The following is a 57671-nucleotide window of genomic DNA, read 5'->3' on the forward strand; positions in this document are numbered from 1 at the left end:
GCATCATGCAGAGCGCGCTCATAATTTTAGGGCCTACAAGGTTCATGGCCACCGTCATAAGCCAGAGATCGAGCACGCGCTGGATAACCATCTTCATCACACGGTAGTGCTGCAATTTTCAGTTTACAGTCTGGACTTGCCGCGTGGAATTATGGCCACTACCTATTCTTTGCTAAAGGAGGGGGTAAGCGCCGTCGATGTAAAGAAAGCTTTCTACAGCACGTATGCATCGAAGCCCTTTCTCCATTATTTCAATTCGAACAGCGGTTCTCCCATGATAAAGACAGTAGTAGGTACAAATTATGCCGAAATTGGTGCATATGTAGAAGGGCAAAACTGTGTGTCCATCGCCACTATTGACAATCTAATAAAAGGTGCCGCAGGTCAGGCGGTTCAGGCGGCTAACCTCTATTTTGGCTTCGACGAGGAGACAGGCCTACGATTTGAAGGTGAAGGAGCGTGGCCTTAATGAGCAGCCAAAGTCTGTATGTAATCAAGCTGGGCAGCAGTACGATTGTCCATCACCCTGAAATTTTTGAGGAAATCAATCGCATCGTAAAGCGAGGGCATCAGGTTCTGCTTGTGGCAGGCGGTGCAGAAGCTATTCGACTCAAATATGAATCAATATCGCGTCCAATGCCTTTTCTTACTTTGCCATCTGGTGATGAAGCGAGGTACTGTGCTCCTGATGAAATGCCTATTATCCGTGCAGCTTATCATGAGAATATTTTATCGATCATTGATAAGCAGTTAAAAAGTTATGGTTTATCCGTATACGCCCAGCTTGGTGGCGATCATGGTCTCATCTCGGGCCAGAAGGCCAAACCAATTAAGGCCATTAAGGATGAACGAACTGTTATTATCCGAGATTCTTTATTCGGACAATTCACAAGCAGTCACACGTCATTTTTGCGGTCAGCTTTAACGGCTTTTGATGTGGTGTGTCTGACTCCACCGATCTTTGATCCTACATTAGATACGTATATTAATATCGATTCCGATATACTGGCAGCTCATTTAGCGATTGAACTGGAAGCCCATCATTTACGCTTTGTTACCGGTACTTCTGGTTTGCTGCTAGACATTCGTAATCCATCGTCCACGATTTCGGATATCTATACAGATGATGAATTAAGCTTTGTTCAAGGGCGCATGAAGCAGAAGGTACGTGCTGCGCAGCTGGCAATTCTTGAGGGAGCTTGTGATGTCTTCATTTCAGGCCCGCATACGCTGCTAGGCAGCAAGACGTGGTTCTGGAACGTTAGCAGGGAGCTGGGAGCGCTTGATCTGCTAAACAAAGTTGCACGAATTCCTTCTGTTTCCCAGGATGAGCACGAACTCGCCAATTATTTGTTGGATGAGATCAAGCTTCCCTCCGTGTCTGGGACTATAGATGAAGCAGGCAATATCGTATTCAGAAAAGGGAGCGGTCCGCACACGCTGCTTCTGCTGGGCCACATCGATACAGTGCCTCATGTGTGGCCGGTTCGTACGGATACAAACGGAATTACAGGCAGAGGTGTCGTAGATGCTAAAGGCAGCTTCGTTAATTTTATTCATATGCTGCAAGAAGTTGATGTACCGGAGCATGGCTCATTACTGGTCATAGGAGCTGTCGAAGAAGAGATATCGTCTTCCAAAGGTGCTTACTTCATTCGTGATCATTATTCCGCAGATGCGGTTATTATTGGGGAACCTAGCGGAGAACACAATCTGACACTCGGTTACTACGGTTTGTTTAAGCTGCGGATTACAATTCATCGGGCGCAGGAGCATACTGCAGCCAAAGATAGCATTAGTGTAATTGACGAATTGTATCATGTAGCGGGAGAAATCCGCCAGCGAGTTCGCGATATCGATTCCCAATCGTTATCATCGCTGATTGATATTAAACATCAACAGGCAAGAGGATTTCTCACGGTAACAAGCATTTTGAATTTCAGGGTGTCGCAAGCGGCGGGTAAAGATTATGCAGAAAAGCTTGATTTAACATTTGGCAAAGAAGTGACGATTGAGGTATTACGTGCGACACCCGGCTATGCTAACGCACGCTCGGGTTCACTTGTAAAAGCCTTTGTACGCAGCTTTTCCAAGCAAGGAAAATCAATACATTATATTAAGAAACGTGGAACAAGCGATATGAACACACTGGCAACCACTTGGAGCACGGTTCCTATGGTGGCCTATGGCCCTGGCGATTCAAGTTTGGATCATACCAATGATGAGTACTTACACTACAGAGAAGCAGCAGCGACCAGAGTAATATTAAAAGACGCAGTAACCGAATGGTTTCGGTTGCGACTGGAGGAGTAGATGAGGGATATGATACCTACCCAGCAGTCTGAGCGTCGTGAGCAGACAAATGAGATTTCTTTGCTTCTCGAAAGAGCAAGGGAAGCAAGGGAATTAATTATCGATATGGCAGCTGCGGCTACAGGCTGTCATATCGGTGGAAGTTTGTCTGCTATTGATCTATTGATTGGCGCGTATGCGAAGTATGGGCAAGATCCGGATACTGCCATTATTCTGAGCAAAGGGCATGCTGCTGCGGCATTATACGCTGCACTTCATGTGAATGGAATCGTGCAAGATAATCCAGCGGAGAGCTACGGCCAGGAAGGGTCACTATTTACCGGTCATCCGAATCACAAATTGCCTGGCATCCCTTTTGCCACTGGAAGTCTGGGCCATGGAATTCCTTATGCGGCAGGCTGGGCACTGGCACAGAAGATGAAACAAACGAATGGATTAGGGATTGTGATCGGCGGGGATGGTGAACTGCAAGAAGGACTCTGCTGGGAAACGGCTCAGATCGTGCAAGCACAAGCAGTGCGTAATTTTATTTATATTATCGATTGTAATGGTGGGCAAAATGACGGGTATGTTCATGACATATCTCCGATCCGCAATCTGCGGCAGCGTTTTGAAGCGTTTGGATTTGTAGTCAGAGAAATCGACGGCCATCATTTTGAACAAATTCTTGCAGCAATAGAACCTGATTCAGAGAGACCTGTTGCTGTTCTCGCCAATACGATAAAAGGCAAAGGTGTAGCAGCAATAGAAGGCAATCCCGAAGCTCATTATGTAAAGATATCGGAAAAGTTGGCATATAGATGGAAGGTGAGTCTCGCATGACAATGTCGGGCAGGGATTCTTACAAAGCTGAGCTGGCTCAGCTAGCTGTTCTTAACGACCGGATAGTGTGTATTGAGGCAGATCTGGGCGGCAAAAATCATCCCTTTCAACAACAGCATCCTGAGCGCTTTTTTAACTTTGGAATTGCGGAGATGGCAGGAATAGATATGGCAGCTGGACTTGCAGAAGCTGGATATGTCCCGTTTTTCTCCACGTTTGCCTCTTTCGCCGCCCTGCGTGCAGCTGAAAGCATCAAACTTGCATTGGGCTACATGGGCAAAAATGTGAAAGTAGTCGCGGCATATGGTGGTGTATCCGGGGGATGGTTTGGCACGACGCATCATGCTCTGGAGGACATTGCTATCCTCCAATCGTTGCAGCAGGTTCGAATTGCTTGTCCACATGGGGAACAGGAGACCAGAACAGTGATTCAAGAGGCAGCAGCCTCGACAGAGCCGTATTACATCCGACTTTCTAGAAATGACACTTTTGACAGTATGAAGCGACAAGCGGACACAGACTGCAGGGAGATCATTGTCGAAGGGGGTGAAGCTGTCGATCAATCCCCATTATGTATCGTTTCGGTGGGGGAGCAAGCAACGGAATTATGCAAGCAGATTGTTCAACAAAATCCTGCTATCGTTCATGCGCATTTATGTTACATCGATATTCAAAGTATTAAATCCTATATTGAAGAATTAAGTGCTTTGTCCAAACGTCTGCTTGTAGTAGAGGAGCATCGCGCAACCGGAAGTACAGCATCGTACCTTGCCTTATTGCTGCCAAGGCATGAGATTTATTCACATCACTGTGGTGAACATTGGCCGATTTATGGAGGTTCACATACCGATGTGCTGAACTATTTAGGATTTGGACTGGAACCGCTGCAACAACAAATTTGGGATATCGTAGGTGGTGCAGGTGGTCTTTAGCGTACTAAAACCCAGAAACTTTCGTCATTACTTTATCGCGGACATCGTTTCCGGGTTCGGGGTAGGGATGAGTACGATTGGTGCCAACTGGTATCTAATGGATAAGACCGGGTCTATCGGCTCAATCGGCTTTATGTTGTCCCTTAACGTAATTGCAGGTTTTCTGATCTCGGCATTTGCAGGTTCATTCATTGATAAATGGAATCGCAAGACGATTATTTTATGGGCAAACATCGTACGTGCCGCAGCATTGCTGTTAATAACTGCTGCTTTTGTATGGACGGGGTTCCGCATTGAGTATTTGTATGCCTTTGCGATTGTTAATGGCATGGGTTGGGCTCTGTACATGTCAGCTTCACGAAGTCTAGTGCAAGAGATTGTCCCTGAGAAGGATCTGATACATGGCAACTCCTTAATTGAGATCAGTCTGCAAGTAGGCATGTTTATGGCGGGTGCCCTGTCAGGCGTATTATACAAATATGTGGGCTTCGAAGTCATACTGCTGCTGAATGCGCTGGCTTTTATCATAAGCAGCTTGTTTCTCAGGAGGATTCAATATGCGCCACTCCCACTAGAACAGGAGACGGACTCCTTTTATCAAACGTTCAAAGACGGCATTCGTTATCTAATAGAGCGTCCTTATATTTTCTTATTAGGGGTTGTATCGATTGTCCCGCTTGTATCCACCATGGTATATAATGTCGTCCTGCCGGGTTACGTGAGTACTGCTGTGCAAGGAGACTCGGTTGTATTTGGACTGGCGGATATGAGCTATGGAATCGGTGGGTTGTTGTCGGGGTTTATAGCTGCCCCATTGGCCAAAAGAATATCTCGTCATGGCACAATCTTACTGTTTTTCCTTGTATCTGTACTCAACTTACTCGCCATTGCCGTAAACTCTACAATTTTGATCTTATATCTAGGCAGCGTGTTAGTTGGGCTAACGAACTCTTCCTTACGTATCCTAGTGACAACGTCCTTGATGGAGTCTGTCTCAAAGTCCTACATGGGGCGAGCGACTTCGGTCTGGATGGCCATATCCTTGCTTTTGCAAACCGTCTCGGCGACAGGCCTTGGGATAGTGATTGATCGCTATTCCCCAGGAGTGGGGTTTATGTGTATGAGTGGGCTGATGTTGATCGGACTTATCGTATATTATGTGCTAAGCAGCAAAGCAGCGCATAAGCAGTCAGTAACAGTAAAGGGAGGCCAACACTTATGACAACAAGCAAAACAGTAGCTTTTGTTGAACCGAGCTTCTATGGTGTTAGTTTTGTGAAAGCTGCTTTTGAGCAGGGACATAGAGTGATTTCAATCGTATCTTCGCCTAATAATCCACAGAAATATGGGTATGAAGGTATTTATCACGATCTTATTGTGGCTGACATTAGGGATGAGGAATCGCTCTATCAGGCGATTGTTCAATCTCCATATGCCGATCAACTGGATGCACTGATTCCAGCTACGGATTACGCTTCCCATTTGACGGCTAAAGTGGCTGAACGCCTTGGACTCAAGGGGGTTCCCTTTGAGGCAGCATTAAAATCTAGAAATAAAGATTTGGCGCGGGAAGCCTATGCGGAGCATCGTGTTCCTAGTGCGGCTTTTAGGAAGGTGAGAACCTTCGAGGAGGCGGCTGCCGCAGCAGCTGATATTGGGTACCCCATCGTATTAAAGCCCACTAATTGTGCAAGCAGTCAGCATGTATACTTTATTAGCAGTGTTAATGAATTACAAGCAGCTATGGATGTTATTGTCGAATTTAAAGTATCCTATATGGATTTTAAAGTTCGTGAGGAGTATTTGGTTGAACAATATCTAGAAGGTCCCGAATTCAGCGTAGAGTTGTTCGTTAGTGAGGGTGTACCGCTGTTTTCAGTCGTTACCGAGAAAACAACTTCACCTTTACCCTATTTTGTTGAGGTTCTCCATACGCTTCCTACTTCGGTACATACAGATCGTGAGGACGAGATCGTGCACACGGCTGTTAAGGCGCTAAGAGCGATTGGAATTACGAATGGGCCCAGCCATGTCGAAGTAAAGCTTACAAGTGACGGAGCACGAATCATTGAGGTAAATGGTCGGCCGGGAGGCGATAATATTTCTTCAGACTTGTTAGTGCAGGCATTAGGCGTAGACATCTTCGAAGCAACAGTTAACTTTTATTTGGATAACCCGATTGCGATTCAGAGGAAGCATGAGCGGGCGGCGGCGATTGCTTATGTGACCGCAGAGCGTGAGGGGATTTTTGCAAATTTAAAGGGGCTCGAAAGTTGGAGCCAGCACCCTAGCGTTGTCCGGTATCAAATTAGTGTATCCCCAGGTGAAATCATTTCGCCAGCTAAGAGCTCAGATGATCGCTTAGGTTACGTTATTACCGTTGGTGATACGCCACAAGAGGCTAAAGAACTGGCTCTATCGCTCGTGAACAGTTTGCAAATCGTTTATCAGCAGCAGGACGCAGGGATAGCCAAGGTGTAGGCAGGAACTTCACCAATCAAGCATCCTTTTGGTGGCAAAAATGAAGTGAGCACGGGCTGTAAACAAAATTATTCATAAAAAGGAGTTGAAGAAGCCATATGGGTATCGCTGTAATCTATGGCAGTTCACGTCGAAATGGAAACTCGGAGCAATTGGCCAATTTGTTAGTAAATGGATTCGAAGCGGATCACATTTTCTTGTCTGACTATAAGATTAACCCGATTAATGACTACCGACATTCAGACAAGGGGCCCTATCCAGATGATGACTATCATCACGTAATTGATCGTGTTCTGGCACAGGATGTGCTTGTATTTACAACACCAATCTATTGGTATGGAGCATCAGGATTAACCAAAACGTTTATTGATCGTTGGTCGCAGTCTCTGAGGGAAAATAAATCGGAATTTTTATCAAATCTGTCAAGCAAGACAGCATGGGTTATTGGCATAGGAGACGACCAACCACATCTCAAAGGCATTCCGCTAGTACAGCAGTTCCAATATATATTTGAATATACGGGAACCCATTTTGCTGGTTATATCTTGGGCAAGGGCAATAAGCCAGGTGATATACTTGAGGATGCAATCGCTGTGGCGGCGGTGGAACAAATCCGCAAAGCTTGGCATCTTTAATGTTATTAAATAAGCTAAATCCGTTTTTCCGTATGAACAATCCGTTTTCAGGTAGCCGTCGATGCGTTTTTCTCCTAAAATTTTAGAGAGTAAAGCATCATTAGCGGATGCTGCGAAAGGGGATAGTGTGAAGATGGCAAGAACTCGATTTAGTATATTTTTTAGTGTATTTGTGGCCATGGTAGGATTGATGATTATTGCACCTATCATGCCTCCACTTATTCGTGAATTGGGGTTAAGCGAGACACACTCCGGCTTAATTATTTCTTTGGGCTCGGTTGCGATGGCCTTAATGGCGCCGGTGTGGGGGCGACTAAGTGATATAAAAGGCAGAAAGCCCGTTATATTGATTGGCTTTTTCGGAATGTTTGTAAGTTACATTTTGTTTACAGCAACGATGTATGCTGGACTGTCTGGATTTATTAAAGGTGGACTATTAGTTGCCTTACTTATTGTCGCACGTGCTATGGTCGGCTTCTTTATTCCAGCGGTCCCTTCATCTGCGCAGGCTTACATGGCTGATGTTACCGAAGAGCATGAACGATCCGCAGGTATGGCCTTAATTGGAGCTGCCAACGGATTAGGACTTGTGTTAGGGCCAGCCATTGCTGGTGTGTTTGCCCTGATTGGATTGATCTGGCCTTTGTATATTGGTGCAGTTCTCCCTGTGATTGCAATAGTTGTCGTACTGCTGCTAATACCAGCCCATAAACCTGTTATTCACGAGAAGGTTCCGAAGGTAAACCCGTTTCAAAAAGGAGTCCGTCTTTATTTATTTGCAGGGTTGATCACGATGCTCAGCATTGTTAGCTTGCAAGTGGTGGGTGGATTTTATTTTCAGGATCAATTATCTTTAACAACGCAGGAGACCGCCCGGATGCTATCCTTGGGTTTGATGTTTTCGGGGGTTGCGATGATCATTACACAGGGCTTCCAGATGAAAAAACAGACATGGCAGCCCAAACAACTTATTCTGGCAGGTGCATTACTGTTTATTGTCAGTTTAGCACTCTTCTTATTTGTAATTAACTTGGTGAGTTACTACATTGCATTCTTCTTGTTCGGGGTTGGATCAGGCCTCATGATGCCTGGCTTTATGGCAGGATCGTCGCTAGCCGTATCCCGTGAGCAGCAGGGGGGGATTGCAGGACTTGTGGCATCGGTGCAAGGGATTTCGGCAGTGATTGCTCCCATTATGAGCACAAGTCTATACCAAGTTGATCGGCATCTTCCGTTTGCGGTAATCGCCGGTTGTGTCCTTGTGTTGGTGTTTACTATGTTTGCCGTAAACAACAAGCATGCTGAAAGTAGATCGATAACAGGTCAATAGACGATGGATTTCTAGCTTTACAGCAGATTATGATGCCGAGAGGCACATTTTTTACAGAATATATTGATAATGATTATCTTTATCGTTATATTAGTAGGTAATATCGTTAGTGCTTAACAATTGCAAACCAGCCTTACAGTTGAACTTTTTCTTCGAGGTTTTTCCTTGGGGAAAAAGTTTTTCTTGTTTACAATAATTTTGGGTTGGGTTAAAATTGGTTAAGCGCAAACAGGAGAGTGGTTGAACATCTATGTGTATTCTCCTACTCCTAAAATCTACGCTTTTAGCACATATATATAACCTAATCGGTTTATATTTTATATTGGATCGGAGGAGAATGGCCTTGAACTTGCAACTAGACTCTTGGGATTTGGACGGAATGTTCGGGGAGTTTCATGATGTTACGCCTTCTTCCCCATTACAGGAACAGCACCATTACCTTTACACTTTTCCATCTCAGAGTGGAACAGGCAACTTGCATCGGATTTGTTTGCGAGAGGGATTGGAAATTAATTGGTTCGATGCAAAATTAAATAATCCGGTAACGATGGATGTAGGTATTCACTATCCACATTTAGAAATCGCTTATACGATGTCGGGCAGCGGCTGCTGGCAAACGTCTGCACATACGCAGGATTACGAGATATCCTCAGGTGTATCTACACTTGTCTATATGCATGAGACAAAGATGCATGCCGAGTTTTCCCAGAATGAGCATCTGCTTCATATGGAATTACGAATTGATATGCGACATTTACAAGCAGTCGTGCCTGAAATGGATCGACTGTCAGAAAGTTCATTTTATTGCAAGCAAACGGTAGGATCGCCGCAAATTCCGCTTATCGTGGAGCAAATGAAGCAATGCCCATATAGGGGGGCGCTTCAAAGGCTTTATTTAGAAGGGAAGTCGCTTGAGCTTTTGGCGTTCCACTTAGATGGGATAGATCATGAAGCGAAGGAACAACAAGTAAAGTCCAAGCTCACTGCAGATGATATCCAATGTCTGTATCAAGCGAAAGAGATCCTTTCTCGATCATGGAGACAGCCACCCAGTTTGCTGGGGCTGGCTAGATTGGCCGGACTGAACGATTACAAGCTTAAGCTTGGCTTTAAAGAGCTGTTTGGTACTACTGTGTTTGGTTATGTACGTGGATTACGAATGAATGAAGCGCGTACTATACTGGAACAAGGGCAAGCAAATGTAAGCGAAACCGCCATTATGGTCGGATATCACAATATGAGCCACTTTGCTGCGCTTTTTCGGAAGACTTTTGGTTACAATCCTAGTGAAACTGTAAAGCTTCCTTCATCCACTACAGATGCCGAGGTCAAGCTGTTCTGAGAAAATAAAGAGCTACAGTATTCCGGAAGCGTCGCTTCTTGACCCCAGAGCTCCAAAATCGCTAGACAAAATACTGCCATGCTCATCTTCACTACCACTAACTTGTAGGGTATTTAAGACCGTTAAAAAAGCAAAATCGCCCTCATCTTGATAACAAGGTGTGGGCGATTTTACGCTTACTATTAAAGTTAGAAAATGTCAATCAACTCTAAAACAAAAGAGAGGGAATGACCCTCTCTTTTGACGAGCTTTAACCTAACCATACTATTTGATAAGACGAGCATTTACCCAATCAGCATGGTCACTGTTAATACCATCTTCACCATCTGTGACAATAAGTTTTAGCTCATTCTTTCCAGTAAGACTTACGTTTACTTCTTTTGGCGCTACATTATTATGCATTTTACCACTAGTGAATACAACTTGATTGTCTACAACAACTTGAAACTCCACAGAACCTACAGTACCTACCTCATTATCTACCCCAACTAGCGCGGCAAAGGATGTATACTGCCCATTCAGTTTGTAGACGATTTCACTGTTAGCGTGTGTGCCCAAACCTTTTGTATAGGTTATGTTATTTAACTTAAGTGTATTTCCACCAACACTATGATCTTTTTGGATGGTTCCCCAACCTGTTGTGGCAGAAAACCAATTAATATCGCTGAGATACGTTGTAACAGGTTGTGGTGCTTCAAAGATTTTAATCTCACTTGCAGATGCAAAACCATTTGCTCCACCACCTTGAGGTACTTCAAGTCGAACATATTTAGCAAGCGTAGGTGTGAAAGTTACGGTCTTTTCTGTTTTGTCCTTTGCCCACGTGCCTGTAGCAACCTCAGTGAAGGATACCCCATCAAGACTAGTTAGAATTTTATAATTTGTAATAATCCCATTTTCTTCGCTTTGGCGTGGTAAATATGTCAGCTTGTTGAAAGTTAGTGGATTTGCGTACTTTGCTGTAATATTGTAAGGGAACTGATTTTGTTTATTCCATTGGGTGTGCCAGATACTATTTGTATCTCCATCAAATGCATTTACTGCGGCATTATTAGTACTTGAAGTCTCTTGGCTATTTGATGTTACCCCAATAATGCCTTTTACCTTATCCATTCCATCAGTCGGTTTAATGATGTTATAATCTGACCCAAACCAAATGGGTGCAGTTAGAAGAGGTAAACTCAATGCATTAATCTTATTTTTTGTATCGTTTGTTGCAGGTAAACCCCATTTATCAAAGAAAGGCGTCAAGTCATAGTGAGCTACTTTTGAAGTGTTTAGAATAAATGCCTGTTTTTTCTGATCATCTGTAGTTGGCAGATCTGCTTGTGCTAACTCACGATATAATCGATGTAGCGCTGGATAGAAGTTATCCCCAAATGCAAGATTAAGCTGCCACAACATTTCTAATTTTGAATTAGAGTCTGAGAAATTCTTGGTTGGCTGATCTACAAACGTGAAAGCAGCTAAGTACTCGCCTTGGGACCTTGCAGGCTCAGTAGGTTTAAGAACCTTCTTAGCGGCTAGAGAATATATATTTACATTCACCTCAGTCATCCCATCCCAATTCCAAGGTGCTTGTTGTCTCAAATGACCTGCCTCATGATACTGCCCCCAACCCGTTCTTGTAAGGTTTAAAGCATCGGCACTTGCTCCCGTATCTTTAGGCATAATTGCCCCATCCCAAATTGCATATGCATACGCTCCTGGTATGGTTTTTTCTGATTCGATAAAGCCAATCAAATGCCTATCTAACCGATGCCTAGGATCAGAATCAGAATGAGATAGTCCAGATATTTGATCCTGTGCTGTAATAAACTTGTCATAAGTCTGTAAAACAGCAATTGGGTCTTGATTCAAGATATGATCTTTAGCTGTAGCATAATAGAAGACAAAGAGAGCTCTTTCTGATTGAAGAACAACAGAAGGTGCATTAGGATAAGTATTCATCATTGCCTGCCAATCCGCATTTGTATTCTTGCCTAATACAAAGAAGGGAACAGGACTCCCCCCACTCACTACATTTACATTAATACTACCTTCATTGTTGCTGTTATCAAATGACAACAATCCGCCATTTGGTGAGGAAATTGTATTTAGGCCTGGTTGTAATGGATAAAAAAGCGCCCATTCTTTATCATGACGATGTATCCCAATAACCGCTGTAATTGGTTTGTTACCTGAAACTTCAATCTGAATTTGTTCATTGGGTTGTGCATATAACCCTGTCGGCTGATATATTTTTCGAGCATTAATCAATCTACGCTCTCGATCGCCTTCCGCCCATATATCTCCAAGGGCTTTTACTTCAAAATTCCGCTGAACAACAAGAGTACTTTGCTGTGTAATGGCTGGCTCTGAGGCTTGGGCGAGTGCCCCAATTGGCGAGACAGGGACTACAACGGCTGTTACCACCAATAGGGATAAAATCTGAAGTGACTTCTTAAGTTTTCTCATCAAATCCTCCTAAAATAAACTAAATTTATGCATAGCCAGCATTTAAATGCTGGCATATCCATCTTGGTGTGCACTAAATAAATTTCATACTAATGTAATATCAATAAATACCATAATATACCATTAATTTAATGACACCATTTATCTCTATTGCTTCAATACCATCTTTATTCTCCTCTAAATAAAAAACTCACAATATAAGCTGTGCGCAAGCGAAGGCGCGGGAACTAACGTGCAGGATAATTGAGTAGCCTCACTAAGTACATAAGATTTGTTCCACAGAGAGAACAGGAGGAACATAAGTGAAAGATCATTGGGAACGAACAGGTAAGCATACGCAGCTTACTCTCGAGACCCTGAATATTATGATTAGCCATGCTTTTCGGGACAGGTGCCTCTATAAGCTTACCAGTGGTCTGGTGCAATTCTAAATGAAAATGGCGTCTATTATCTGAGTTAGAAGATACAATTTCTTTGTCTGATTTAATAAATCGTTCGACAGCGCAAATGCCAAACCGGATTGCAGATCTAAGGCGTCTAATCATGCAGACGATTCAATGAGGTTACATATTGTGTGGTAACCTCCCGGAATCAACCGCTTTAATAGGTTAAGAGGGATTAATCCTCTAAATGAGAACCCGATCAAAGCACCTTCAAGTCAATGCTTTCATGTCGCAAGATATGGGGGCAATTTTGAAGGTGTTTTGTGCAAGTGCGAGCTATCTCATGGAAGTGTGCACATAGATCTTCAAATGAGCAATAAACTAAAATGAAGCATTAAGAAAATATTTTTTTGTTCCATAATAATGACAAATTTGATATTGACCACAATGGTCAATTTTGTTATTATCAAATTGACTAATGTGGTCAAAACCAATATTTAGTAATTGTTAACAGGGGAGGAATTCTGTTAATAGCTGCTTATGTGCGTGAATTGATGGTGTGATCCAATCCAAAGGGTGTGTATCTAATGAATCCGATAACGATAGGTGATTTTTATTTGCCAGAAACGATGAAGGATCCGATTACGTTTTATAAGCGGTTAAGGGAACAGCAAGAGCCTATTATCTACCTTGATGACGTATATGGTATGGGGGGAGCCTGGGTTGCCTTAAATTATGACGATGTTGCAGTTATTTTAAAAGATGAGCGGTTTGTTAAAGATACCCGTAAATTTGTGCAGCAGCAACACAATAATTATTCGTCCGAAGAACAGTCATCCACTCATAAAATGCTTGCCCGTTTAATAACGATGCCGAACATGCTTATGGTTGATCCACCCGATCACACTCGCTTGCGTAGGTTAGTCTCCAAGGCATTTACTCCACGTATGATCGAAGATTTGCGTCCACGTATTCAACAGATTACTAATGAATTGTTAGAGGCTGTACAAGGCAAGGGGAGAATGGATCTTATTGCAGACTTTGCTTACCCATTGCCTATTATCGTTATTTGTGAAATGTTGGGTGTTCCTGCTTCTGACAGAGATCAATTCCGCGTATGGACACAGACCCTAATGAGTTCTGCTCTAAACCCGAATCAAGGAGAAGCCGTCCTAACATCACTCGATCAATTTGTTCAGTATATTAAAGTGTTACTAGTCCAGAAAAGGAAAAACCCCGGTCATGACCTGACAAGCGAAATGCTAAATGCCCAGGAACAAGAAGACTCGCTAAGTGAGGATGAGTTGATTTCTACTATCTGGCTGCTCCTTATCGCAGGACATGAGACAACGGCCAACCTGATAGGCAATGGCATGCTTGCATTGCTGCAGCATCCCGAGCAGATGGATATGCTCCGAAAAGATTATTCTTTATTGCCATCAGCAGTGGAAGAAATGTTGCGTTATGCCGGGCCGATTATGTTAGGGAGCCGTATTGCAGGAGAAGACATCACTTTGAATGGAAAAAGGATCTACAAAGGGGAAATGGTACTTGTCTCTTTGGCTGCCGCTAACTTGGATTCACAGAAATTTATTGAACCCGATGTGTTTAATATTACACGTGAGGAGAACCAGCATCTGGCCTTCGGGAAAGGTATCCATCATTGTCTGGGTGCACCATTAGCTCGGCTTGAAGGTCAGATTGCTATAGGCACGCTGTTGCAACAATTTCCTCATTTATGCTTGCTAAATGACCCTCATGAATTAACTTGGACATTCAGTAAAGTTCGATCCCTTGCAAGTCTGCACGTGACATTCTAGTTTGATTAATTGACGTAGTGTCCATCGTATGTTGAGAATGTTGACGAGTAACCAGATCCGTACTACAATATCACAAATGAAAGGGTGTTATTGTAGTATGGACCGCTTAAACACAGTTAAACGATATCCGAAACGCTGCTCCGAACAAATGGATAAATACGATGAGACGTTGTCCGGAGCTTAATCAAAAGCGTAATTGCTTTTATTTCATCGACTGATAGCAGGTTAAATTTGGTGTGAATTCTCACGCTTATTTAGTTGTGCTTTCAGTCGGTGTTACAGATTAAGAGGCTGTAGACATGTTTTGTCTGCAGCCTTTTGTGATATAACCGATTCAGTCCGTTGCTGAATTTGGTATAGCTGTACCGTCTTGACGCGTACATCAAGCAGAAGGCTTGCCCCAACCAGGGTGCGATGCTTTCTGCTTTTTTTATTTTATATGCGAGAAAAGAGGAGTAATAGATGAGTATACTTCATGTTAGTCATATGTCCCATGCTCATGGTGACAAAATATTATACAAACAAGTGAATTTCGAGCTTTACAAAGGCGAGCATCTTGGTATCGTTGGACAAAATGGTACGGGGAAAAGCACCTTGATTCGTATTCTAACTGGTGAAATTGTCCCAGACAGTGGCTGTGTGCGTTGGCAATCGAGCATCAAAATCGGTCATCTGGATCAATATGCAGAGATCTTTGGCAGTGACACTGTGAAGCATTATCTGCAATCGGCCTTTGTCGAGTTGTATGATCTGGAGCGAGAATTACACTCGTTATACGAGGAAAGTGCCGTAACTGGTGATGAAATGTATTTGCATAAAGCGGCAGAGGTTCAGGAACGTCTGGATCTATTAGGATACTATTCCATTGATAGTAGTATCAATAAAGTGATCCAAGGACTGGGTCTTGATGCGATCGGTATTGATCGTCCGATTGAGCTTTTGAGCGGCGGACAGCGTACCAAAGTTATTCTGGCAAAGCTGCTTTTGGAACAGCCTGACGTGCTGTTGTTAGACGAGCCCACCAACTATTTAGATCGAACCCATATGGAGTGGCTGGCTCAATATTTAAATTCAAGCGAACAAGCCTTTATTGTAGTTTCACATCACGCGGAGTTTCTTGAGCAAGTTACGACCAGCATTTGTGATATTGAAGGGCAAACGGTTAAAAAATATTATGGAAAATACTCCGAGTTTCTGAATCAAAAGGCTCATTTACGTGAAGATCATATTCGTCAATATCAGGCTCAGCAGAAGAGAATTGAACAGACGGAGAACTTTATTCGCAAAAATATTGCAGGTACCAACTCTAGAAATGCCCGAGGTCGCCGCAAGCAGCTCGACCGGTTAGAACGAATCGCAGCGCCAATATTCATAACCAGGCCTTCATTTCGATTTCGTGAATGCCCACTTTCTGTTCATACGGCACTTGAAGTAAACAAGCTTGAAGTTGGTTATGATACTCCCTTGCTGCCGCCGATGACCTTTGTTGTTTTCAGCGGTCAGAAGCTTGTCATAACAGGTTTTAATGGAATCGGGAAATCGACACTGCTTAGAACGTTGTTAGGTAAGCTGAAGCGTGTATCAGGGAGCTTTCAATTGGCCGATCAGGTTAAAATTGGATACTACGATCAGGACTTAAAATGGGAAAATGACAGCATAACCCCGCTGCAAATAATAGCTGAACGTTATCCGCACATGAGCGTGAAGGACATACGCCGTTATCTGGCACAGTGTGGAGTCAAAGATAGCCATGTCGTGCAAGCCATTGGATCATTAAGCGGAGGTGAGCAATCCAAGGTTAAGCTGTGCAGCTTAATGCTAACAGATTGTAATATGCTAATACTCGATGAACCGACCAATCATTTAGATGCGGAGACTAAAAAAGCGCTCCAACAAGCTTTAATTAGATTTACAGGAAGCATTATTCTTGTATCGCATGAGGAAGCCTTTTATCAAACATGGGTTGATCAGGTGTCCAATATCGAACAATTTAATGATAGAGGAGAATAAATCAGCATGGCAACAAACATAAATTCCGGATGGAATCAGAGAATCACTTTATTTCTAACTGCTCAAACTATATCTTTATTTGGTTCCTCTTTGGTCCAGTATGCGATTATTTGGTATATTACGTTACAAACTTCTTCAGGCATCATGTTGACGTTATCAACCGTTTGTGGCTTTCTTCCGCAAATCGTGATCTCCTTGTTTGCCGGAGTCTGGATTGATCGATATAATCGTAAAAAATTGATAATGTTGGCTGACGGTGCGATCGCTGGATCAACACTCATTCTTGCCATATTGTATTGTGCAGGATACGAAGATATTGTGCTGCTTTATCCATTGCTGCTCGTTCGTGCGGCAGGCACTGGCATACAAGCACCTGCTGTAAATGCACTTATTCCTCAAATTGTGCCACAAGATAAACTGATGAAGGTAAGCGGAATAAATAGCAGTATTTCATCTCTGATGATGTTTCTTTCGCCGGCAGCGGGTGGTGTGATGTTATCTATTGCTCCTTTGGAAACTGTGTTTATGGTAGATGTCATTACGGCAGTCGTAGGAATTAGCATTATGCTTATAATCGAAGTACCTACATTAACAAGACCGGATGGTCTGCACAACTCCAACTGGCATGAGATTAAGCGGGGATTTATTTATATGAAAGAGCATACCTTCATCAAACGATTGCTTATGTTCATATTTATTGTTCTCATATTAATTAGTCCATCTGCTTTTCTAACACCATTAATGGTGAGTCGCTCCTTTGGTCCAGAAGTGTGGCGATTAACGATTAGTGAAATGACGTTTAGCGCAGGCGCACTTCTCGGTGGTGTGTTGATTGCAGCTTGGGGAGGCTTTCGTAATCGGATGCATACTACCCAGTTGGCGTGTGCACTATATGGGCTCTTCATGATCGGACTCGGGAGTTCTCCCGTGTTTATCGTGTATTTGGCAGCAAACTTCCTTATTGGCATCACAATGCCATGTTTTAATTCGCCGATAACGGTGTTCATACAAGAAAGGGTGGATCCACACATGCATGGACGTGTGTTTAGCCTAATGCAAGTGTCCAATTCATGCGCCTTGCCACTTGGTATGATGCTGTTTGGTCCATTAGCGGATAGAGTTCCAGTGGAGCACATACTCCTTGTTTGTGGATCTTTGGTTATGGGGTGCGCTGTCCTATTTATTGTCGTATGCGATTCCGTGTGAGCAGCAGCGTACAATGATTGTGTGCTGTGTGCTTGGTTAATTTATCTTATATGACGGGTTTGTCGCCATATTACAATAACAAACAGCCCGAAGATTCTCATTTGCATCAATGTGCTATGATGAGCAGGTAAAAAATCCTAGACAAAGGATGTGTAACAATATGAAGCTGAATCATGTTAATCTAACTGTGACGGACGTCCCCGCAGCCCAGCATTTTTTAGAAACCTATTTTGGGCTTAAAAGGATGGATACAGGCCAGAACTTACGTGAAAGCTCGTTTTCAGTACTGATTGACGACGATGGATCCGTCATTACTTTAATGAAAGGCACCGAGGTTAATTACCCCAAAACGTTTCATATTGGGTTTATGCAGGAGAATGAAGATCAAGTGAACGCATTGAATCAACGTTTGAAGGATGATGGTTATCAAGTTGCTCCACCACGAAGATCACACGGATGGACATTTTATGTTAAAGCTCCGGGCGGCTTTACAGTCGAGGTGCTTGCCTAAGGAAGGATAACTTCTGCGGTATAGAAACGATCATTGTGAGGTGTGGCACAAGGGATTACCATTTCCATCTATAGGTAACAGGAGGCTTCAGCACCCATGAATAAGAGAATCGGTATAATTGGTCTTGGGGATATTGCACAAAAAGCATATCTCCCCGTACTCACACAGCTTGATCATGTAGAGATTGTAGCTATTATGGCTCGCACGGATAAAACTGTTGAAAATGTCGGCAAGCGCTATCGGATAGATGGTCGATATACGGACGTAGAATCGCTGTTGCAGCAGGGACTTGATGCAGTCTTTATTCACACGCCAACCGAAGTCCATGAACAAATCGCGATCCAGTGTCTTGAAAGAGGCATTCACGTGTATATCGACAAGCCGTTGTCCTATCAAATTGATGCTTCAAAAAGAATGATGGAAGCATCGGCGAAGTATAATCGGCTTCTCGCGGTAGGTTTTAACCGTCGCTTTGCGCCTATGTATCAACAAGCAAAGGCTTGGCTTGACGAAGTAGGAGGATTTGACTTATGTATCGCCCAGAAACATAGAACGAAGCAGCAGAAGCTGAGTGCCAAAGAGACGTTGTATGACGATCTTATCCATATGATCGACTTACTTCTATGGTTTGGTGCTAAACCTTATGAGATTGCTTCATATATTCAAGAGGCGGATGAGCAGAATCGTTTATTACACGCGACAGGTCAGCTTACATTTGGCCATTCATCAGCACTGTTTAGTATGAATAGGAGAGCGGGAGCTGACATCGAAAAGGTAGAACTCCATGGTGGCGGCAGATCCGTTGAAATCTTAAATTTGGAAACTGCTGAGTGGAGTGACCGATTAACCGGCCAACAAGTAAAAAAATTTGGAAGCTGGAATTCCATTGGTGAACGACGAGGATTTGCTGGTGTAATCCAACACTTTCTCGAGTCTCTTGACCAACCTGAGCGATGCAGCATTCGGGCTGATCAGGTAATGGAATCTCATTTACTTATAGAGAAGTTAAATCTTACTAAATAATAGACACAAATGCAGGTTTTGTTGATTTAACACGGTATAATATCGAAAAGAAGCGCCATCCGGACATCAATCCGAGTGGCGCTTATTACATGAAAGTATCATAAATAATAATGATAATAGAGCATCGCTTGGTAGGTGGAATTACTTTATTGCCTTACTTTGAACGGGCTGCTCCACCTGAATGGAACTTAATGGACTTAATAGATGAAGATTTGAACTATTATAATTAATATTTACGTAATCATCTTTATAGGGTGAAATAGGGTTATTTGCACTATATACGCTAATTTTATTTGCATACTGCGAAGGAATAGACGTGCCGAACTCTTCGATCTTCTTCGCTAGTGGCTTTGCATATGTGTCATTCCATGGATACCATGTTCCGTTCGTTCCGATTACCCACCCTTTTTGGAATTGAGCATTCCAGGCATAAGACCCATCAGCTATGTACTGATTGGTTGGGAGATTACTAGCCATTGCAAACTCACGTGTCCATGAGGCGCCCTCGTTCTTAACTTTGTTCGCGACAGTTGTTGTAATCGGAACATCGGATCGGACTAATAAGGTCCCACTTTCATTGTATACCTCATAACGGAGTCCAGGTCCTTTTGTTAAATCGGTAATATAGGCATTCATTTGTAATAGCTGATTAGCTTGATGGTTAAGCACAGTGCCCGATTTACCCGTATTCAGAGAGGCCGCAGGAGTACCGATTGTAATGGATTGGTTACCTGAAAGGGCAGACCATACTTTCCAAGGTTCATCTGACCTTACTGCAGTTGCACCTTTCGCTAAATACTCAACTTTCCAGCCGCCATCTAAAAACATGAGACCAATATCCATGATTGCATACGGTTCGGTTACTTCGAAGGTAAAAAAGATGGTAGGTATGGTTGCAGGTGAAGCACCATCTGGGAGAGTAATTCCGGTATGCGGGTTGGCATACATATAATCGGGCATTTTGAAAAATGAATTGACTTGTTTGTAAGTCGCATTTTTTGTCTCGTAAGAAGAAAAGGCCCCATTTGCGAGAAGAGTAGAAGGCAGTATAAATAGGAGTAGTAGAGTTAATAAAAATACTCTTTTTGGTGTATCATTTTTGATTGTCAAGGGAGATCACCTCTGATTTTTTTATTTGATAGCTGGCCAGCTACTCAAACCAAAGAAAAGCAGGTTAGGGTAATAGGGGTTACCTATACAAATCTATATATCGGCTTTCAGGAACAAGCGTGGTAAAGCAGAGCCTATAATAGGTGTCAGCGGGGAGCAGTTGCAGCAGCAATACTCATGCGAGGTACGATCAGGTGTGTAAATATACCAATAATATACTTAATTATCCTAACACCACCTTTTTAAGTATACAATAGGTAATTAGATGCATACGACTGCAGCGCTTATTCGACTTTATCAGATCATTTGAGACATTATCCTAATCGTGCTGATCGTTGGTGTTTTATAGAAAAAGCAAGTCTGAGCGCGTACTTCAGCAAACTTTCCGTACATACATTAAGAGCCTTGGATGCAAATGGCTATCCAAGGCTCTTAAACGAGGTACACTTATGGAAACGAGTTGCGCTAATATAACTGCATAGTCAAGCATGTCAGGAAGAGACATTCTGAAGCTTTGTCATTTCCGGTTGTGGTTTCCTTAGCAATTGCTTTAAACTATCAAAATTAACAAGCACAGTGCCCACGATAATCGTAATGGCTCCGACAATGGTTAACCAGGTAATGGATTCACCATAGAACAGCACCCCAATCGTGAGTGCAATTAATGGCGAGATGTAAAGCCAGGTTGAGGCAAAAATCGGGCTCGTCTTGGCGACTAGCCAATAGAATAGACTATGACCAATCATCGAACCGATGACAATGAGATAAAGCATGGAGCCAATCGCTTCTGCTGATTGTAAACTCTGAAACTGCCACTGTTCTGTACATGCAGACAGCAAGAGCAATAGTGCACCACCGTACATCATTTGAGCTGCATTTAGAGCAATGGGTGATGTTTCTGGGAAACGTTTCGTCACGCTTTTTGAATAAATGGCTCCGAATGAATAGAACAGTTGACCAATTAAGATGATAAAACTGCCGACAAGCAGCCATATATTTGCTGATAACGTAATCGTAGGTAAAATAATTAGCGTCACGCCAATAAGGCCAATGATGCAGCCAATTAAAGAACGCCGTCTAGGCGACTGACGCATGATGATGACTTGCAGCAACAGAATCATTATCGGAGCAGTGGCTGAAAATACGGCTGCAATTCCTGAGGTAACGTATTGTTCCCCCCAATACAAGGCTGCAAAGGTACCAAATGTTAAACCAATTCCTGTGAGCAGCATTTCCTTACGCAGAAGGAGCGAGAAGCTTGCTTTTTTCCTCCACATCATCCAGACGAATAAAAGTAGACCTGCCACAAAAAAGCGGATACCCGAAGATAAAAATGGTGGTGCAGAGGCATCAACACCGATCTTGATAGCTAGAAATGTTGTACCAAATATGAGACATACGAGCAAATAATTTAAGATGACCATAATTTCTCCCCCTCTGTGAATGATCATACACCTTAAGCTATAGAACAGATAAATACGAACAGAACAGATGAACCGTCATTAGTGTACAATAGTGAATTAAAGGGGAGGTGGCTTGCATGCTGTTTAAACAAGTATACGATCACATTATCGCGAGGATTAGCAGAGGCGAATGGAAAGTACATGATAAGCTGCCTTCGATTCGACTGCTAGCCCTCGAATTGGGTATTAACAGACTGACTGTATTTAAAGCGTATCAATTGTTGAAAAAGAATGGTGTAGCCTATGTCAAGGAAAAGTCGGGCTATTACGTAAGTCCTGAGCAAGTGGATCAATCTTCGTATGAGCATGACGCGAGCTTGGCTATCGAATGTTCTGCTGTACAGTTAAACAGCAAATTATCTGACATCCATAGAGTAACCGCTGCCTATCAATTCTCACAAGCACTGATAGATCCTAATTTGCTGCCCAACTTATTTTTGTCTGAGTATGTGAAGAAGGTATTTGATATATATCCCAAGCTAATGGGGACTTATTCGACTGCACAAGGGGATGAGGAGCTGCGTGATGTCCTTTGCCAATATGTTAAACGAAAATATCGGGTTCATTTGCATACCAATGAAGTGCTGATCACGACAGGTGCACAGCAGGCCATAGACTTGCTGTCCAGGCTATTTGTAAGACCGCTAGATGCGATATTGGTGGAGCGACCGACTTACAGCGCTGCAATTGATGTATTCCAGGGCCAAGGTGCTAGATTAATTTCGGTTGATATATCGCCAAAAGGGTATGATTTGGACAGGGTAGAAATGTTGATGAGAAAGCACAAACCGCGCTTCTTTTATATGAATCCTACTTTCCATAATCCAACAGGGTATACCGTGCCGATCTCTCAACGGAAGCAGCTTGTAGAGTTGGCTGAAAGGTATCGCTGTTTGATCATTGAGGATGATGCATTTCACGAGATGTATTTTGATGAACATCCCCCTCCACCCTTATTCACATACGATACAGAAGGATGGGTTGTATATCTCCGGAGTTTCAGTAAGTATGTAGCACCAGGTTTACGAATTTGCGCCGTATTTGCCCGAAAATCTGTGATAGAGCCACTTATAAAGGTCAAATCATTGGCTGACAACGGAACGCCGTTAGTGACCCAGAAAATATTCGTCCATTACTTTCAGTCCGAGCGGATGCAGCAGCATCTGGAAAAGCTGCGTATTGCACTTCAAATCAGGAGAGATATTATGGAAGAAGAATTAGCAATGGCACCGATCGATTGGAGATGGACCACTCCTAATGGTGGGCTCAATCTATGGCTCCAGCTGCCAGGCACTATTCCCGTAAGAGCATTGTTAGATGAGTGCTTCCGACGATCGATATCCTTTGTACCTGGTCAGATTTGTGATCCATTGGATGAGATGCAGTCTTGGATCAGACTGAGCTATTCATTTGTAAATGAGGAACAAATACGTGCCGGAATTCGACAATTTGCGGAGATCGCACAACAAATACAGGAACAGTAAGTTCGAAAACAGACAAATATGTAATACAAAAGCGATATCTAGACGACGATATCGCTTTTTGTACTTTACACAATGTGCGCAGTAGTTTTCCTTCATGTTGCTTAGAATGTCAAGCAGATCTGAAGAAACGCTAAAGGCGAACGTAACTTTGCAGTGAGAGTTATGAGAGCGACATTTCCTATCTTCATTACAACTTCAGTTAAATTTCATCTGGATTTCATACAGCTTTAGTATACTCGTGGATGCACTAGCTGAGATTAAAATTATACATCGAGGTGAGCATAAGTGGCAGTAAACATTCTGGTTATCGAAGATGATCTTTATATTCAAGAGCTTATTCAAGAATTTCTTCGAGCTCAAGATTATGTTGTAGAAGTAGCTAGTGATGGAAGTGAAGGGTACAACAAGTTTCAACAAGGTACGTTTGATCTGGTCCTGCTGGACGTTATGCTGCCGAACATGGATGGTTATTCCGTGTGTAGAATGATTCGCAACAAACACTGCACACCCGTTATCATCATGACTGCGTTAAGTGAAGAGAAAGACCAGCTCAAAGCATTCGAGCTGGAAGCAGATGACTTCATTTCAAAACCGTTCTCTTTTAATGTGCTTGTCAAACGAGTCGAAGCTATCCTGCGGCGGTCTAAAACAGAGACCAAGCCCAAAGAGCTGTATTTTGACCGTCTCCGCTTGGATTGTGATAGCTATAAAGCTTATATTGATCAATCACTTATTGAAATCACAGTTAAGGAATTTAGCATACTTCAATACTTTTTAGAAAATGTGGGTCGAACGATTACGAGGGAGATGCTGCTGGATCGGATTTGGGGATATGATTTCTATGGAGATACGCGGATTGTAGACGCACATATTAAAAATATTCGAAAAAAGTTAGGATTGCCTTACATTCGAACGGTTAAAGGAATAGGTTACATTATAGATGGTGGTGAAAGTTGAAACGTCGTGGGATTACATTCAAAATATTTATAGTCACTACCATCTTACTTGTCGTGTCGGCTCTGATTTTATATCTTACGCTTTATTTTTTACTTCCTCCTTATTATTATCATACCAAAAAAGCAAAGCTTGAGGCTGGCGTGCATACATTAGTCTCCCAAATCGAAGCGAGCAAATGGGACAAGGCAAAAGACATACTGAAGGAGTTTGAACATCAGTACAACGCCAGTGTAATGGTTCAAAGTGAGAAAAATCAAATCATTTTTCCTAATGTTGTTTTTCTCAAAGATACTGATAACGCTAAAATAACGGGCTCCACTTTGCCTCCTGTAGTAAGAGATGATACTTTTAATAAAATGATGCCTGTTTCTTTTGTAGGTGATCGTGAGCGATATCGTTTGATGGTCATGGCATCACTCCAGCCTGTTGATGAGGCAGCAACCGTTATATTGACGTTTCTACCCTACATGGTAATCGTAATTCTACTGCTTTCCTTTGTTGGTGCATATGTGTATTCTCGACTCATTGCACGACCACTGCTTGGCCTAAATGTTATGGCTAAAAAGATGGCCATGCTTGATTTCAGTACAGATTTCGCCTTCAAGTCAAATGACGAAATTGGAGAGCTGGCAAGTTCATTAAATAAGCTGTCTCGCAATCTGCAACGCTCAATGGAGGAGCTTCATCTGGCTAATTCACAGCTGACTGACGACATCAAAAAAAAGGAAGAACAAGAAATCCAGCGACGGGAGTTTGTTGCGATGATTTCGCATGAATTGAAAACCCCGATTACTGCGGTATCAGGCCAATTGGAGGCTATGATTCATAATATTGGACCTTACCGCAATCGAGATAAATATTTGCTGCAATCACATCAAATTACGCAAGAGATGGAGAAGCTTGTTCATGAGATACTTGATATTTCGAGCCTAGAAAGCCAGGAGTTCAGGCCGCAAATCCGAACTTTGAATGCTACGCTGCTGCTGACAAATATAATAGAGAACTATCAATATTTTTGTGATACCCGAAAGATTAAGCTTGTAAGCGACATAGCGGAGAACGTCACGCTGCAGGCTGATGAACGTTTGTTGTCTAAAGCAGTGTCCAATGTATTAAGCAATGCAGTCAAATATACCCCTAAGGGGGAGGTAGTAAGTGTACACCTTTTTAAAACTTTGGATGGCATACAACTGGATGTAATGAATTCAGGCACGCATATCGAAGCGAATGAGCTACCTCATCTGTTCAAACCTTTTTATCGACTAGAGAAGTCACGAAGCCGCACGACAGGAGGCAGTGGACTTGGTTTATACATTGTACAAAAGGTATTGGAAGCTCATCATGCCCAGTATAAATTAACAAATGAAGCCAATGGCGTAAAGTTTTCTATGAGTTTCCCAAGAACCTGGAACGATACTTAGTTCCGGGTTCTTTTTCTTATTCCATTCATACGTAATTCATATGAACTTCAAGTTGACCCAATATACTAGGCTCCATAGAAGCGGGAAACATACCGATTGATGATGTTACCGATATGGAGGAGAAGCTTATGAATATACACCGTGTAAAGATTAAGGAGATGTTAACTGCTTGTTGCTTTCTCGCTCCAAGTCTTATCGGTTTTGCGTTGTTTTATTTAATTCCATTTGGTACAAGCATCCTGTACGCCTTCCAGGATCGTCTCACAGCTGCATGGACGCTCGTCAACTATTCAGATTTGCTTTCCAGCTTGTCATTTCAAAAAGCAGCAGCAAATACCATCCGATTTACCGCTATAAGCGTACCGTTGCTTGTTACTTTCTCACTCATTGTGGCAATGCTGTTAAACCAGCGTGTGTTCTTCAGAAACTGGCTGCGTACAGCATATGTGCTGCCATTGATCGTGCCGGTGGCTTCCATCGTGCTCTTTTGGCAGATCATGTTTGATTGGAACGGGGTATTAAACGCTTTTTTGCAATACGCAGGTTGGAGTCGCATCGATTGGATGAAATCAGAATGGTCTGAGGCGGTTATCATCCTTATCTATGTATGGAAGAACATGGGATACAATGTTGTTTTGTTTCTGGCGGGCCTACAAAATATTCCTGAGCAATATTATGAAATCGCAGATCTGGAAGGGGCAGGGCCAATACGTAAGTTGTTTGGCTTCACGTTAATCTATTTGACACCTACGATGTTCCTGGTCATCCTGATGTCCGTATTAAATTCATTCAAAGTGTTTCGGGAGACGTATCTCATAGCTGGAGCTTATCCGCAAGATCGCATTTATATGCTGCAGCACTATATGAACAATATGTTCTTATCGCTGGACATTCAGAAGTTATCTGCAGCAGCGACACTTATGGCAGTCTGTATTGTTGTATTGGTTGCTTGCTTGTTCCTAATTGAGCGCATGTTCCGCTCATTTATGGAGTAAGACGCATAACTACATGGGATCAGGAGGTTGCACAAGTGGGCAAGAAATTTAAAGAAAATATGCTGTCACTCTTACGAACGATGGGATTAACGATGTTTGCACTTCTTTTATTTGTCCCGATTCTAGTTACAGTTGTTAATTCTTTGATGCCAGAACGAGAGATTTCCGCAAATTACGATATGCTCGGAAGTTCGAACAGGAACGATTTCGTTAACTTGAAGCTGATTCCCGATTGGGTCTCCTTTGGACAATATTTTAAGGTGCTCGTATCCACATCGGGATATTTACACATGTTCTGGAACTCTGTGTACATGGTTGTGCCAATAATAATCGGGCAGGTGGCAGTGGGGGCATTAGCAGCCTACGCTTTTGCAAAATTTCGTTTCCCGGGTAAAGAGTTATTGTTTTTCCTTTACCTGACAGCGATGTTAATGCCATTTCAAGTCACGCTTGTACCCAATTATTTAATGGTAGACCGTCTTGGACTTTTAAATAGTTCCAGTTCCATCATTCTCCCAGGGATATTCGCTGCGTTTGGGGTGTTTTTGCTAAGGCAATTTATGCTCCAGATTCCCACGGCCTACATGGAAGCTGCCAAAATAGATGGCGCGAGTTATTTACGCATCTTTGTGTCTATTGTATTACCAATGGTCAAACCAGGGATTGCAGCACTTATTGTACTGTTATTCGCTGACAACTGGAATATGGTCGAGCAGCCGCTCATCTTTCTCCGTGATGCGGAATTACAACCGCTCTCCGTATTTCTGTCCAGCCTGCAGAAGGAAGCCTTCGGGGTTACATTTGCCGCTTCTTGCCTTTATATGGCGCCTATGGTGCTGCTATTTCTAAATACGGAGAAGTATTTTATTGAAGGGATTCAACTTTCCGGTATTAAAGGGTAACGCCTCTTAACATCGATCATTCACCACAGTACAGGGAGGAATTGAAATGCTGGCTATACGCCGCCATCTACTGCGTTATTTGTTTATTGCGTTTTTTGGGCTATTGGCTGTGCTGACCTTGTTCAGCAATACCTTTCAAACGATGATGCTGCCAAAAGTGACGACAGAAAATGCCGCTGCCAAAACGTTATCTCTAGTCATTGAAGGTAGTGGGACGATCACCTATAAGGAGCAGCAAGATTTGATTAGTGACAGTAGCACAAAAGTGACCAAAGTTCATGTTAACAAAAACGATGATGTTAAGAAAGGCCAAGTACTTGTAACATTCGATAATTCTGCACTTAAGCAGCAGTTGCTAGATGAAGAAGATGGGCTGAAAAGGCAGCTGTTAGATATCGATGCACAAAGAGAACAATACATTGCTGCAAAAAGAGAAGAAGATGAAGAGGCATTACGGCAGGTAAAGCGTGAACTTGACAAACAACAATTAAGTGTAAATACACAACAACGAAAGATTGATAGCTTGCGCAGTGATTTGTCAAAAAATAATACGATAATGGCTCCTTATAGTGGGCGGGTATTGGATATTCAAGCGAGAGAGGGCGGGATACTCTCCAATGGATCGACAGCGCTAACCCTAGCAAAATCCAGCGCTGGATTCCATTTTTCATTTGCCACAGATGTAAACTCATCTGAACTCATGCAGCTGGGCGAAAGTGTACAAGTCCGTGTGAAAGATGAAAAAGAATGGACGGTGACGGGTACGATCACAAAAATCAAGGAAAGTTCAACACCTGATAATCAGGGGGCAAAAGGAGAAATAGGTGCTATGAACAACGAGCAGGAGGATACGAAGAAGATCATTGAGGTCACGATGAAGGATAACAATTTGAAAGGAGGTGAGCAGGCAAGCATGTACATCGACAAACCGCTTAAGCAGCAAGGGTTGGTCTTACGTAAAGAGGTCCTTAAGAAAGATAGTACAGGAAGTTATGTATTTGTTGTGCGAGAAAAGAAAAGTCCGTTAGGCAATACGTACACCGCACAAAAAACACCTGTGAAGACGGGAAGTGAAACAGAAGATGAGGTAATTATACTATCTGGTCTTACCCCAGTAGCGGATATTATTGTAGAAATGAGTGAACCGTTGCAAGATGGCAACCGGGTTCGACTAAATTAAAAAGGAAAGGAATGATAATAATGAACAAAAAATGGTTGCTACTCTTTATAATCGCCATGTTATCTATAACGGCTTGTACGTCAAATCATGCAGATCCTGTATCGAATTCTTCCCCTTCTCCTGAAGCTGGAGGCAAGAAAACAGTCGTAGTTTCCGTATTGCATGTAAACCCTTTTCTAGAAACGGTCGTTGAAAAGTTCGAGGCCTTGCATCCTGACATTCATATCGAACTTAAAAGCTATCCCATTAGCGGTGGCTTGATAATGACTGGATTAGAGACTGAGAAGTATGTGCAATCGGTACTCACTGAAGCGATGTCCGGGAAAGGAGCGGATTTGATAGACATGAGAAACTTGCCAGAAGACAAATTGGTGGATAAACAGGTATTGGCTAACTTAAATGATCTCATGACAAATGATTCGTCGTTTGATAGGCAACAGTATTTCCAAAACATTTTCCAGTCTCCACAAGGTGCTGAAGGTCTGTATTCCATGCCTGTTAATCTGATGCTGGATATGATGGTGGGTAAGCCCGACCTTTTGAAAAAGGTGAACGCTAACATTGACGATGGGACATGGACATGGGAGCAGCTTAAGGATATCACTAAGAAGGTACAGGTTCAGCAAGGCAAGGAAATATACGCCTTTGCCGGACTTCCACCAGAGATGATCATGTCTTACTTCCTTGAGGATAGCTATCGAGAATTTGTCCTGGATAATCAGCAAGCCAACTTTGACTCCAATGAATTCAGATCACTTATGCAAAATATTAAAGCGATGTACGATGAAGGGCTGATAAATGCCAATGACGAGAACCAAGAGGGTATGAGTACTTCCGGTGACGGAAATAAAAATAGCTTGTTCTCTTATACGGGAAGTAACAGAGCAGAAACTCTATTGAGCAAATTAGTAGATTCGAATAGTCAAATGTTCCAAAGACCAACGATCAGCGGTCAACCTCGCGGTTGGACTTACAAATCTAGCAACAGCTTTGGTATGAATCGTAACTCCAAAGTTCAAAAGGAAGCTTGGGAATTTCTGAAGTTTATGCTCACAGAAGAGGTGCAAGCTTCAGACTACATGATGGGGATTCCCCTGCATAAGGGAGCAAATGAGAAAAAGCTTCAGGAAGCAGCGCAAAAATTGGCTGCAACTGTGCCGGATGCCAAGTTATTGGAGGAACAAATTCAGTACGCGCAAAAAGTCCTTGAGACAGCACACCCAAGCTTTTCTATTGATAAAAAAATCGAGACTATCGTCCAAGAAGAGTTTGATTCCTATATGAATGGCCAGAAGTCAGTGGAGGAAGTAAGCAAGTTGATCCAGAATAGAGTCAGTACCTATTTGAACGAGTAAAATCACTGACGGTAGGATGTAGAATAGAATCACGAACTAATAATCGCAGATGCCCGCCACATACTATGGGGCGGGCATCTGCGATTGGCTTTAGAATCAGGTAGTCAGCTTAACCACCCAAACATCAAAGGTGCTGGAGAATACACACTATGTTTAGCTGCTCTCTATTAATCAAATTTCTTTCCTGTAATCTATTATATTATCTTTATTAATATCACACATCGTGGTAAGCTCGATCATGTAATCAAATATGTAATAAAATGTATTTTATGATTAGAAACTCAAATGGGAAAGGTGGTAACGTTATGAGGAAGTGGATGATGGTTATTTGGGCAATGGTAATGGTTTTGTCGCTTAGCAGCTCTGTATTTGCAGACGGAAATTTTACAAGCAGCACCGTGAACTTAGGGAAGGATGCTAACGGAAAACGACAAGTACAAATCAGCTGGAATCCGCCGCCTGGTAAGGAAGTGAGCCATTATGAAGTAAAGCGGCATGACGTTTTTTATGCTTGGTTTTGGTGGGATATATGTAATAATACAACACAAACGACTTGCATAGACAACAAAATATCGCAGAAGGGAACATACGATTACTTTGTGATTGCACATCTAACGGATGGAACTAAGATTGAGGCACCGGTGTCGCGCATACCCGTAGCGGACTACTTGGGCGTGCCTGCTGTCCCGACCATAACCGTTTCTTCTTTGGGCAATCGAAATTATAAGGTCGGGTTCTCCATCACAAGCGGAAATAACGCGGACTTCTGGTATTTGTACCAAAACGGGAGCTGCACGTCTACCTGCTACCCTTTTCAAGATATATTAAATGAAAATGGAAACAATCCTCAATCTGCTTCTCTTACTCTAACACTCCAACCTGGAACTTACGTATATACTTTGAAACTAGTAAATACTTATGGGGTAACCTGGGCCGTTCCATACACCTTAGTTGTACCCTAAACCCTGATCCTAATCTAGCACTTCAAAAAAAGGAGCTGTTCTACAAGTCACAAAAATGCACTTGGGAAACAGCTCCTTTCGCTAATTGATTATGAATATTAGCATCAGATGAGTACCCGTCATTATAAATATTTTGTTGGTTTAGTTCAGGATTACTTTTTGCTGGGTAGAGTATACCCCGTTCTTTACGGTTTGAAAGATATACCAGTATTGTTTATTAGAATCAACATTAGTGTGATCCCAGAAGATGGTTGTTCCTTTGGTTAATACTTTTTTGAATACTTCGATTAAATTAGTCCTATTCAATTTGATTACCCGAATGTAATCATAGTCGGATGTAGGATTTGTCCACGTTATTGTAACAGGTGAATTGCTTGTAAGCTGAAGGTTGGTAACAGGATCTGGTGCGGCGGCCGAAGCAATTGGCACGATTGAAAACATCAAAATGAGGCATAGAAACAGGATACGGAAAACAGAACGTTCGGGCTTGGTACTTAATGAAAACATCCTTATTCCTCCTTTTGTATGGGACAAGATAAACACGATATTACAAGTACTCGATATTCCTCCTTTCTTAGACCTATAATTTGGATAGTTTTACCTATACCTACTTAACAATAACATCTTTTTGCTGTCTCAGGTTTAATTTTCTTACAAAATCAATAAATTCTTATGCTTGTGTGCACAACGATTGAGAAAAAATGCTATTGTTGTTTTCTGTTAAAATAGGATAGAGCTCCACAAGCTTTTGAATCTGATAGGTGGCAATAATATCCGAATGATTGGGTATCATTTCGGGGTTAAACCAACACGTATCTATTCCAGCTAGATGACCACCTTTTATATCCGCACTTAAGGAGTCACCAACAATTAAGGTTTGCTCCGCGGCAAAGTTAGGAATTCTTGCAAACACATAATCAAAATATTCCTTCATCGGCTTTTGAAAACCAGTATCCTCCGAAACAAAAATATCTTTAAACATTGGATATAGTCCCGAATCACGTAAACGCTTATACTGTGTTTTGGATACGCCATTCGATACAATATATAAGTCATATTTCTGATGAAGATCCATTATTAAATCAAAGGCACCATTAACAAGTTGATGTCCTTGTTCCAGATAAGTCCGGTAGTTATTTTCGAGTACAGTCCCATCCACGTCTTTGCCATATTGTTTAAATAAAATAGAAAAGCGAGTGTTTACAACCTCATCACGATCTAATTTCCCTTCCTCAAAGGATTTCCATAGCGCATGATTAATTTTTTTATAATTTGCTTCGATTTCGGGTGTCAGTAGAGCCTGTTCACCTTTAAACAACATCTCCAAAGCTAACTTTTCAGCCGCACCAAAATCCAATAGTGTATCATCTACATCAAATAGTAATGTTTTGTATTTTTGCAAAATAATCTACCCACCAATTCTCTATTTGCTATTGTCCATAATATGAAGTCCATCCTAAGCTGCATAACTTAAATAAGTCGTTAAATAAGTAATTCTTTGTTGCGTTGCTACAATAAAAGCGGCACATACATGCAGGGAATCGTTCCATGTCTGTATGTACCGCTATTGTGTTTATTTATGAAAATTCATTTAGAACATTCGGCGTCCAGTCTTTTACACCGTTGTCTTCAATAATACCCAGAACCACATCTGTAATATCTGGATCTGCAATCAGCTGATCTTGAACACGGAATTTGATATCATCAGCATCAGCTAACGATAAGCCTCTACGTAATTCAATCATAGCATCGACGTGGTAATAGCGACCTTCTTGAGTAATACGAAGATCATTGATATCGGTCACATCTTTATCAGAAAGAATAATTAAAGCCACTCTCTCAGCAACATCACGAGGGGCTGATACTCCGATTAACCCAACCATATTATCATAACCAACCCGGAATGCAACACCAACCATGAGCAGCCCAATGAGAATAGTGACAACTCCATCAAGTGCCTCAAATGAGGTTTGAGAGGTGACGATAACTGCGATCATCGCTAATAGTGCACCTGTCACAGCAACCAGGTCTTCGTAAAATACTAAGCGGGTAGGAGGAGCAGAACGACCCACATGTTTAAATGCTGCTGGAATAAATCCGAAGCCTGTTGTTTCAATTCTTGCTTCTTTGTTTATTTCTTTCATCGCTTTTAACAAGATTGCGCCATCAACAGCAAGGTTTAACAATAAAGCGGCAATGTTAATCCAAAACGCACCGCCAGCGCCAGCTTGCACAGGGTGCTGAATCAAATGCCAACCTTCTCGAACAGTCTCATAAGCCATGATTGTCACGACAATGACGGCAATCATACAAAAGATGTTTATTACTCGTCCAAATCCTGTAGGGAATTGACGGGTAGGTTTCTTTTCCGCAAGAATACTTCCTGCAAACACAAATCCTTGATTCACGCTGTCTGCTAGTGAATGCATAGCAGATGCAAACATTGCTCCGCTGCCGCTCATAGCTGCTCCTGTACCTTTAGCAATTGCAATAAAAGCATTGCCTACCATCGCGAGCGCAGAAGATTTGTTTCCTTTCTTAAGTAACTGTACTAAATTTTCGCGTTCCGGTTCGGGCTCCATTATTTCCTCCTAAATTCGTAAAAAGAATGATTGCATAATCTCAATTATTTTATAATACAACGTTTTATTCATCAATAAATAATATGAATAACTGACATAACAAGTTCAACAGTTAAATCGTAAATCTGTACAATGTATTATGCATTAGAATACAAATCATTCTTATTATGGTTACAAAAAGCAGCACTATAACTAGTGCTGCTTTTTTTAAGGATTAAGTTCTAAATTTAGCCCCTTAAATTCTCCTTTTGAAACAATACAAGTCCTTATTAAACTTAGCTATGATTGTTATCTTCTTATAATACGCTGCTCACTAACAATATAATGCTTCCCAAGCAGCCACATACCCCAACTTATCACCAAGAAATATAGTGGCATTGTTAATAGAGAGCCATTATGAAGAACACTCATTCCCCATGTTATCAAGCTAACGAGCAAGTAGTAACCTAGACTAAAAATAGCGCCCGCCGTTCCAACCACATCATGGAAACCAACAAGTGCAAGACTTAAACAGTTAGGCAGTGCAATCCCTGCGCCCAGCAGCATAATAAACATGGATCCTAATATGCATGTAATGGCCATGATTCTTGGTAGTGTGTCCACTGCACCAGCAACTGTCAATACAAGCGCTCCAACACCCATTACAAGAAGACCTGAATGAATGATTTGCTCAGGGGCATGCCTTGTTAATAGTCTTTTGGATATCATTGAACCGAAAATCGATGCCAAGGCAACCACAATCCCGAAGAAACCGTAAACACCTGGTGATAATTGGAAGTACTCAATAAATAAAAAAGGGGCCTCGGCATAATAGCTGAAAATAACGCCATTTATGCCTCCAATCAACGCGCCAAAGACTAGAATACGTTGTGACAACAACATTTGTTTAGCGGTCGATGCAAGAGCTACCTTTTTTCGTTCTGACTTATCAGTTGTTTCCGGCAACTTTAATAGGGCATAGACAAACAAAACAACACTCAAAATAACAAGCGTAAAGAATACCGACCTAAACCCTAGGGCTTGATCAATCCAGCCTCCGATGAGCGGTCCGATCGCGGGAGTAAATGCGATTACTGCAGATATCTGCGCAAACATGGTGTGCCGTTGCGTCCCTGATAGACTTTCACGAAGTATCGTTTGTGTAATGATCGATCCAGTAGCGGCACCAAAAGCTTGAATAAAACGACTTAGCAAAAGTGCATCAACAGATCCTGAGAAATAGCACAATAAACTTCCAATTCCATATAAAACAAGGCCACCCAGCATGGCTGGTCTTCGTCCAATATAATCCGATAACCAACCCCAGCAGAAAACACCCAGTGCAAATCCGATAAAGTAAATGCTTAAGGTTAGCTGGACCGCACTATTTGAGGCACCGAGCGTCAGCGATATATCGGGTAGTGAAGGTGTATAGATGGTTTCACTAATCTGCGGAAAAGCCACAAGTACGATCATTAATAACAAAGATGGGACTGCATTTTTTTTGGTTTTCACTTTATATTCGCCCTCCTACAAGCTTATATAACTTCGAAAAGTATAAGCTTAGCTAGGGAAACGGGGGCTTCATTATTCTAATTCGATTACATATACTCATTTTTAAGTTCACCTTGATCAATAAATGTAGGAGGACTAAACCAATAAATATCGCTATAGATTAGCGAATTATACCAAACATAAATATATCAAGTCTTACATATTCCTTTATTTAAGTCAAGTGTAGGAATCTTGTTACACTGCTTACTATTTTTAATACCATTAAATAAATGGAGAGACTATAATAAAATATAAGTGAATACATTTCATGATATTTTGACTTAAGCTTTGAATATAATACTGATTTGGAGGTTTAGGAGAGTGGAAAAGCGCTTCAAAAAGCCTGAAAGCAGGATTTATGCCATGCAGCTGGCAACGATTTTTTTAGGCTTTATTATTTTTGGGTTTTCAGAAAATATAAAAGGACCAGCAATCCCACGAATTCAATTTGATTTTATGTTAAATGAATCGCAGCTCGGTATGTTATTGTCGCTTAATGCATTGGGTTACTTAATAGCCTGTTCATTTACTGCTTTCCTGACGCGTAGATGGGGAATTAAAATTGTAAGTATTGCCGCCTTTGGGTCTATGCTCATTTCAGGTATTCTTATTTACTTTTCCCGAAGCTATCCGGCTTTTTCCGCATCTTATTTTCTAATGTATATCGGCAACGGGATGCTTGAGATTGCGCTTGCTATTCTAGGAGCACGGATATTCGTCAAAAATACAGGCACGATGATGAACTTAAGCCATGGTTTCTATGGGCTCAGTTCTACCGTCGCCCCCTTAATTGCAACAGGGCTTATGTCGGTGAGTGTGTTTGGATATACGCTGGATTGGCGCGGCATGTACCTCGTTATGTTATCGTTATCCATTGTTCCAATCTTATTTGCATGGCGAAGTACTTTCCCAAGCGATAATATATCACATGAAGATCATGTTTCACTAAAAACCTTGATGAAAGACCGTGCTCTATGGCTTATGGTGCTGATCCTCTCATTTGGTGTTGTATCGGAATTGGCTGTTGGTGGATGGTTAGTCAATTTCCTGGAAAAGGCTTATTCCTGGGATACGACTACAGCCTCAGGTATGTTGTCAGCTTTTTTCTTTTGTTTTGCGCTCGCAAGACTGCTATTGGGTCCACTAACCGATAACATTGGCTTTAATTTATCGCTTATTATTTTTTCCACGTTTTCTGCAATATGCACGTTTGCAGCCATCTTGGGTGGGGAACGATTAGCATTTTTGTTTGCAGGTGCTGGAATAGGTATTGCCATGATTTATCCCACGGTTATGGCTTTTATCGCGAAAAGGTATCCCAATGGGAGTGATACCGCTATCACGTTTACAGTCACCTTAATGGGAATAGGGAGTGTCATTGGCAATTATATGATAGGGGGAGTGATTGATGTTGTTAAACATCTATTCGGTGCGGATACTCAAATGGGCTTAATCCGCGGTCTCCAAGCTGGGTACGCATTCATCGGTTTGTGTGCCGCCATTTGTGCTGTATTCAGCTGTATTCTATTCCGATTTTTAAGAAAGAGAAACGAACTTATTTGATATTCATAAGTGTCCTTAACAACAGAACTTGTATTTCGTTGAAAAAGGACGATAGCCCGATGTTATTACACATTCGGGCTATCGTCCTTTTTGAGTGTTAAGCTTCATCGTTTATTTGGTTCGACCATAAGCTTTGGCATAACGTAAAATACGGCGATAGGCAGCGGGGTTAAATGTTCGGTAGACATATATAGCAGGTCTGGTGTTCACTTCTAAAATCCATGGCCGCATGCTTTTGTCGAGTGCGATATCAAGCCCCAATTCTTTCAAGCCTTTATAATTTTTACTTAACTGCTTGCCTACAGCTAATCCCATTTGGTTAAGCTCGCTGCGAAGTTGACGAATGGAGGACTGACTCATGTGAGGGCTCATTAAAGTAGACAAGGATTCCATTTTACCACCATTGCTTACATTCGTTACAATTTTATGAGCAGCTGCTTTCCGACCAAAGATGGACATCGCTTCCCAATTATGGTTCAAATTTTTTTGAACCAACACTCGAAGATCGAACTTTCTGCCTTTGTGGCTCAGCATGTGAATGCCCTGTTGCACCAAGTACTTTCGCTTTCCGATCCGTGACTTAATTTTATTGTGCAAAAGATCCATGGAAGGAAATGAGTGAGTAGAAACTCCTTCACTTAGTTCGAACGAAACATCGGAGCGTCTTTTAGCACGCATAACCCCTTTACCGTGGGTACCAGTGTCAGGCTTTACGTACACCATTTTGTATCTACCCAACATCTCTCCCAGGCGGCTGAAATTGTATTGGGCTGTTTCTGGAATGTAACGCTTCAATGAGGTGTTTTGCAGAACGCGGGTTTTTTTCCATTTACTAAATACATGTCGAGCAGACAAAAGAGCATCACCTTTTCTGAAAAAAATGTTTGTATCTGGCTGCACTGGCGTAAAAGGCTAACAATTTGATTAACAATATCAATGTATGACACGGGGCACGATTAGGAATGGACAAAAACCTATTTGGCATCTGCTAATGTCCTTGACAAGTAGCTGCTTGATTTGTCTTCAGCCACAATTAAATTATAATAAATGATGAAGAGCATTCGATTACAAGTAGGGGATGAACTACAGTTGCCTAAATCCATCGTAGAAAAGCTAAACTTACAAAGTTACAAACAAGCGGCCATTATAAATCAGCCGGAAGGAACCGATTATTTTAATGCGTTGACAAACTACGATACCTTTTTCAAGGAGAGAACGTACGATCTGATATTTGCTTTTGTATTAGACATGGAGTCCTTAAAGAACCTGGTCAACCTTGTTATCGAGCACCAGTATCTGAGTCAACATGGATATCTTTTTGCGGCATATCCTAAAAAGGGCAATAAAGTTTACCCAACGTTTATCCATCGCGATGATTTATTAACAGGGCTAGGCAGTGATGAGTCTGGATACATTGGATCAAGTAATATTAAGTTCGCACGTATGGTCGGGTTAGATGATGTCTTTACCGTGGTCGGTTTTAAAGAAGATGCTAAGCACAAGGGACGAATTTCATCCCAGTCAAGTCAATGTGTAGATGATTATATTTCTTTGATCCCATGCGTGGAAAGGGATCTTGAGGATAGGCCCGATTTGCTGAACTTATACCAATCGCTCACCCCTGGATACCGTAAAGATTGGGCACGTTACGTGCATAGTGCCAAGCAAGAAGCAACAAAAGTTAAACGCAGAGATGAAATGAAGATGATTCTTGAGGCGGGGTACAAGAGTCGCGAATTATATCGTAAAGCACATCCACAGACCTAAGACGCAAAAGCCATCAATCTTACAGATTGGTGGCTTTTGCTGTGATTACTATATGTAGTAAGCCCATGAGATGGAGAAAGGTGGGTATTTCATATAATAATAACAATGTTTAAAGAGCCGATTGACAAAATATAGTTCAGTTGGTAAGCTGACTTGGATGATAATAATTATCATTATCATTAGATGTTGTTTCTTATTTTTAGTTCTATTATTTCTAGTTGCTTGGTTTCATAGAACAACTGGATCTTTACATTATTTTGCTGCAGAAGGAGAGAGAAGATGTTAAACAAATTGAATAAGCAAATCGGTCTTATTGTGTGTGCTCTAGTTATTGTAATGATGGTACTGGCAGGCTGCGGCAGTACAAGCAGCTCAGATGCATCAAGTGTAGACAGTACTAAAGCTGCAACGTCTGCTGAATCAGCGAAATCGGATAAGAGTGAGACAGAGAAGTCTGAGGAGAAGTCCGGGACGCGAAAAGTAACGACAGTGATGGGGGAAGTAGAGGTGCCCGTTAATCCTCAGCGAGTCATCGTCAACTGGTATGTCGGAGATGTATTTACGCTGGGCATTAAGCCTGTGGCGATAAACGCTCGTGCGGATAAAACGATGCCTTTTTATGATCAGTTTGAGGGCATTCCGATTACGGAGAAATGGGAGTCCGAGGAAATTTTGAAATACGAGCCCGATCTGATCATTACTTACGATCCTAAGGATTATGAGGATTTCTCCAAGCTTGCCCCAGTTATTGTAGTTCCCGAGGGGGAAGTAAGCTCATCAGAGCGATTATCTTTCCTTGGCGCAGCAACTGGACATGAAGCAGAGGCCAAAGAAGCGATTGCCGTTTTCGAGGAAAAGCTTCAAAATGCAAAGGGAAAGCTGAGCAGCGGTATTTTTAAAGACAAAAACTTCAGTATTCTTCAGGATTGGGGCCGAGAATCATACGGCGTTATGTACGAGACGGGTTCACGGGGTGGCACACTGCTCTACGAATATATTGGACTGAAAAAGCCAGAGAAGCTCGAGCAATTGGTTAAGAAGTCAGGAAAGGGTCGTGATTCTCTGTCCTATGAAGTGGCTTCGCAATATTTTGGAGACTATGTGCTCTGGTTTTTGAAAGAGGGATACGAGTCCGAATATGCAAAATCAGTGATCTGGAACAGCATCCCTGCGGTTAAACAAGGAAATGTCATACAAATTCCAGGTGAGTATAGCGGTTTGTTCTATTATTCCGATGTTGCGAGCATGACAGCACAGTTGGATTATATCTTGGATCGGTTGCTCGCGCTAGAAAAGAAATAATAGCGTATACAACGGACAAACTTAAAGGTGTCAATATGTTAATGGAAACAGATAACAGCAGCAAGGGAAGATTGAAGTTTAGCTTGTTCATGCTCACTGGTAGCATCATGCTGATTTTAGCAACTGCAGCATCAATCTCATTCGGTGCCGCAGACATGAGCCTTGAAGTGGCTTGGGGTGCTCTTTTTCATTTTGATTCTGGAATTCCTGAACATCATATTATTCGAATTTTCCGTTTGCCTCGAACAGCAGCGGATATCATAGTTGGATGCAGTCTGGCTGTGTGTGGAGCCGTTATGCAGGGAACTACCCGTAACCCACTGGCCGATTCTGGACTACTAGGCATCAGTTCGGGTTCGACATTTGCGATTGCCATGTGCATGGCCTTTTTGCCAGGACGATCCTATGTGGAAACGATGATCTATTCCTGTATGGGTGCAGCTATCACTACAGCTATTACTTATTACATGGCATCAGTCGGTAAGCGCGGAATGACCCCACAGCGTCTCGTGCTGGCTGGAATGTCTATTTCAATGCTATTTGGTTCTTTCAGCACCTATATTGCACTTAAATATGACATTGGACAAAGTTTGGCCTATTGGACAGCTGGAGGAACGGCTAACGTGGAGTGGATGCAGCTTGTTTACGTGACGCCAGTATTCGTAATCGGTTTGATTTGGGCCATTACCCTCGCTCCGTCTATTACAATACTGAACTTCGGGGAAGAGCTTGCAGCAGGTCTTGGACTCCGCGTAAAACGGATTAAAGGCGCTGCGACCATAATTGTCCTCGTACTAACTGGACTTTCTGTTATTGTCGTCGGTCCTATCGGTTTCGTTGGACTCATTATTCCGCATATTGTTCGATATATCATTGGTGTGGACTATCGTTACATCATACCAGCTTCCGCTTTGTATGGCGCAGTGTTTATGGTTAGTGCAGATTTACTGGGCAGAATAGTGGGACGTCCTCACGAAATGCCACTTGGAATTATCTTTGCATTGATCGGGGTTCCATACTTCCTCTATCTTGTACGCAAACAAAGGAGGGAGTTTGGTTGATTCAAATCATGAAGAAGCGATTTGCATTAGCAAGACCGATTGGTGTTATTTTGATATTATCCGTATTGGTAATTCTAGTTGCTGTAATTAGTATGAACGTGGGGCGATTAAATCTATCTCTGCTCGAGGTACTGCAAGTCATCATCGGTAAGGGTACTGAGAAGCAAAATCTAATCGTGTTTGAGCTTCGTCTGCCTCGAATTGCTTTGGCAGTGTTAGTAGGCATGGGGATGGCCATCTCGGGCTGTGTGATGCAAAGCCTGCTCAGAAATGATCTGGCCAGTCCGGGTACGCTAGGAATCAGCTCAGGTTCCGGATTATTTGTAATGCTGTATATTACCGTTTTTGCGGCGAACGGATTTTTATCACCCATGTTCTTACCACTGCTGGCCTTTGTAGGTGGTATCACAGCAGCGATGCTTATATTTGTGCTTGCCTATCGAAAAGGTAAGGAGCTGTCACCTACAGGTTTGATTCTAACAGGTGTGGCCTTAGGTAGTGGATACGGCGCATTAACGCTAATGATTACACTTGGTCTAGAACAGAAACAGTATGATTTTGCACTGCGTTGGCAGATCGGAAACTTATGGGGCGATGATTGGAAGTACATTATGGTGTTGTTGCCTTGGGTTATTATTATCGGTTTTTATGTGCTGTTCAAATCAAATACTCTAAATACGTTAAATCTGGGCAATCAAACAGCTACTGGACTCGGTGTCGCAGTTAAAAGAGAGTTTATCGGTCTGACGATAGCTGCCGTCGCATTATCATCCGGCAGTGTAGCACTCGGGGGTAACTTTTTCTTCGTGGGATTGATCGCACCTCACTTGGCTCGTAGAATTGTAGGTCCTAACCACAAGTTTATGATTCCAACTGCGGCATTGGTAGGAGCGTTAATTATTTTGGCGGCAGATACCTTTACCCGTACGGTCAGTATGGGTGCAGATATTCCGACCGGTGTCATTATTACAATCTTTGTCACTCCCTATTTCCTCTATCTTTTATCAAAATCAAATTAGTATATGTGATGAATACAGACTTAAGAGATTACAATATCTTATTGCTATCACGTTGAACATGATAAAAAAACTTAGTTGGTACTACGAATCATTACAAAAAAGCGCATCTAGTATTGGAAAGGGTATAATAAATGAACAGCAGTAAACCCTAAAGCAGGGAGTTTCAGCTGAACGACATGAGAACTGAGGTGATAGGATGCCAGAACATGAAACAACCCTACATATGGGATGGAACTTTAATAACAGCTATGCGCGCCTTCCCGTATCCCTATTTACGAGACTTAATCCGACTCCTGTTCAGTCACCGAAGCTGGTCATTTTAAATCATCCGTTGGCAAACTCTCTAGGGCTAAATACCAAAGCGCTGGAAAGTATCACTGGTACAGCTATACTGGCAGGCAACAAGATTCCTGAAGGTGCTGCGCCGCTCGCTCAAGCCTATGCAGGTCATCAATTCGGACATTTTAACCTATTAGGGGACGGACGAGCGCTTTTGCTTGGCGAACAAATTACGCCGTCAGGAGAACGATTCGACCTTCAGCTCAAGGGCGCAGGACCAACACCTTACTCTCGCAGTGGAGATGGGCGAGCCGCGTTAGGGCCGATGCTGCGCGAATATATAATCAGTGAAGCGATGCATGCGCTTGGCATTGCAACCACCCGCAGTCTGGCAGTAGTGACAACCGGTGAATTCATAATCCGAGAAACGGAACTGCCAGGTGCAATCTTGACCCGCGTGGCTGCCAGTCATCTTCGCGTTGGTACTTTTCAATACGTATCACAATGGGGTACTGCTGAAGAACTTCAGGCACTGGCTAATTATGCATTAGAACGACACTTCCCAGAAGTTAGCGCCAATGAGAACCGATATCTGCTCCTTCTTCGCGAAGTTATAAAGCGTCAGGCTGCGCTTATTGCGCAATGGCAGCTTGTGGGCTTTATTCATGGAGTGATGAATACTGACAACATGACCATTAGCGGAGAAACGATCGATTATGGGCCTTGTGCATTTATGGATGCCTATGATCCGGCAACAGTCTTCAGTTCCATTGACACTCGAGGACGTTATGCCTATGGAAATCAGCCACAAATCGCTGCCTGGAATCTCGCCAGGTTTGCTGAAACCTTATTGCCGCTGCTGCATACTCATGAGACTCAGGCAATTGAATTGGCAGAAGAGGCTATTTCAGATTTTGCTGAAATGTATTTCCATAACTGGCTCACAGGAATGAGAGCTAAATTGGGCATATTTAACGAAGAGAAGCAAGATGAATCTCTGGTCGATGACCTGCTCAGCATGATGGGCAAGTATCGCGAGGACTACACCAATACCTTCCGTGCCTTAACTTTGGGTCAATTCCAGAATTCCATCCTGTTTGGAACTGCGGAATTTACGCAGTGGCATGAGCAATGGCAGGCTAGACTGACCAGACAGCAGCAATCAGACGCCGCCTCGCAGCAATTAATGCGGAACAGCAACCCTGCAATTATCGCTCGCAACCATCGGGTAGAGGAGGCGCTAGAAGCAGCGGTGCGGCACGGAGACTTTAGTGTGATGCAGAAGCTAATTGATGTACTTTCCAACCCATACGCTCACACCTCTGAACAGGATGATTACGCTGTATTGCCTGAGTCATCTGATTTGCCTTATCGAACCTTTTGCGGCACCTAAATTAGGAGCATCCTATTATGTGGGAACATCACCCATCACAGTCGAGGAAGCAATCTCTTGTATTCGAATGAATGTGTTAGAGGTTAAATGTTGTTCCATATGCAGTGGCCAAATGAAGTGAAGGAAGGCGAAGGCTCATCGAATGAAACCTTACTTCTTAAGGAATACTCACATTTCATTAACAGCATAGCATAATGAATAATGAGGTATTTGACTGAAAAAAGTTCTCAATTTATAATTATTATAAAATAGCTTGACAGATTGCATCATTTCGTAAATAATAATGATTATAAAGTGTGTTCAGAAAATGTTACAGGTTCTGAATGGGCTTTAATCACTACACTACATTTAAAGGAGATTATAAATATGTCACTTATCGGAACAGAAGTATTGCCATTTAAAGCATCAGCATTTCACAATGGGAAATTCATCGATGTAACAGAAGAAAATTTCAAAGGTAAATGGAGTGTAGTATGCTTCTATCCAGCAGACTTTACATTCGTATGTCCTACTGAGCTTGAAGATTTGCAAAACCAATACGAAACATTGCAAAAATTGGGCGTAGAAGTATATTCCGTATCAACAGACACTCACTTCACACATAAAGCATGGCATGCTAGCTCTGAAGCTATTGGTAAGGTTACTTATATTATGATCGGCGATCCTTCTCACGTAATTTCCCGCAACTTTGATGTATTAATCGAAGCGGATGGTCTTGCAGACCGTGGTACGTTTATCATTGATCCAGACGGTGTGATCCAAACAGTTGAAATTACAGCTGGTGGTATTGGCCGTGATGCAAGCGCGCTGGTGAACAAAATCAAAGCAGCACAGTATGTTCGTAACAATCCGGGCGAAGTGTGCCCAGCAAAATGGCAAGAAGGCGGAAAAACGCTTAAACCAAGCCTTGATCTCGTAGGCAAAATTTAAGGTGTGATAATATGACACTAGACCAAGATTTAAAAACTCAACTGGAACAATATCTCCAACTCTTAGAAGGAGACGTTGTTCTCAAAGTTAGTGCAGGCGCTGATGAGGCATCTCAAGAGATGATTGCACTGGTTGATGAAATTGCCGGCATGTCTGCAAAGATAACGGTGGAGAAAGTGCAGTTGTCTAGAACACCAAGCTTTAGCGTAAATCGTGTAGGGGAAGACACTGGGGTAACATTTGCAGGAACTCCTTTGGGTCACGAATTTACTTCATTAGTGTTGGCTCTGTTACAGGTTAGCGGAAGACCTCCCAAGGTTGAGCAAAGTGTAATTGATCAAATTAAAAGTATTCGTGGAGAATACACATTTGAATCTTACATTAGCCTGAGCTGTCATAATTGTCCTGATGTTGTACAAGCTCTGAACTTGATGAGTATCTTTAATCCTGGTATTACCCATACGATGATTGATGGTGCAGTCTTCAAAGAAGAGGTAGAGAGCAAGGACGTTATGGCTGTGCCAAGCGTTTACCTTAATGGTGAATTTTTTGACAGCGGGCGGATGACGGTTGAAGAAATTCTTGCTAAGCTGGGTACTGCTCCTGATGCATCAGAGTTTGACAATAAGGATCCTTATGATGTGCTTGTTGTTGGCAGTGGCCCGGCAGGTGCAAGTGCAGCCATTTATGCGGCACGTAAAGGAATTCGTACTGGTATCGTTGCGGAACGTTTTGGCGGCCAGGTCAATGATACTATGGGCATTGAGAACTTTATCAGTGTTAAATACACGGAAGGTCCTAAGCTCGTTGCCAGTATTGAGGAGCAGGTGAAAGAGTACAATATCGATGTCATGAAATTGCAGCGTGCCAAGCGTCTGGAAAAGAAAGACTTTATCGAAATTGAACTCGAAAACGGTGCGGTTCTCAAGAGCAAAACGGTAATTGTATCAACAGGTGCGCGTTGGCGGAATATTGGAGTTCCTGGTGAAGTGGAGTTTAAGAACAAAGGGGTAGCTTATTGCCCGCATTGTGATGGTCCATTGTTCACGGGTAAAGATGTTGCGGTTGTTGGCGGCGGTAACTCAGGTATTGAGGCAGCGATTGATCTTGCAGGTATTGTAAAACATGTAACGGTATTGGAGTTCGCGCCAGAGCTCAAAGCCGATGCTGTGCTGCAAGACCGACTTTATAGTCTACCTAACGTTACTGTTCATAAAAACGTGCAAACCAAAGAAATTACTGGAACGGATAAAGTAAACGGAATTTCTTATGTCGATCGTGAGACAGGAGAAGAGCATCATGTGGAGTTGCAAGGTGTATTTGTACAAATCGGTCTCGTTCCAAATACAGATTGGTTAGCCGACACGGTTGAACGTTCACGTATGGGCGAGATTGTGGTAAATAGTCATGGTGCTACGAATGTACCTGGTGTGTTTGCTGCTGGCGATTGTACGAATAGTCCCTATAAGCAGATCATCATCTCGATGGGATCTGGTGCTACAGCAGCTCTGGGTGCGTTTGATTATCTTATCCGCAATTAATTATCGTTATATAATAAGATTTATACGGAAGCCCTCATTTTAACTAGATGAGGGCTTTTGTATGTAGTTGTAGGGCATCGGTGCCCTGAGGTGCTTTTAGTTATACATACTTTAAATTTAAATGGGATCGTTAAGTATACGTTGTTGTATGCCTAAATGAATATAAACCTCCACTTGCTACTTTGTATGCCATAAGCGATACTAAGCATAAGTGGAAAGGTTTGTTAGGGTTGAAGTAGTTGATTTGGTGCGAACCCCAGGTGCACATGAAATCCCCGGGAGATCCGCACCTCTTGCTGCACAAGGGATTTCGGCATTTTGTCAGTTGAATGTCAGTGAAGTTATTCTTGTATATTGGAGATCCGCACTTTTGGGGCTGGGAGCCTTAGTGGGACAAGGGCTCTTTGTACCCGCTGTCGCACTCTACACGAGTGCGTGGATAGAAACAAAGAATATGCAGAAGCTATGAAGGGTAAATCAGTCGCACTCTACACGAGTGCGTGGATAGAAACCGATCAAACCACCAGAACGACATCTATTGGCTGTAGTCGCACTCTACACGAGTGCGTGGATAGAAACCTTGACATCCTTATCAGATAACACTGTCGTGTCATGTCGCACTCTACACGAGTGCGTGGATAGAAACATGAGGGTTATTTGCAACGTCTCAAGCGCACCCATGAATGTCGCACTCTACACGAGTGCGTGGATAGAAACCTTTGAATTCGAGCTTGCCGGAGCCATCCATACGTCGCACTCTACATGAGTGCGTGGATAGAAACACACCAGTAAGCTATAAAGTAAAAAAGCGTGCCGGTGTCGCACTCTACATGAGTGCGTGGATAGAAACACACTAAAGCTGAGGGCATCGCCCGAAAAAAGCAAGAGTCGCACTCTACATGAGTGCGTGGATAGAAACCTCCAATAATAAAGAGGGATGGTAGCCCATCCCCCAGCCGCACTCTACACGAGTGCGAAGATAAAAACACCTTTCCAGTACCGTTTAGCTGTAGTGGGGAATAGGCTTTGGAAAACTACTAGTTTCAAAAAATTCGCTACTAGGCGAGGATAGGAATTCTGTGTAAAACCTATACTTTGTTGGATTTGGAGGGAAAATGGAGTTCGAAACTAACAACAGGGTTTATGTAAAACGTAAGATTGTAGCAGTCGTGGCCTGTGGCCATTTTTAGCCTCTTAACACTCTAACAATCAGATCAGCCTGCCTGTGAGATGATTGCCAACTTGGCTTCAGTGGAAGATGACAACACCCACCTGCAGGCTGATGTTAATGAATAAATACGATACAGTCTACGAGTCATTCCCTCAGAAGGGCATACGCGACTCGTGACATTTAAAGAGTGGATTGGAATGTCGCAACTCGATGTTTGGGTTAAGGGAGATTATTAAAGTTCATAGTTGTGTACAAATAGGTTTGGTTAGAAACATCGTAAACGAGTTTGTCTACATCCGATTGTGTGTACTGTAAATCATCACAGTTTTTCGTATGACTCCACGAAAAGCCGTTTAAAGCCAGTGTTCCGCCAGCTTTTTTTATGGGTACTGCAATAGACATCTCAGCTCCGTCAAAGAAAGCTCTTTTCCCATTGCTGCCCGTTGTCTTGTGGTAGTAACCAGCAGAAATAGATGAAGTCGGTACCATGTTTAATTCGTAGCTTACTGTATTTAGACCGGAATAATACGGGTTTTCAGCCAACCAACCAAGTTCGCCATCTCTATTGCCTTTATAGTATTTGGGCGTATTCTTATCAACAGAGATAGAACCAATGGTGCTGCCAGATGAATTTGAAACAGTCAATTTTACAATATATTCTCCTCGAGAATCTTTTTCCCCAGCCAGCTTCAGATTTACGGTTTGTCCTGTGATATTGCTAATGTTGGTTTCTTGCCAGGTGCTGCTGCTCGCACCACCGAATATAACAGCTTTCCACTGGGTTCCATCCAAGATAACACCACCGTCAAAAGTTGCCCCTTGTTTTGAATTAATAGAAATAAAAAATTCAGGGTAAATTTGACCAGCGATTGCATTGATATTGGCGCTGCTTGGTATTTTTAATTTTGTCTGGCCGCCTACAACAGTCTCAGAGAAATTGGATTGTTTAATTTGAGATCTAAAACCATCTCCGCTCTCTTCGGCAGCAGATACAATAGAAACTGACGAAAGCATAAATATTACTGTAAGTACGGTAGTAAACCATTTTTTCATAAAATACCTCCTGTTTTTTGACCTATTGGCGCAGCAAACAATGATACCCTCTTGTACACAACTGGATTCGCAACAATTCTGACTAAGTCTTAGACCATAGATATACCTCCTTTAAATAAATGGTTATAAATACCTTTTAATCTACTTAATCTTACTCTATATACACCCATAATACGAATATGAAACTAACTGCGTATAAGTAATGATCTGGGTCGGTATATGCACTAAAATAAGCACTGATTTCTCGTTGCGGAAAGAGACTCATAAAACCAGGCATGATAGGTGCCCGCAGAGGCTACCACTTATCACGGAATAAAAATGACATATCTTTTTTGGATATTAATCATGCCATTGAGAGAAAGGAGTTGGGCTTGATCAGGACAGATAAATGGGGGAAGACATCTATAAATGGTGTATATGCCATTGGAGATTCTTCAGGCTTCATGTCTTCCCAATTGATCATTGCCGCGGCTCAGGGAAGTCGAACCACTATGGGATAAACACGGACAAAAGTATTATAGAACGATAGATTAGCATAGTGATAGTAATACGTTAGTTAATCAGAGGGGGCAGTGAGCATGGAAAATAGGTGGAACGAGCGTTTTAATTCGGAGGAATATATGTTTGGGGAAGAACCTAACCTATTCATTCAACAACAAGCCTCTAGGTTAGATAAATGTAAAAAAGTTATCGCATTTGCAGAGGGAGAGGGCAGGAATGCTGTTTTTTTGGCAGCAAGAGATCATGAAGTAACAGCAATTGACTATGCGGAGAGCGGTCTAGAAAAAACTAAAAAACTAGCTCACAAGTATGCCGTTCACGTGCAGACGAAAAAAATAGACTTATTGGTGGACAACGTGCCAACCGAGGAATATGATGCCGCAATAATGGTATTTGGTCACTTTTATAAAGAAGCTCAAAAACGGATACTAGATAAAATGAAAAATACTGTAAAGACTAAGGGTATTATTATGCTTGAGGTGTATTCCAAGGATCAATTAAAATATGGTTCAGGTGGACCAGGCGATCTTGAAATGCTTTACGACCCGCAAGAGATCCTGAGTTGGTGCGAGGGTCATGAGGTGATCCATTTCTTTTACGGGGAACAAGAACGAGTGGAAGGAAAGGCGCACACCGGTTTAGCTCATGTCATTCAGCTAGTGTTAAGAAAATAAGAATATGTCATGAATTTAATCAAGAATAATTAGCACTTATATCAAAAGGTCTTGACTAGTTGTTGTCTCCAACTACAGCCAAGACCTTTATATTTTTGTATGAAGAACAGATTAGCTTCCGGTCCAAATGGAGTATGCATAGTGGTACAGAGTAGTATCATTTGCACTTAAAGCTGATCCATTATAATACACTTGAAGCGGAATAATATCATAGTAGTGTCTGGAAACAGTCACATGAGCGCTATACTGTCCAATAGCTGGTTGCACACCACTAATCGTGACCGAAAATGTACCGTTAGCACTGGTCGTTGTCTGTGCCTGATAGACTTTGTTGTTTAACTTGGTTAGGAAGGCGACTGTAATGGGAGCGTTGAAGGCAGGGGCGCCAGATGCATCTTTTGCTAGACCCGTAATGGTGATTGAATCTTTGAACCGCCACATATATCCTTCACCGTAGTTAATTCGTTGTCCAGCATTTACGTCAGATATGGTACTGACATGCGTGATGTTTACCTGCGTAGGTGCCTTGAACTCCGTGAAGGTAAGCTTATACGGTTGGACCGCGTTGTAAGAGGATAGCGACAGGACGCGAATATAATAGGTTCCTTGCGCAAATGAGCCGAGTACATCTGTATTTTGATTAATCGTGCCTAGTGATTGTAAGTTCTGATTGAAAAGCTGTACCTGATAATTTGTATTTGGTGCACTATTCGTAAAGTTGATACGGAACGACTTGGCAGCGGTGACCGTGAGCTTTACCCAGTCCTCATCGTATAAATTGTCGAGCGTTTGCTGCAACAGGTTGATCGAATCGGTCAAGGGCTTGGCCCGCCATACATTGTCGTCAGGCTCTGCACTATCATATACAGGAGACTCCTGTATTGTGAATAAATATGGATTAGCTGCATCGAAGCCTGCTTGTGCATTGACCGCTACATAATAGATGCCTGCTGGGGCAATTCGGCTTATCTGTTCATTTGTTTGGGGGCCGTAGGAGGATATTTCTTGCTCGACTAGATTGTAGGTGGTTGTGTCTAAGCGGAACAAATGAAGATTATAGTCAACTGCGGCGTTTTGCACAGTCTGGAGATAGACGGTAACTTTTCCCGGAGTCGTGGTCTGAAATGTGTACCAACGCTCACCGTTAGCTTCAGAAATTTTATCTGAATATACAACTGATGTTACAACTGGAATAGCAGAGTTAGGATTGTTGTTTATCGCAGCAGGAGCGGTTGGAGGTGGTTCAGAAATGGTAGACGTTGACAAAAATTCGGAGTGTGTGGATGTAGCCGTAAGTTGTTGAAGCTTATCTTGCTGAAGATGAGCTGGTACGCTGAACTGTTCTGGTTGGTCGTGATTGAGCGTGGTTTGAGGGATGCTGGGAAGAGCAGCGGCGATATCGCTTTGGGGCCATACCGTCCCTCCCAATAAGGCAATGGATAGCATCAATGAACTTAAGAATGACCGATTTCTCAATTTACTCATTCGAACACCCTCTCCTAGAAATATGTAATTGACAATTTTATCTTCCTCCTTTTTCCCTCAACTAGCAATAGCTTTAGCGAAATTTTATATAATAGGGGTACGCAGGGGGATCGAAAGCAAGCTTTTATAATCAAAATGACATCCCTGAACAGTTCGAAACGCTGCGACAGCAGCACGCGACACTTTCGACGCCAAAGCGTTTGAAACGTGAAATAGATGATGAAAGTAACGATGTCCTAATTGAAAGCTTGAGTCGAAAATGAAGGTGTTAGAGAAAGAAAATAAGGACCTAAGAAAATAGTTAAAAGTCAAATACGCCAAGTTGTATATGAGTCCATAACTATTAGTTTATGAAAAACTAAACATATATGTGATATAATCCGAATTGGACAAGTACCCTACTTAGATTAAGCCAAGTTGATCAGTTCATCTTTTTTGAATACATATATGAGAAATTCAGGAAAAAGTGAAATCGAAGCAGCTATTAACCGATGAAAGGATAGTAAGAAATATAGGAAAAAGAGGGGGAAACGAAATTGAAAAAGAAGGAAGGCAATCGGCTTACTCTTGGGAACTCCGGAAGACAGCATAGAGATAGATAACAATCACATTTCTAATGGAGGTCGACAATGAAACGATTTATTCCTGCGCTGCTATGCCTTATGTTAATCCTTACGGCTCATTCAGGTTCGGTGCAAGCCAAAGTGAATAATGGAAGTACCGTTAGCGAACAGCACTATACACGGATCGGTGAGGATTACGAAATCCTTAATGGGACTATGCTTCTATCAAAAAAAGACGGAACTGTATGGTATTGGGACACACTAGCTTATTCTTCCCATTCTTCCGATCCATTTTATCAAGCCAAACTTAAGCAAATTCCGGGCTTGCGGGATGTGAAACAATTCTCGTTCGATGGCAAGAACGGGGAAAGTAGATTAATGACGAATTACGCTGCATTAAAAAAAGACGGAACCGTATGGTATTGGGATTCTAGGAACAACACCTATCCTGTAGATTCTAGGATTGCTCCGAAGCCTATTAAAGATTTGAATCATGTAACATCACTCGTCGCCGATTATACTGGTAACTCTAAAAATTATAAGACCTTGTTTGTATTAAAATCAGACGGATCGGTCTGGTGCTGGATAGCTCAACAAGGCAAAGCTTCATCGACTTCTTATTATAAGATTCTTGATAATGTCGCATCTATAAAATCTGTGAACGGTCACGTATACGCAGTTAAAAAAGAGGGTTCGGTATGGAAATGGAGGACATACATGTACTGGCCCCAAAATAGCAAATTTTATGACAAAAATCCAGAGCAGATCATAGGGCTGGAAGACATCGTCAACATAGAGATGGGCGGCACTACAAACTATGCGTATAAGAAAGATGGCACGGTCTGGTCTTGGAAAACTTATGATAAGGAAAGTACTCCGATCCAAATACGTAGAGCAACAGGTGCTCGAGGAATTGTTCAATTTAGCTCACAGCTGAAAGATTCGAATATCGATACTACTTATGCTCTGCTAACGGACGATAAGCTCTGGTCAATAGACAGCGATAAAGTGTTCCCCGAGCTTTCAAATATCGCTTCTGTACACCACAAGGACAAGGGCAGCTATATGGAAAACTATGTACTGAAAAAGGATCAGACCTTGTGGGCATGGAAAGATAATGTTTCTGCTTTTCCGAAGCTTGTTGTGTTCACGAATGAATCAGCAGCTGGCAATCGTTCTGGGTCAACAGAAAAACCAACAAGTGATCGTGCTGAGACCAAAACTCAGCCTGAGTTGATACGGATGACTTCACCGGAAGTTAGCCTTTATCCGTTTATCACGATGCTGCAGCCTGGCGGACAACAGTCTATTGCTGTCAACAATGTGCTTCCCGGAACTAAAATAACATACACCATTGACGATCCTAGCATAGGAACTATAACGAATGTGAATGGTTTACCAGTTATAACAGCGAATAAATCTGGACAAACGATTGTACGGGCCACGACAAGCAGAGCTGGTTTCCCGGAAGAGACGACTTACATATTGTTGTATGTTGTGGATGGCAGCATGGTATCTGATACGTATTTCAGTGCTGTCCGTTCGATTCCTGACGCTGACAAGCAGAATTCGGCTATCGTAGAAGGACTCATGCAAGCAGGGGAGCTTGTGATCACTGCCGCAAGCAGCGAAAAGCCTACTCCTGTTGACGGTCAGATCGTCATAACGCCTGAATTGATTGACAAGCTAGCAGGAAATGCATCAAGGGCGAAGTCAGCGGTACAGCAGGCGCTGTCAGAAAATAAGATTGTTCCTGCGAGAGATCTGATCGTGAACGCGGAAATACTTTCTTCGCCTACACAAAATGAATATATGTTCAAGCTCAATAAAAGTGGATTAGTTGGCCGGAAGGATATTGACTATATAACTGTTTATGCAGGGGATGCGAAACTCGTATTCAATGTTGCGACAGCACAGCGACTGTTTCAGTCGCAATCGGTTATCGTCATTCATCTGGTGAAAGAGAATAACGGCGAATATCGCATACAATTTTTAGATGAGCAAGGGCAGGAGCTTTCAGGTGTAGCAAGCAACATTCAGCTCATTTTGCCTGCGACTTATGCAGACGCAGTACATAATAGTATGTTTTATGTGAATGGGCAAACAAAGGAGCCAATCGGTGGGAAGTATAATTCGTCCAAAAACGGCATGGAAGCGGAAATCAACCGTTCCGGAACGTATCTCGTGGACGATAATTCGAAATCATTCCCTGATATTAACGATCGAGATCCAGAATTAAAGCAAGCGGTACAATTCCTAGGCTCCAAAGGAATCGTCACTGGAAAAGACAATGGCAATTTTGAGCCCGATTCCCTGCTCACCCGTGCAGAGTTCACGGCGATGCTGGTAAGAGCGTTTAACGTTATGGATGAAAAGGCAAAGGAAAGCTTTTCGGACGTGCATCCGCCGCAATGGCATCATCCATTTATCGCTTCTTCTGAAAAAAATCATATCGTCGAAGGTTATCCTGATGGCACATTTAAGCCGGATCGTACGATAGAACGGCAAGAAATGACCGCCATCGGCGCCAGATTCCTGCATGAGAGGAAGCATTATTATTATCCTTCGAATCCGGATGAATACTTAAACCGATTTGTAGACAAAGAAACGGTATCCAAGTGGGCGAAGCCAACGATGTCCTTGGCGGTGAAGCAGCGCTTGATCGATGTTCCCGCCAATAAACAGATAAAGGCAAAAGAGGCTGTTACGCGCGGGGAAGCCGCACGAATGCTGTATCGTCTTTATTTACAGCTATAATCCATGGTTGTACTTGAGATATGTAAATTTGTGAACTCTTCGGTGTAAATAAAGTTTAAGACTGATCCATTAAAAAAGCAGCGGCGGACCAAGACTGGAAAAATAAAGTCTTAGTCTGCCGCTGTAGTCATTCATATAACTTGTCCCGATAGCTTAGAACTAGAAATTAGAGTATACATCAAAAATCTCAATTGATCTTGTCTGATTGAGAAATTTCTTATTATCCATTTGGCATTTCGTTCATCCTCAATTTCAAACAGTACAACACCTGCTTGCTCCACTAGATGTATAACTATTTTTCGCACTTCTTCTGTAAGGTTATTCCAGGATATTCGACTTATTGATAACATTCTGAGGTCTCAATTCGATTGACTTCTTGAAATAGAAATTTCAAATTACTGCTCCTCGTTTTGAGAGAACCCGATCCATTTCATCATAATGTTCTTTGTCGCTTGATGCATAGATCAAATCAAAACTACCGTTATTTTTCATCACTGTTATTACGCTGTCATCGTAATTCCCATAAAATTCGATGCCAATCCAATGCCGAAAGGAAATACCTTTATTATTAAAATTATCACGAATAAAATCCAAGTCGGTTTGTTCAATGGAATAGAATGATTCACAGCCATATTCAAGAGCGAATACGGTTTGCAAATAGGCCATCGCATGAAAAAAATCGGTCAATGTTTCAAAATCCTTTATCCATACCTTTTCATCATAACTCATATAGACAGGGGGATTGGACCTGGATAAATCGTTCTTATGGATTCCCCAAACACAGACACGTTGATTCTCGCAATAAAAAATTAAATAATCGCTATGTTTGAAGTATTGGAGTTGTTCGGGTTTGATCAAACTATCTTGTGTATGATTCAGCCGCTCGTCTTTACCAAGTTCCAAATAATAATCTATAAATACCTGGGGCAATTCACCAAAATTATGTTTAATGGTTTGTATCTCATCATGACTAAAGCCATTTCGTTTCGTAATATGAAATAGCTTCTTAATTACTGTAAAATCAGTCACCCGCATCACACCTTATCCTTGTATAATACTCCATCGATTGATTTAAGAATATTCCAGTCGGCCTCCTTAACTATCAAGAGAGCATATTACACACCCATTGTACCATACCTATACTTCACTATCTTGCCCAATAGTCTCTCACTATCGCCAGTCTACAACTATATTCTCCGAATCTTAATCCTATATTTTTCATTAATTAGACTATTATAAATAGTGGATACTATGTTCAATTTATGAGCATATATCCACTATATTTATATATGATAGATTCATTATTTAGACGTCAAAGTTACTGTTTATAATCTATATAATGTAAAGTTTAAATGCAACATATGATTCTATTTGTGGAGGGCGTAGCCCATAGCAGGAGGCGTTGAGAGGTTAAAAAACCGAGCGTAATCAATTAATGTTGGAAGGTGAAGTCGATGCGAGTACAAGAAGTTATCCTAAAGGATAACAACAAACGTTACATGTTGATAGATGGAAATGGTTTACCTGTGATCCCTGTTTTGAAATACCTAAAATACTTAGACAATACGGGAAAAAGTAGAAATACGCAGAAAACGTATTGTTATGCGTTAAAGCAGTATTTTGCGTACTTAAAAGAGACGAATAGGCAAGGCGATGGTGCTGCACAGCGAGAATGATCAGATTCATAAGCTATATACGGGCTTGGGGTTCAGCTTCAAGACGATACGGACGAAGTATGCTTCCCGAAAAGCAATATCGGACGAAAATGGCAACCGGACACGTCCAGTAGCGCCGTTGTATGTGTACATGAATTTCTAGTGGGGTTCAAGCGCGGAAGGCTACACTAACGAGCGGTTATTTTTCAATACCTCTTGTTTTTATTCTCTAGACAATGGTAAAATTTTATGGGAACATGCGTTTGTTTTTTGTGTTTTCCACGGATAGGGGGAATAGGCGTGGTTGAAATCGTTGAAAAAGAGCAATTTTCGGTATTAGGAAAGGGGGTTGCTAATGAAGCTCCCAAATGGATACCGCCATTATGGCAAGAAGCAAATAATAACTTTATTGAGATAAGCAACCTCGCCATCCATCATCATGTGCAAGCGGCTCCCGTTTGTTTCGTTAAGGAGTCGATGCGTACATGATCGAATTGACGAACCGCCAGGCACGGCAATTTCTGTTATTGAAGCACGGGCTGTTAGGTGAATATCAATTTACTGGAAAGCAGGGAGTATTGGATTTTGTGCGGCAGGTCGGCTGTATTCAATACGATCCCATCGATGTTTGCGGAAAAAACGCCGAATTGGTGCTACAGTCGCGAATCAAAGGATTTACTAAGAACATGCTCGAAGAGTTGCTGTATAAAGATAGATTCCTGATCGATTATCCCGACAAGAATCTGGCTATTATCCCTGTCGAGGACTGGCCGTATTTTGAGCGGTACAGGCAGGCCGCCCGACAACATGCCAAGCGCTATCCCGAAATGGAAGTGTTGACAGAGCAAGTGCGGGTTCACATCCAAAATCACGGTGCGCTAAGTTCGGATGATCTAAAATTGGATGGAAATTTCTCGTGGCAATCGGCCATCCACTGGAGCAGCGGAAACAATACATCCCGGTCGGTGCTGGAACAGATGTACTCGACAGGCGAGTTGATTATCCATCACAAAAAAGGAACACGTAAATATTACGATATTGCCGGGAAGTACATACAGCCAAATCTGCTGAATGCGTCGGAGCCGCTGAAGGGCGAGCTTGAGCATCACAAGTGGCGGGTACTGCGCCGGATCGGCGCTGTTGGCCTTTTATGGAATCGCGCATCCGATGCCTGGCTAAACATATGGGGATTGAAAGCGGAGCAGCGCAACGAGGTTTTCCGCCAGTTGTTGGACGAAGCTCGCATTGTTGCTATTGCCGTAGAGCAATTGAAGGATATGCTGTACTGCCGCGCGGAGGACTTGCCGCTTATTGAAGCCGTCCTGCAAAATCCGGAGCCGAAATTTCGCTGCGAGCTGATTGCCCCGCTGGACAATTTGATATGGGACAGAAAGCTGATCAACGAATTGTTTGGCATCGATTACACCTGGGAGATTTACAAGCCCGCAATCAAACGGAAATTCGGCTATTATGTACTGCCTCTATTATATGGAGAAAGCCTCATCGGACGAGCCGAGGTCATCGCGGAGCGAAAAGCCGGGACGCTCGTTGTTAAAAACATCTGGTACGAGAACGGCATACAGCCGACAAAGCAGTTGCGAACAGCCTTGAACAATTGTTTTCAAAATTTCGCATTATTCAACGGATGCGAGACGATTTCGACATAGTCTATGGACTGATATTTCCAGTTCCCCGGTACCATTTGCCGACAAGCTTCCTCATACGAAACAGGTAAGCCGATGCGTTCG

46 protein-coding genes, 1 pseudogene and 1 CRISPR repeat array (1 of these 48 running past the window's edge) are annotated in these 57671 nt (G+C 42.3%); of the genes and pseudogenes, 36 read left to right on the forward strand and 11 right to left on the reverse strand.

Annotated features, from left to right (window positions below; genetic code table 11):
- From argC to QP775_RS03635, 9 genes are all read left to right on the forward strand, one after another.
- Window positions 1–469 carry the end of an N-acetyl-gamma-glutamyl-phosphate reductase gene (gene argC, locus QP775_RS03595; RefSeq protein WP_285103665.1) on the forward strand. It extends 584 nt beyond the left edge of the window, so the window shows 469 of its 1053 coding nt (coding positions 585–1053); its start codon lies beyond the left edge, outside the window; the stop codon is at window positions 467–469.
- The gene (locus tag QP775_RS03600; RefSeq protein WP_285103667.1) at window positions 469–2313 is read left to right on the forward strand and encodes a M20/M25/M40 family metallo-hydrolase; all 1845 of its coding nucleotides are present in this window, start codon (window positions 469–471) and stop codon (window positions 2311–2313) included. The genes argC and QP775_RS03600 overlap by 1 nt, the downstream gene beginning before the upstream one ends.
- Window positions 2314–3135 carry a 1-deoxy-D-xylulose-5-phosphate synthase N-terminal domain-containing protein gene (locus tag QP775_RS03605; RefSeq protein ID WP_239330816.1) on the forward strand — a complete coding sequence of 274 codons (822 nt, stop codon included), beginning with the start codon at window positions 2314–2316 and terminating at the stop codon, window positions 3133–3135.
- Entirely contained in the window at window positions 3132–4067 is a 936-nt protein-coding gene (locus QP775_RS03610) for a transketolase family protein (RefSeq protein ID WP_285103670.1), read from the forward strand. Before QP775_RS03605 ends, QP775_RS03610 begins: the two co-directional genes overlap by 4 nt.
- A complete protein-coding gene (locus QP775_RS03615) occupies window positions 4057–5289 on the forward strand; it encodes an MFS transporter (protein WP_285103672.1) in 1233 nt (410 codons plus the stop codon). Before QP775_RS03610 ends, QP775_RS03615 begins: the two co-directional genes overlap by 11 nt.
- Window positions 5286–6548, forward strand: coding sequence for an ATP-grasp domain-containing protein (locus tag QP775_RS03620; protein WP_239330823.1), 1263 nt, complete (start codon window positions 5286–5288; stop codon window positions 6546–6548). The genes QP775_RS03615 and QP775_RS03620 overlap by 4 nt, the downstream gene beginning before the upstream one ends.
- Window positions 6549–6646: 98 nt before the next feature.
- Window positions 6647–7183: a flavodoxin family protein gene (locus QP775_RS03625; RefSeq protein ID WP_239330824.1), complete on the forward strand. Its 537-nt coding sequence runs from the start codon at window positions 6647–6649 to the stop codon at window positions 7181–7183.
- 133 nt (window positions 7184–7316) lie between these two features.
- Window positions 7317–8513 carry an MFS transporter gene (locus tag QP775_RS03630; protein WP_239330826.1) on the forward strand — a complete coding sequence of 399 codons (1197 nt, stop codon included), beginning with the start codon at window positions 7317–7319 and terminating at the stop codon, window positions 8511–8513.
- A 343-nt stretch (window positions 8514–8856) separates the two neighbouring features.
- On the forward strand, window positions 8857–9855 hold the full coding sequence (locus QP775_RS03635; protein ID WP_285103676.1) for a helix-turn-helix transcriptional regulator: 999 nt from the start codon (window positions 8857–8859) through the stop codon (window positions 9853–9855).
- Window positions 9856–10119: 264 nt separating this feature from the next.
- Here the strand turns inward: QP775_RS03635 and QP775_RS03640 are convergent, their stop codons facing one another.
- The gene (locus QP775_RS03640) at window positions 10120–12312 is read right to left on the reverse strand and encodes an NPCBM/NEW2 domain-containing protein (RefSeq protein ID WP_285103678.1); all 2193 of its coding nucleotides are present in this window, start codon (window positions 12310–12312) and stop codon (window positions 10120–10122) included.
- A gap of 302 nt (window positions 12313–12614) precedes the next feature.
- On the opposite strand from QP775_RS03640, the gene QP775_RS03645 reads away from it, so the two are divergent.
- The 6 genes from QP775_RS03645 to QP775_RS03670 all read left to right on the forward strand — a co-directional run bounded on the left by QP775_RS03645 (window position 12615) and on the right by QP775_RS03670 (window position 19265).
- Complete coding sequence (locus QP775_RS03645; protein WP_285103680.1) at window positions 12615–12743, forward strand: hypothetical protein; 129 nt, start codon at window positions 12615–12617, stop codon at window positions 12741–12743.
- Between the two features lie 539 nt (window positions 12744–13282).
- Window positions 13283–14515, forward strand: coding sequence for a cytochrome P450 family protein (locus QP775_RS03650; protein WP_285103682.1), 1233 nt, complete (start codon window positions 13283–13285; stop codon window positions 14513–14515).
- 462 nt (window positions 14516–14977) lie between these two features.
- Window positions 14978–16525: an ABC-F family ATP-binding cassette domain-containing protein gene (locus QP775_RS03655; protein WP_285103684.1), complete on the forward strand. Its 1548-nt coding sequence runs from the start codon at window positions 14978–14980 to the stop codon at window positions 16523–16525.
- Window positions 16526–16531: 6 nt separating this feature from the next.
- Window positions 16532–17731: an MFS transporter gene (locus tag QP775_RS03660; RefSeq protein WP_285103686.1), complete on the forward strand. Its 1200-nt coding sequence runs from the start codon at window positions 16532–16534 to the stop codon at window positions 17729–17731.
- 160 nt (window positions 17732–17891) lie between these two features.
- Window positions 17892–18242, forward strand: coding sequence for a VOC family protein (locus tag QP775_RS03665; protein ID WP_285103688.1), 351 nt, complete (start codon window positions 17892–17894; stop codon window positions 18240–18242).
- Window positions 18243–18338: 96 nt separating this feature from the next.
- The gene (locus tag QP775_RS03670; protein WP_285103690.1) at window positions 18339–19265 is read left to right on the forward strand and encodes a Gfo/Idh/MocA family protein; all 927 of its coding nucleotides are present in this window, start codon (window positions 18339–18341) and stop codon (window positions 19263–19265) included.
- A gap of 141 nt (window positions 19266–19406) precedes the next feature.
- On the opposite strand, the gene QP775_RS03675 is transcribed toward QP775_RS03670, so the two are convergent.
- On the reverse strand, window positions 19407–20375 hold the full coding sequence (locus tag QP775_RS03675; RefSeq protein WP_285103692.1) for a hypothetical protein: 969 nt from the start codon (window positions 20373–20375) through the stop codon (window positions 19407–19409).
- A 491-nt stretch (window positions 20376–20866) separates the two neighbouring features.
- Entirely contained in the window at window positions 20867–21799 is a 933-nt protein-coding gene (locus QP775_RS03680) for a DMT family transporter (protein ID WP_285103694.1), read from the reverse strand.
- Between the two features lie 116 nt (window positions 21800–21915).
- On the opposite strand from QP775_RS03680, the gene QP775_RS03685 reads away from it, so the two are divergent.
- From QP775_RS03685 to QP775_RS03720, 8 genes are all read left to right on the forward strand, one after another.
- Window positions 21916–23322 (forward strand): aminotransferase-like domain-containing protein, encoded by a 1407-nt coding sequence (locus tag QP775_RS03685; protein WP_285103696.1) that lies wholly within the window; start codon window positions 21916–21918, stop codon window positions 23320–23322.
- A gap of 285 nt (window positions 23323–23607) precedes the next feature.
- The gene (locus QP775_RS03690) at window positions 23608–24279 is read left to right on the forward strand and encodes a response regulator transcription factor (protein ID WP_239330859.1); all 672 of its coding nucleotides are present in this window, start codon (window positions 23608–23610) and stop codon (window positions 24277–24279) included.
- Window positions 24276–25700: a sensor histidine kinase gene (locus QP775_RS03695; RefSeq protein WP_285103698.1), complete on the forward strand. Its 1425-nt coding sequence runs from the start codon at window positions 24276–24278 to the stop codon at window positions 25698–25700. Before QP775_RS03690 ends, QP775_RS03695 begins: the two co-directional genes overlap by 4 nt.
- A 128-nt stretch (window positions 25701–25828) precedes the next feature.
- Window positions 25829–26695 (forward strand): carbohydrate ABC transporter permease, encoded by an 867-nt coding sequence (locus QP775_RS03700; RefSeq protein ID WP_285103700.1) that lies wholly within the window; start codon window positions 25829–25831, stop codon window positions 26693–26695.
- Window positions 26696–26754: 59 nt separating this feature from the next.
- Window positions 26755–27597 carry a carbohydrate ABC transporter permease gene (locus tag QP775_RS03705; RefSeq protein ID WP_285105681.1) on the forward strand — a complete coding sequence of 281 codons (843 nt, stop codon included), beginning with the start codon at window positions 26755–26757 and terminating at the stop codon, window positions 27595–27597.
- A gap of 46 nt (window positions 27598–27643) precedes the next feature.
- Window positions 27644–28777 (forward strand): efflux RND transporter periplasmic adaptor subunit, encoded by a 1134-nt coding sequence (locus QP775_RS03710; protein WP_285103702.1) that lies wholly within the window; start codon window positions 27644–27646, stop codon window positions 28775–28777.
- A gap of 20 nt (window positions 28778–28797) precedes the next feature.
- Complete coding sequence (locus QP775_RS03715) at window positions 28798–30132, forward strand: ABC transporter substrate-binding protein (RefSeq protein WP_285103704.1); 1335 nt, start codon at window positions 28798–28800, stop codon at window positions 30130–30132.
- Between the two features lie 305 nt (window positions 30133–30437).
- Entirely contained in the window at window positions 30438–31094 is a 657-nt protein-coding gene (locus tag QP775_RS03720) for a fibronectin type III domain-containing protein (RefSeq protein WP_239330872.1), read from the forward strand.
- Window positions 31095–31235: 141 nt separating this feature from the next.
- On the opposite strand, the gene QP775_RS03725 is transcribed toward QP775_RS03720, so the two are convergent.
- The 4 genes from QP775_RS03725 to QP775_RS03740 all read right to left on the reverse strand — a co-directional run bounded on the left by QP775_RS03725 (window position 31236) and on the right by QP775_RS03740 (window position 35131).
- Complete coding sequence (locus tag QP775_RS03725) at window positions 31236–31601, reverse strand: hypothetical protein (RefSeq protein ID WP_285103707.1); 366 nt, start codon at window positions 31599–31601, stop codon at window positions 31236–31238.
- Between the two features lie 163 nt (window positions 31602–31764).
- Window positions 31765–32496 (reverse strand): YjjG family noncanonical pyrimidine nucleotidase, encoded by a 732-nt coding sequence (locus QP775_RS03730; protein ID WP_285103709.1) that lies wholly within the window; start codon window positions 32494–32496, stop codon window positions 31765–31767.
- A gap of 175 nt (window positions 32497–32671) precedes the next feature.
- A complete protein-coding gene (locus QP775_RS03735) occupies window positions 32672–33676 on the reverse strand; it encodes a cation diffusion facilitator family transporter (protein ID WP_285103711.1) in 1005 nt (334 codons plus the stop codon).
- Window positions 33677–33964: 288 nt separating this feature from the next.
- On the reverse strand, window positions 33965–35131 hold the full coding sequence (locus tag QP775_RS03740) for a multidrug effflux MFS transporter (RefSeq protein ID WP_285105683.1): 1167 nt from the start codon (window positions 35129–35131) through the stop codon (window positions 33965–33967).
- Between the two features lie 441 nt (window positions 35132–35572).
- Between QP775_RS03740 and QP775_RS03745 the strand changes: the two genes are divergently transcribed.
- Window positions 35573–36772 (forward strand): MFS transporter, encoded by a 1200-nt coding sequence (locus QP775_RS03745; protein ID WP_285105685.1) that lies wholly within the window; start codon window positions 35573–35575, stop codon window positions 36770–36772.
- 111 nt (window positions 36773–36883) lie between these two features.
- On the opposite strand, the gene QP775_RS03750 is transcribed toward QP775_RS03745, so the two are convergent.
- Window positions 36884–37672 carry a YheC/YheD family protein gene (locus QP775_RS03750; protein WP_285103713.1) on the reverse strand — a complete coding sequence of 263 codons (789 nt, stop codon included), beginning with the start codon at window positions 37670–37672 and terminating at the stop codon, window positions 36884–36886.
- Window positions 37673–37822: 150 nt separating this feature from the next.
- Between QP775_RS03750 and QP775_RS03755 the strand changes: the two genes are divergently transcribed.
- From QP775_RS03755 to ahpF, 7 genes are all read left to right on the forward strand, one after another.
- Entirely contained in the window at window positions 37823–38539 is a 717-nt protein-coding gene (locus QP775_RS03755; RefSeq protein WP_285103715.1) for a YdeI/OmpD-associated family protein, read from the forward strand.
- Between the two features lie 279 nt (window positions 38540–38818).
- Entirely contained in the window at window positions 38819–39841 is a 1023-nt protein-coding gene (locus tag QP775_RS03760; RefSeq protein WP_285103717.1) for an ABC transporter substrate-binding protein, read from the forward strand.
- Window positions 39842–39882: 41 nt separating this feature from the next.
- A complete protein-coding gene (locus tag QP775_RS03765; protein WP_285103719.1) occupies window positions 39883–40902 on the forward strand; it encodes a FecCD family ABC transporter permease in 1020 nt (339 codons plus the stop codon).
- An 8-nt stretch (window positions 40903–40910) separates the two neighbouring features.
- Window positions 40911–41921, forward strand: a complete 1011-nt coding sequence (locus QP775_RS03770; protein ID WP_285105687.1) for a FecCD family ABC transporter permease — start codon at window positions 40911–40913, stop codon at window positions 41919–41921.
- 196 nt (window positions 41922–42117) lie between these two features.
- The gene (locus tag QP775_RS03775; protein WP_285103721.1) at window positions 42118–43593 is read left to right on the forward strand and encodes a protein adenylyltransferase SelO; all 1476 of its coding nucleotides are present in this window, start codon (window positions 42118–42120) and stop codon (window positions 43591–43593) included.
- Between the two features lie 366 nt (window positions 43594–43959).
- The gene (gene ahpC, locus QP775_RS03780; protein WP_239330900.1) at window positions 43960–44523 is read left to right on the forward strand and encodes an alkyl hydroperoxide reductase subunit C; all 564 of its coding nucleotides are present in this window, start codon (window positions 43960–43962) and stop codon (window positions 44521–44523) included.
- Window positions 44524–44534: 11 nt separating this feature from the next.
- Window positions 44535–46064 (forward strand): alkyl hydroperoxide reductase subunit F, encoded by a 1530-nt coding sequence (gene ahpF / locus QP775_RS03785; protein WP_285103724.1) that lies wholly within the window; start codon window positions 44535–44537, stop codon window positions 46062–46064.
- A gap of 415 nt (window positions 46065–46479) precedes the next feature.
- Window positions 46480–47051: direct repeats of the CRISPR family, unit length 32 nt; unit sequence GTCGCACTCTACACGAGTGCGTGGATAGAAAC.
- 403 nt (window positions 47052–47454) lie between these two features.
- Here the strand turns inward: ahpF and QP775_RS03790 are convergent.
- Window positions 47455–48288 (reverse strand): hypothetical protein, encoded by an 834-nt coding sequence (locus QP775_RS03790; protein ID WP_285103726.1) that lies wholly within the window; start codon window positions 48286–48288, stop codon window positions 47455–47457.
- A 578-nt stretch (window positions 48289–48866) separates the two neighbouring features.
- Here QP775_RS03790 and QP775_RS03800 point away from each other — a divergent pair.
- The gene (locus QP775_RS03800) at window positions 48867–49463 is read left to right on the forward strand and encodes a class I SAM-dependent methyltransferase (RefSeq protein ID WP_285103728.1); all 597 of its coding nucleotides are present in this window, start codon (window positions 48867–48869) and stop codon (window positions 49461–49463) included.
- Window positions 49464–49574: 111 nt separating this feature from the next.
- Here the strand turns inward: QP775_RS03800 and QP775_RS03805 are convergent, their stop codons facing one another.
- Complete coding sequence (locus tag QP775_RS03805; protein WP_285103730.1) at window positions 49575–50948, reverse strand: Ig-like domain-containing protein; 1374 nt, start codon at window positions 50946–50948, stop codon at window positions 49575–49577.
- A 629-nt stretch (window positions 50949–51577) separates the two neighbouring features.
- Here QP775_RS03805 and QP775_RS03810 point away from each other — a divergent pair.
- Window positions 51578–54268, forward strand: a complete 2691-nt coding sequence (locus QP775_RS03810) for an S-layer homology domain-containing protein (protein WP_285103733.1) — start codon at window positions 51578–51580, stop codon at window positions 54266–54268.
- Between the two features lie 390 nt (window positions 54269–54658).
- On the opposite strand, the gene QP775_RS03815 is transcribed toward QP775_RS03810, so the two are convergent.
- Entirely contained in the window at window positions 54659–55303 is a 645-nt protein-coding gene (locus tag QP775_RS03815; RefSeq protein ID WP_285103734.1) for a hypothetical protein, read from the reverse strand.
- Window positions 55304–55722: 419 nt separating this feature from the next.
- Here QP775_RS03815 and QP775_RS03820 point away from each other — a divergent pair.
- The 3 genes and pseudogenes from QP775_RS03820 to QP775_RS03830 all read left to right on the forward strand — a co-directional run.
- Window positions 55723–55914: pseudogene (locus QP775_RS03820) on the forward strand (tyrosine-type recombinase/integrase); the annotation flags it as partial.
- A 309-nt stretch (window positions 55915–56223) separates the two neighbouring features.
- A complete protein-coding gene (locus QP775_RS03825) occupies window positions 56224–56412 on the forward strand; it encodes a hypothetical protein (protein ID WP_285103736.1) in 189 nt (62 codons plus the stop codon).
- Window positions 56409–57590 (forward strand): winged helix-turn-helix domain-containing protein, encoded by a 1182-nt coding sequence (locus QP775_RS03830; protein WP_285103738.1) that lies wholly within the window; start codon window positions 56409–56411, stop codon window positions 57588–57590. Before QP775_RS03825 ends, QP775_RS03830 begins: the two co-directional genes overlap by 4 nt.
- The last annotated feature ends 81 nt before the right edge of the window (window positions 57591–57671 follow it).

Source organism: Paenibacillus sp. UMB4589-SE434, from assembly GCF_030226685.1.
Classification (GTDB): Bacteria; Bacillota; Bacilli; order Paenibacillales; family Paenibacillaceae; genus Paenibacillus_B.

Bases quoted from the DNA above. Each gene is read 5' to 3' on its own strand.
- QP775_RS03600 (WP_285103667.1), top strand. From the start codon at position 469: ATGAGCAGCCAAAGTCTGTATGTAATCAAGCTGGGCAGCAGTACGATT.
- QP775_RS03605 (WP_239330816.1), top strand. From the start codon at position 2,314: ATGAGGGATATGATACCTACCCAGCAGTCTGAGCGTCGTGAGCAGACA.
- QP775_RS03610 (WP_285103670.1), top strand. From the start codon at position 3,132: ATGACAATGTCGGGCAGGGATTCTTACAAAGCTGAGCTGGCTCAGCTA.
- QP775_RS03620 (WP_239330823.1), top strand. From the start codon at position 5,286: ATGACAACAAGCAAAACAGTAGCTTTTGTTGAACCGAGCTTCTATGGT.
- QP775_RS03625 (WP_239330824.1), top strand. From the start codon at position 6,647: ATGGGTATCGCTGTAATCTATGGCAGTTCACGTCGAAATGGAAACTCG.
- QP775_RS03630 (WP_239330826.1), top strand. From the start codon at position 7,317: ATGGCAAGAACTCGATTTAGTATATTTTTTAGTGTATTTGTGGCCATG.
- QP775_RS03640 (WP_285103678.1), bottom strand. From the start codon at position 12,312: ATGAGAAAACTTAAGAAGTCACTTCAGATTTTATCCCTATTGGTGGTA.
- QP775_RS03650 (WP_285103682.1), top strand. From the start codon at position 13,283: ATGAATCCGATAACGATAGGTGATTTTTATTTGCCAGAAACGATGAAG.
- QP775_RS03655 (WP_285103684.1), top strand. From the start codon at position 14,978: ATGAGTATACTTCATGTTAGTCATATGTCCCATGCTCATGGTGACAAA.
- QP775_RS03660 (WP_285103686.1), top strand. From the start codon at position 16,532: ATGGCAACAAACATAAATTCCGGATGGAATCAGAGAATCACTTTATTT.
- QP775_RS03665 (WP_285103688.1), top strand. From the start codon at position 17,892: ATGAAGCTGAATCATGTTAATCTAACTGTGACGGACGTCCCCGCAGCC.
- QP775_RS03670 (WP_285103690.1), top strand. From the start codon at position 18,339: ATGAATAAGAGAATCGGTATAATTGGTCTTGGGGATATTGCACAAAAA.
- QP775_RS03680 (WP_285103694.1), bottom strand. From the start codon at position 21,799: ATGGTCATCTTAAATTATTTGCTCGTATGTCTCATATTTGGTACAACA.
- QP775_RS03685 (WP_285103696.1), top strand. From the start codon at position 21,916: ATGCTGTTTAAACAAGTATACGATCACATTATCGCGAGGATTAGCAGA.
- QP775_RS03700 (WP_285103700.1), top strand. From the start codon at position 25,829: ATGAATATACACCGTGTAAAGATTAAGGAGATGTTAACTGCTTGTTGC.
- QP775_RS03705 (WP_285105681.1), top strand. From the start codon at position 26,755: ATGCTGTCACTCTTACGAACGATGGGATTAACGATGTTTGCACTTCTT.
- QP775_RS03710 (WP_285103702.1), top strand. From the start codon at position 27,644: ATGCTGGCTATACGCCGCCATCTACTGCGTTATTTGTTTATTGCGTTT.
- QP775_RS03715 (WP_285103704.1), top strand. From the start codon at position 28,798: ATGAACAAAAAATGGTTGCTACTCTTTATAATCGCCATGTTATCTATA.
- QP775_RS03720 (WP_239330872.1), top strand. From the start codon at position 30,438: ATGAGGAAGTGGATGATGGTTATTTGGGCAATGGTAATGGTTTTGTCG.
- QP775_RS03725 (WP_285103707.1), bottom strand. From the start codon at position 31,601: ATGTTTTCATTAAGTACCAAGCCCGAACGTTCTGTTTTCCGTATCCTG.
- QP775_RS03735 (WP_285103711.1), bottom strand. From the start codon at position 33,676: ATGGAGCCCGAACCGGAACGCGAAAATTTAGTACAGTTACTTAAGAAA.
- QP775_RS03740 (WP_285105683.1), bottom strand. From the start codon at position 35,131: ATGATCGTACTTGTGGCTTTTCCGCAGATTAGTGAAACCATCTATACA.
- QP775_RS03745 (WP_285105685.1), top strand. From the start codon at position 35,573: ATGCAGCTGGCAACGATTTTTTTAGGCTTTATTATTTTTGGGTTTTCA.
- QP775_RS03755 (WP_285103715.1), top strand. From the start codon at position 37,823: ATGAAGAGCATTCGATTACAAGTAGGGGATGAACTACAGTTGCCTAAA.
- QP775_RS03760 (WP_285103717.1), top strand. From the start codon at position 38,819: ATGTTAAACAAATTGAATAAGCAAATCGGTCTTATTGTGTGTGCTCTA.
- QP775_RS03765 (WP_285103719.1), top strand. From the start codon at position 39,883: ATGGAAACAGATAACAGCAGCAAGGGAAGATTGAAGTTTAGCTTGTTC.
- QP775_RS03770 (WP_285105687.1), top strand. From the start codon at position 40,911: ATGAAGAAGCGATTTGCATTAGCAAGACCGATTGGTGTTATTTTGATA.
- QP775_RS03775 (WP_285103721.1), top strand. From the start codon at position 42,118: ATGCCAGAACATGAAACAACCCTACATATGGGATGGAACTTTAATAAC.
- ahpC (WP_239330900.1), top strand. From the start codon at position 43,960: ATGTCACTTATCGGAACAGAAGTATTGCCATTTAAAGCATCAGCATTT.
- ahpF (WP_285103724.1), top strand. From the start codon at position 44,535: ATGACACTAGACCAAGATTTAAAAACTCAACTGGAACAATATCTCCAA.
- QP775_RS03790 (WP_285103726.1), bottom strand. From the start codon at position 48,288: ATGAAAAAATGGTTTACTACCGTACTTACAGTAATATTTATGCTTTCG.
- QP775_RS03800 (WP_285103728.1), top strand. From the start codon at position 48,867: ATGGAAAATAGGTGGAACGAGCGTTTTAATTCGGAGGAATATATGTTT.
- QP775_RS03805 (WP_285103730.1), bottom strand. From the start codon at position 50,948: ATGAGTAAATTGAGAAATCGGTCATTCTTAAGTTCATTGATGCTATCC.
- QP775_RS03810 (WP_285103733.1), top strand. From the start codon at position 51,578: ATGAAACGATTTATTCCTGCGCTGCTATGCCTTATGTTAATCCTTACG.
- QP775_RS03815 (WP_285103734.1), bottom strand. From the start codon at position 55,303: ATGCGGGTGACTGATTTTACAGTAATTAAGAAGCTATTTCATATTACG.
- QP775_RS03830 (WP_285103738.1), top strand. From the start codon at position 56,409: ATGATCGAATTGACGAACCGCCAGGCACGGCAATTTCTGTTATTGAAG.